Source organism: Enterobacter cloacae complex sp. SHL012 (assembly GCF_049237505.1).
GTDB classification, from domain to species: Bacteria; Pseudomonadota; Gammaproteobacteria; order Enterobacterales; family Enterobacteriaceae; genus Enterobacter; species Enterobacter kobei.
Genome location: NZ_JBMKIZ010000010.1, coordinates 1 through 57,671, shown reverse-complemented (window position 1 = coordinate 57,671; position 57,671 = coordinate 1). Strand labels below are relative to the sequence as shown.

53 protein-coding genes and 1 tRNA gene (1 of these 54 running past the window's edge) are annotated in these 57,671 nt (G+C 55.7%); 37 read left to right on the top strand and 17 right to left on the bottom strand.

Annotated elements, in window-relative coordinates; genetic code table 11:
• A tRNA-Pro gene (locus ACOTY9_RS21130) sits at positions 1-67 on the top strand; it begins 10 nt to the left of the window's first position.
• A 506-nt stretch (positions 68-573) separates the two neighbouring features.
• Here ACOTY9_RS21130 and ACOTY9_RS21125 read toward each other — a convergent pair.
• From ACOTY9_RS21125 to hemC, 5 genes are all read right to left on the bottom strand, one after another.
• Positions 574-1,785, bottom strand: coding sequence for a hypothetical protein (locus tag ACOTY9_RS21125; RefSeq protein WP_023331577.1), 1,212 nt, complete (start codon positions 1,783-1,785; stop codon positions 574-576).
• Positions 1,786-1,954: 169 nt separating this feature from the next.
• Positions 1,955-3,154: a protoheme IX biogenesis protein HemY gene (gene hemY, locus ACOTY9_RS21120; RefSeq protein ID WP_014885656.1), complete on the bottom strand. Its 1,200-nt coding sequence runs from the start codon at positions 3,152-3,154 to the stop codon at positions 1,955-1,957.
• 2 nt (positions 3,155-3,156) lie between these two features.
• The gene (hemX, locus tag ACOTY9_RS21115) at positions 3,157-4,353 is read right to left on the bottom strand and encodes a uroporphyrinogen-III C-methyltransferase (protein ID WP_348566099.1); all 1,197 of its coding nucleotides are present in this window, start codon (positions 4,351-4,353) and stop codon (positions 3,157-3,159) included.
• A 20-nt stretch (positions 4,354-4,373) separates the two neighbouring features.
• Positions 4,374-5,114: a uroporphyrinogen-III synthase gene (hemD, locus tag ACOTY9_RS21110; RefSeq protein ID WP_014885654.1), complete on the bottom strand. Its 741-nt coding sequence runs from the start codon at positions 5,112-5,114 to the stop codon at positions 4,374-4,376.
• Positions 5,111-6,052 carry a hydroxymethylbilane synthase gene (gene hemC, locus ACOTY9_RS21105; protein WP_032629599.1) on the bottom strand — a complete coding sequence of 314 codons (942 nt, stop codon included), beginning with the start codon at positions 6,050-6,052 and terminating at the stop codon, positions 5,111-5,113. Before hemC ends, hemD begins: the two co-directional genes overlap by 4 nt.
• Positions 6,053-6,402: 350 nt before the next feature.
• On the opposite strand from hemC, the gene cyaA reads away from it, so the two are divergent.
• On the top strand, positions 6,403-8,946 hold the full coding sequence (cyaA, locus tag ACOTY9_RS21100; RefSeq protein ID WP_023331572.1) for a class I adenylate cyclase: 2,544 nt from the start codon (positions 6,403-6,405) through the stop codon (positions 8,944-8,946).
• A gap of 91 nt (positions 8,947-9,037) precedes the next feature.
• Here the strand turns inward: cyaA and cyaY are convergent, their stop codons facing one another.
• Positions 9,038-9,358, bottom strand: coding sequence for an iron donor protein CyaY (gene cyaY, locus ACOTY9_RS21095; protein WP_348566100.1), 321 nt, complete (start codon positions 9,356-9,358; stop codon positions 9,038-9,040).
• 135 nt (positions 9,359-9,493) lie between these two features.
• Between cyaY and lptM the strand changes: the two genes are divergently transcribed.
• The 8 genes from lptM (at position 9,494) to corA (ending at position 16,453) form a co-directional block, all read left to right on the top strand.
• Positions 9,494-9,697, top strand: a complete 204-nt coding sequence (gene lptM, locus ACOTY9_RS21090; protein WP_014885650.1) for an LPS translocon maturation chaperone LptM — start codon at positions 9,494-9,496, stop codon at positions 9,695-9,697.
• Positions 9,698-9,732: 35 nt separating this feature from the next.
• Positions 9,733-10,557 (top strand): diaminopimelate epimerase, encoded by an 825-nt coding sequence (gene dapF / locus ACOTY9_RS21085; RefSeq protein ID WP_014885649.1) that lies wholly within the window; start codon positions 9,733-9,735, stop codon positions 10,555-10,557.
• Positions 10,554-11,261, top strand: coding sequence for a DUF484 domain-containing protein (locus ACOTY9_RS21080; RefSeq protein ID WP_023331571.1), 708 nt, complete (start codon positions 10,554-10,556; stop codon positions 11,259-11,261). Before dapF ends, ACOTY9_RS21080 begins: the two co-directional genes overlap by 4 nt.
• On the top strand, positions 11,258-12,160 hold the full coding sequence (xerC, locus tag ACOTY9_RS21075) for a tyrosine recombinase XerC (protein ID WP_014885647.1): 903 nt from the start codon (positions 11,258-11,260) through the stop codon (positions 12,158-12,160). The genes ACOTY9_RS21080 and xerC overlap by 4 nt, the downstream gene beginning before the upstream one ends.
• Positions 12,160-12,876, top strand: a complete 717-nt coding sequence (yigB, locus tag ACOTY9_RS21070) for a 5-amino-6-(5-phospho-D-ribitylamino)uracil phosphatase YigB (protein ID WP_023331570.1) — start codon at positions 12,160-12,162, stop codon at positions 12,874-12,876. Before xerC ends, yigB begins: the two co-directional genes overlap by 1 nt.
• Before the next feature lie 107 nt (positions 12,877-12,983).
• Positions 12,984-15,146, top strand: coding sequence for a DNA helicase II (uvrD, locus tag ACOTY9_RS21065; protein WP_014885645.1), 2,163 nt, complete (start codon positions 12,984-12,986; stop codon positions 15,144-15,146).
• A gap of 149 nt (positions 15,147-15,295) precedes the next feature.
• Positions 15,296-15,352: a YsgD/CorL family protein gene (gene ysgD / locus ACOTY9_RS21060; RefSeq protein ID WP_212743980.1), complete on the top strand. Its 57-nt coding sequence runs from the start codon at positions 15,296-15,298 to the stop codon at positions 15,350-15,352.
• 150 nt (positions 15,353-15,502) lie between these two features.
• On the top strand, positions 15,503-16,453 hold the full coding sequence (corA, locus tag ACOTY9_RS21055; RefSeq protein ID WP_008501540.1) for a magnesium/cobalt transporter CorA: 951 nt from the start codon (positions 15,503-15,505) through the stop codon (positions 16,451-16,453).
• A gap of 84 nt (positions 16,454-16,537) precedes the next feature.
• Here the strand turns inward: corA and rarD are convergent, their stop codons facing one another.
• Together rarD and yigI are read right to left on the bottom strand one after the other, a co-directional pair.
• Positions 16,538-17,434: an EamA family transporter RarD gene (gene rarD / locus ACOTY9_RS21050; RefSeq protein ID WP_014885644.1), complete on the bottom strand. Its 897-nt coding sequence runs from the start codon at positions 17,432-17,434 to the stop codon at positions 16,538-16,540.
• A 51-nt stretch (positions 17,435-17,485) separates the two neighbouring features.
• Positions 17,486-17,953: an acyl-CoA thioesterase YigI gene (yigI, locus tag ACOTY9_RS21045; protein ID WP_333110149.1), complete on the bottom strand. Its 468-nt coding sequence runs from the start codon at positions 17,951-17,953 to the stop codon at positions 17,486-17,488.
• A 160-nt stretch (positions 17,954-18,113) separates the two neighbouring features.
• Between yigI and pldA the strand changes: the two genes are divergently transcribed.
• From pldA to rhtC, 3 genes are all read left to right on the top strand, one after another.
• Positions 18,114-18,983: a phospholipase A gene (gene pldA / locus ACOTY9_RS21040; protein WP_014885642.1), complete on the top strand. Its 870-nt coding sequence runs from the start codon at positions 18,114-18,116 to the stop codon at positions 18,981-18,983.
• Positions 18,984-19,073: 90 nt separating this feature from the next.
• Positions 19,074-20,903, top strand: coding sequence for an ATP-dependent DNA helicase RecQ (gene recQ / locus ACOTY9_RS21035; RefSeq protein ID WP_014885641.1), 1,830 nt, complete (start codon positions 19,074-19,076; stop codon positions 20,901-20,903).
• A gap of 61 nt (positions 20,904-20,964) precedes the next feature.
• Complete coding sequence (rhtC, locus tag ACOTY9_RS21030; RefSeq protein WP_014885640.1) at positions 20,965-21,585, top strand: threonine export protein RhtC; 621 nt, start codon at positions 20,965-20,967, stop codon at positions 21,583-21,585.
• Here rhtC and rhtB read toward each other — a convergent pair.
• Positions 21,582-22,202, bottom strand: a complete 621-nt coding sequence (gene rhtB, locus ACOTY9_RS21025) for a homoserine/homoserine lactone efflux protein (RefSeq protein ID WP_014885639.1) — start codon at positions 22,200-22,202, stop codon at positions 21,582-21,584. The genes rhtC and rhtB overlap by 4 nt on opposite strands.
• 111 nt (positions 22,203-22,313) lie before the next feature.
• Between rhtB and pldB the strand changes: the two genes are divergently transcribed.
• The 3 genes from pldB to ACOTY9_RS21010 all read left to right on the top strand — a co-directional run bounded on the left by pldB (position 22,314) and on the right by ACOTY9_RS21010 (position 25,120).
• Positions 22,314-23,306 (top strand): lysophospholipase L2, encoded by a 993-nt coding sequence (gene pldB / locus ACOTY9_RS21020; RefSeq protein WP_032664919.1) that lies wholly within the window; start codon positions 22,314-22,316, stop codon positions 23,304-23,306.
• A 31-nt stretch (positions 23,307-23,337) separates the two neighbouring features.
• A complete protein-coding gene (gene yigL, locus ACOTY9_RS21015; RefSeq protein ID WP_023331564.1) occupies positions 23,338-24,138 on the top strand; it encodes a sugar/pyridoxal phosphate phosphatase YigL in 801 nt (266 codons plus the stop codon).
• A gap of 82 nt (positions 24,139-24,220) precedes the next feature.
• Positions 24,221-25,120 carry a carboxylate/amino acid/amine transporter gene (locus ACOTY9_RS21010; RefSeq protein WP_014885636.1) on the top strand — a complete coding sequence of 300 codons (900 nt, stop codon included), beginning with the start codon at positions 24,221-24,223 and terminating at the stop codon, positions 25,118-25,120.
• Here the strand turns inward: ACOTY9_RS21010 and metR are convergent.
• Entirely contained in the window at positions 25,008-25,961 is a 954-nt protein-coding gene (metR, locus tag ACOTY9_RS21005; protein ID WP_023331563.1) for an HTH-type transcriptional regulator MetR, read from the bottom strand. The two genes, ACOTY9_RS21010 and metR, sit on opposite strands and share 113 nt — an antisense overlap.
• Before the next feature lie 115 nt (positions 25,962-26,076).
• Here metR and metE point away from each other — a divergent pair, with 115 nt between their 5' ends.
• Positions 26,077-28,338 carry a 5-methyltetrahydropteroyltriglutamate--homocysteine S-methyltransferase gene (metE, locus tag ACOTY9_RS21000; RefSeq protein WP_348566101.1) on the top strand — a complete coding sequence of 754 codons (2,262 nt, stop codon included), beginning with the start codon at positions 26,077-26,079 and terminating at the stop codon, positions 28,336-28,338.
• Positions 28,339-28,370: 32 nt separating this feature from the next.
• Here metE and ACOTY9_RS20995 read toward each other — a convergent pair whose 3' ends face one another.
• Genes ACOTY9_RS20995 through ACOTY9_RS20985 form a run of 3 tightly spaced genes read right to left on the bottom strand, consistent with a single transcriptional unit; the run spans position 28,371 to position 31,908 of the window.
• On the bottom strand, positions 28,371-29,453 hold the full coding sequence (locus ACOTY9_RS20995; RefSeq protein ID WP_348566102.1) for a sn-glycerol-3-phosphate ABC transporter ATP-binding protein UgpC: 1,083 nt from the start codon (positions 29,451-29,453) through the stop codon (positions 28,371-28,373).
• Positions 29,450-30,838 carry a phosphomannomutase CpsG gene (locus ACOTY9_RS20990; RefSeq protein WP_282376789.1) on the bottom strand — a complete coding sequence of 463 codons (1,389 nt, stop codon included), beginning with the start codon at positions 30,836-30,838 and terminating at the stop codon, positions 29,450-29,452. The genes ACOTY9_RS20995 and ACOTY9_RS20990 overlap by 4 nt, the downstream gene beginning before the upstream one ends.
• A gap of 29 nt (positions 30,839-30,867) precedes the next feature.
• A complete protein-coding gene (locus ACOTY9_RS20985; RefSeq protein WP_348566103.1) occupies positions 30,868-31,908 on the bottom strand; it encodes a LacI family DNA-binding transcriptional regulator in 1,041 nt (346 codons plus the stop codon).
• A gap of 186 nt (positions 31,909-32,094) precedes the next feature.
• Between ACOTY9_RS20985 and ACOTY9_RS20980 the strand changes: the two genes are divergently transcribed.
• The 5 genes from ACOTY9_RS20980 to ACOTY9_RS20960 are packed head-to-tail and all read left to right on the top strand — an operon-like array spanning position 32,095 to position 37,723.
• A complete protein-coding gene (locus ACOTY9_RS20980) occupies positions 32,095-33,384 on the top strand; it encodes an ABC transporter substrate-binding protein (protein ID WP_023331558.1) in 1,290 nt (429 codons plus the stop codon).
• Positions 33,385-33,392: 8 nt separating this feature from the next.
• Entirely contained in the window at positions 33,393-34,259 is an 867-nt protein-coding gene (locus tag ACOTY9_RS20975; protein WP_080463683.1) for a carbohydrate ABC transporter permease, read from the top strand.
• A complete protein-coding gene (locus ACOTY9_RS20970) occupies positions 34,260-35,087 on the top strand; it encodes a carbohydrate ABC transporter permease (protein ID WP_014885628.1) in 828 nt (275 codons plus the stop codon).
• A gap of 10 nt (positions 35,088-35,097) precedes the next feature.
• Entirely contained in the window at positions 35,098-36,681 is a 1,584-nt protein-coding gene (locus ACOTY9_RS20965; RefSeq protein ID WP_348566104.1) for an alpha-amylase family glycosyl hydrolase, read from the top strand.
• Positions 36,665-37,723, top strand: a complete 1,059-nt coding sequence (locus tag ACOTY9_RS20960; RefSeq protein ID WP_348566105.1) for a glycoside hydrolase family 130 protein — start codon at positions 36,665-36,667, stop codon at positions 37,721-37,723. The genes ACOTY9_RS20965 and ACOTY9_RS20960 overlap by 17 nt, the downstream gene beginning before the upstream one ends.
• Positions 37,724-37,764: 41 nt before the next feature.
• On the opposite strand, the gene ACOTY9_RS20955 is transcribed toward ACOTY9_RS20960, so the two are convergent.
• Complete coding sequence (locus tag ACOTY9_RS20955; protein ID WP_014885625.1) at positions 37,765-38,568, bottom strand: dienelactone hydrolase family protein; 804 nt, start codon at positions 38,566-38,568, stop codon at positions 37,765-37,767.
• Between the two features lie 255 nt (positions 38,569-38,823).
• On the opposite strand from ACOTY9_RS20955, the gene udp reads away from it, so the two are divergent.
• The 9 genes from udp to tatD all read left to right on the top strand — a co-directional run bounded on the left by udp (position 38,824) and on the right by tatD (position 46,734).
• Positions 38,824-39,585: a uridine phosphorylase gene (udp, locus tag ACOTY9_RS20950; protein ID WP_003860792.1), complete on the top strand. Its 762-nt coding sequence runs from the start codon at positions 38,824-38,826 to the stop codon at positions 39,583-39,585.
• A 139-nt stretch (positions 39,586-39,724) separates the two neighbouring features.
• Positions 39,725-41,182 carry a DNA recombination protein RmuC gene (rmuC, locus tag ACOTY9_RS20945; RefSeq protein WP_014885624.1) on the top strand — a complete coding sequence of 486 codons (1,458 nt, stop codon included), beginning with the start codon at positions 39,725-39,727 and terminating at the stop codon, positions 41,180-41,182.
• A gap of 66 nt (positions 41,183-41,248) precedes the next feature.
• Positions 41,249-42,004: a bifunctional demethylmenaquinone methyltransferase/2-methoxy-6-polyprenyl-1,4-benzoquinol methylase UbiE gene (ubiE, locus tag ACOTY9_RS20940; RefSeq protein ID WP_014885623.1), complete on the top strand. Its 756-nt coding sequence runs from the start codon at positions 41,249-41,251 to the stop codon at positions 42,002-42,004.
• Between the two features lie 13 nt (positions 42,005-42,017).
• A complete protein-coding gene (gene ubiJ, locus ACOTY9_RS20935; RefSeq protein WP_014885622.1) occupies positions 42,018-42,623 on the top strand; it encodes a ubiquinone biosynthesis protein UbiJ in 606 nt (201 codons plus the stop codon).
• The gene (ubiB, locus tag ACOTY9_RS20930; protein WP_014885621.1) at positions 42,620-44,260 is read left to right on the top strand and encodes a ubiquinone biosynthesis regulatory protein kinase UbiB; all 1,641 of its coding nucleotides are present in this window, start codon (positions 42,620-42,622) and stop codon (positions 44,258-44,260) included. Before ubiJ ends, ubiB begins: the two co-directional genes overlap by 4 nt.
• A 76-nt stretch (positions 44,261-44,336) precedes the next feature.
• Positions 44,337-44,591: a Sec-independent protein translocase subunit TatA gene (gene tatA, locus ACOTY9_RS20925; protein ID WP_014885620.1), complete on the top strand. Its 255-nt coding sequence runs from the start codon at positions 44,337-44,339 to the stop codon at positions 44,589-44,591.
• A gap of 3 nt (positions 44,592-44,594) precedes the next feature.
• The gene (gene tatB / locus ACOTY9_RS20920; protein WP_023331551.1) at positions 44,595-45,137 is read left to right on the top strand and encodes a Sec-independent protein translocase protein TatB; all 543 of its coding nucleotides are present in this window, start codon (positions 44,595-44,597) and stop codon (positions 45,135-45,137) included.
• A 2-nt stretch (positions 45,138-45,139) separates the two neighbouring features.
• Positions 45,140-45,910 (top strand): Sec-independent protein translocase subunit TatC, encoded by a 771-nt coding sequence (tatC, locus tag ACOTY9_RS20915; RefSeq protein ID WP_023331550.1) that lies wholly within the window; start codon positions 45,140-45,142, stop codon positions 45,908-45,910.
• A 41-nt stretch (positions 45,911-45,951) separates the two neighbouring features.
• On the top strand, positions 45,952-46,734 hold the full coding sequence (gene tatD / locus ACOTY9_RS20910) for a 3'-5' ssDNA/RNA exonuclease TatD (RefSeq protein WP_032635121.1): 783 nt from the start codon (positions 45,952-45,954) through the stop codon (positions 46,732-46,734).
• On the opposite strand, the gene rfaH is transcribed toward tatD, so the two are convergent.
• On the bottom strand, positions 46,731-47,222 hold the full coding sequence (rfaH, locus tag ACOTY9_RS20905) for a transcription/translation regulatory transformer protein RfaH (protein ID WP_014885616.1): 492 nt from the start codon (positions 47,220-47,222) through the stop codon (positions 46,731-46,733). The two genes, tatD and rfaH, sit on opposite strands and share 4 nt — an antisense overlap.
• Before the next feature lie 170 nt (positions 47,223-47,392).
• On the opposite strand from rfaH, the gene ubiD reads away from it, so the two are divergent.
• A complete protein-coding gene (gene ubiD, locus ACOTY9_RS20900) occupies positions 47,393-48,898 on the top strand; it encodes a 4-hydroxy-3-polyprenylbenzoate decarboxylase (RefSeq protein ID WP_023331547.1) in 1,506 nt (501 codons plus the stop codon).
• Between the two features lie 30 nt (positions 48,899-48,928).
• Complete coding sequence (gene fre / locus ACOTY9_RS20895; protein ID WP_014885614.1) at positions 48,929-49,630, top strand: NAD(P)H-flavin reductase; 702 nt, start codon at positions 48,929-48,931, stop codon at positions 49,628-49,630.
• Between the two features lie 182 nt (positions 49,631-49,812).
• On the opposite strand, the gene fadA is transcribed toward fre, so the two are convergent.
• The gene (gene fadA, locus ACOTY9_RS20890) at positions 49,813-50,976 is read right to left on the bottom strand and encodes an acetyl-CoA C-acyltransferase FadA (protein WP_008501515.1); all 1,164 of its coding nucleotides are present in this window, start codon (positions 50,974-50,976) and stop codon (positions 49,813-49,815) included.
• Between the two features lie 9 nt (positions 50,977-50,985).
• Complete coding sequence (fadB, locus tag ACOTY9_RS20885; RefSeq protein ID WP_348566106.1) at positions 50,986-53,175, bottom strand: fatty acid oxidation complex subunit alpha FadB; 2,190 nt, start codon at positions 53,173-53,175, stop codon at positions 50,986-50,988.
• Positions 53,176-53,365: 190 nt separating this feature from the next.
• Here fadB and pepQ point away from each other — a divergent pair, with 190 nt between their 5' ends.
• The 4 genes from pepQ to hemG are packed head-to-tail and all read left to right on the top strand — an operon-like array spanning position 53,366 to position 57,360.
• A complete protein-coding gene (gene pepQ / locus ACOTY9_RS20880; protein WP_014885612.1) occupies positions 53,366-54,697 on the top strand; it encodes a Xaa-Pro dipeptidase in 1,332 nt (443 codons plus the stop codon).
• Positions 54,697-55,311, top strand: a complete 615-nt coding sequence (locus ACOTY9_RS20875) for an IMPACT family protein (protein WP_014885611.1) — start codon at positions 54,697-54,699, stop codon at positions 55,309-55,311. The genes pepQ and ACOTY9_RS20875 overlap by 1 nt, the downstream gene beginning before the upstream one ends.
• Positions 55,312-55,352: 41 nt before the next feature.
• Positions 55,353-56,804 (top strand): Trk system potassium transporter TrkH, encoded by a 1,452-nt coding sequence (trkH, locus tag ACOTY9_RS20870; protein ID WP_013099227.1) that lies wholly within the window; start codon positions 55,353-55,355, stop codon positions 56,802-56,804.
• 10 nt (positions 56,805-56,814) lie between these two features.
• Entirely contained in the window at positions 56,815-57,360 is a 546-nt protein-coding gene (hemG, locus tag ACOTY9_RS20865) for a menaquinone-dependent protoporphyrinogen IX dehydrogenase (RefSeq protein ID WP_014885610.1), read from the top strand.
• The last annotated feature ends 311 nt before the right edge of the window (positions 57,361-57,671 follow it).

The window sequence follows — 57,671 nt, the reverse complement described above, 5'->3', positions numbered from 1 at the left end:
CGCAGCTTGGTAGCGCAACTGGTTTGGGACCAGTGGGTCGGAGGTTCGAATCCTCTCTCGCCGACCAATTTTGAACCCCGCTTCGGCGGGGTTTTTTGTTTTCTGTGATGTTTCTTTCCTGTAGTGATTCCCCGACAGCGCCCTTTTTCAGTGTCGCGATTCAGCGACATGTAATCCGTTGAAAGTATTAGAAATATTTATTTAGGGGCTTTACTGTCTCTTTCTGACGACATATTTCTGCATTTAGCGATACGTTATGAAGCTTCAGACAGTGCTTAACAGCATAATTTCCTTTTATCTTAAAATGTTGCGTCATGTAAACGTTTTGCGTGTAACTCTGGCACGTTACGTGCAATAATATACGTGTAGATGCTCATTCCATCTCTTATGTTCGCCTTAGTGCCTCATAAACTCAGGAATGACGCAGAGCCATTTACGGTGCTTATCGTCCACTGACAGATGTCGCTTCGGCCTCATCAGACACCATGGACATAACGTTGAGTGAAGCACCAAATATGTTGTCTTACAGACCTGTTTTAACGCCTGCTTTTATAGCAGGCGTTTTTTTATGCCTTATTCCTGATAAAAGCGCATGATGAGAGCAACTATCAGCAGAGCCGCTGACGAAACCATATATAGCGCCTGTACTGAGCCAACCCCGGAAGCCACCACAGCTGCAATGCCAGTGAAAAGTGAGGCGCTGAGCGTTTGCCAGCGCCAGGCTTTACCGCTGGCAACAGCGATTTGCCTGGCCTGAAAATGGCTGAGCATGCCAAACGTACCCGCTGCAAAAAGCACGTTTGAGGCCAGATGTGCGACAAAGATCATCCCAGGCGCATAACCTGCCCAGTTGGCCATAAACGGCAGCATTCCATAAGCGGCCAGAAAGATGCCAAGGCAAAGTAATAATCGCGGCGTACGAGCCGCAAAACGCGCCAGACTGTCTCTTTTAAGCAGCAAAGGGCCGCAAAGCTGCCCCATGCTCCTCGCAAAAAGCAGGGGCAGAGCAAGGCCAGCCGCATCCTGAGGGCGTAGCTGCTGGGCCAGTGCCGGAAGAAGTGCCATAGCGGGTGACCCGACAGCGGCCAGCGCAGGCAAAATGAGCAAGCTGCGTTTCTGCCGAACGGTCAATGTCTGCCAGCGCAATTTCGTAGAAACCCCCTTTTCTTCAGGGGCGGCGTGTGGAGCTGGTGAAAACAGGCGTTCCGCCAGCCATAACATGACCAGCGACCCGAGGAAACTGATGGCATCAATGGTCAGCAAGGCGAGCACGGGCATCTTCTGAAAAAGCACCACGCCCAGCCCGGTACCTAATAGCACCTGAGACGCAAAAATAACATTTTCCAGACAGGTGGCGGCAGGCAGTTCCGTTTCGCTGAGGCCGCGCTTGAAGAGCAACGTCAGGGCGGGCCAGCTCATCCCGCTGAGTAGCGCTTCGGTGGATTGCACGGCGAGTAACGCGACAACGCTATGATAACCCACGCCAAGCAGGGGAAAGAGCAGGGCAAGTAAGCCGAGTCCTTCGGTCAATATCAGCAGGGATATCGGAGAATAGCGCGAGCATAGCCTTTCACCGAGCATGCTGCCGAAAAACCCTGGTACCGTGGCGAAAAGAAAGGCGAGGGTAAGCAGGGCTGGCGGGGCTGACCACGCTAACAGCAGCCCGAAGACTACAACCTGGGTTAACCCATTTCCCAGTGAAGAGAAGATAAAAGCACAGGCAAGCAGGCGCAGCCAGCGATGGCAGCGCAGCGCTACAATAAGCGCATACAAAAGCGAGTTCATGACGATTTCCTTTCAGAAACGATTTAGTCCACGCGCAATTCGCGCATGTGCGAAAAAAAGTTAATGAAAAGGCATCGTTACATTGGCGGGTTCGTTTGTGGCTTGAGGTGTAAAGAATGTAGCAGGAGAAAAGCGATAAAAAAAGGAGGCCGTCTGGCCTCCCTGTTAATTACTGCTGCGTGCCGTTGTTCTGCAACGTTAACAGCAACCCATCTCGCCGCATGGCAGCAGCCTCTTCTGGCTTATGCTGTTTGTCGAGCGTATCGGCAAGCCACGCGTAGTCATAGGCGTCCGGACGCTGTTTCAGTGCCGCACGGAAGGCGAGGCTCGCCTCCTGCCATTCGCCGTGCTTCATCAGTGACTGGCCCAGCGTGCTCCACAGCAGCGGGCGGTCGCCGACGGTTTTGATCTGCTGACGCAGCACTTTCTCGACTTGCTCTGGGTTATTGGTTTTCAGGCGCGGGATCACCATGACCAGACGATCGTCGTACTGGCGCTTGAGACCGTCGAGGAGGATCTCCTGGGCGGTGTCATGATCGTCACATTCAATAAGATGTTCCGCCATCGCCACCTGCAGAGGAACCTGCTGACGCGTTTTCCGGCTCTGATTTTTCCACCAGGTCTTCAGGCCGTCGCTACCCAGGTCGGCGCGTGCCTGATCCATCAGGCCAATCCATGCCAGACGCTGAAGCTCGTCACGATGCTCGTCATCACCCACTTCGGCCTTCGCCATTGACGGAATGATGTCCAGCAGCGAGCCCCACGCACCGGTACGAATATAAGCCTGTTCGGCAAGACGCAGGACTTCAGGATGGCGGGGAGCTATTTCCAGCAGGCGGTCAATGCCATGGCGCGCCGCATGGTTCTCATTGCGTGCCAGCTGCAGACGAACGCGGGTGATCTCCACCGGAATCGGGTCACCGGAAGCCAGTTCTGACGCACGTTCCAGATGCTGATTCGCACGGGCTTCATCACCGCGCTGCTGCGCTGCTTCGGCAGCCAGAAGATAGTTCACCACCGGCTGTTCTGCATGGTCGGCATTTTTCGACATCAGCTTTTCAACCTGCTGATAATCGCCTTCGGCGAGCTTAAGCAGCGCCTGCTCGGTTTGCTTACGCGCACGACGACGCTTGCGGCCAACGAACCAGCCGCGCGTATGCGCGCCGGTACGAAAAATACGGCGCAGGATCCATTCGACTGCCAGCAGTACTACGACGCCGAGGATCAGAATAATCACCAGACCCGTTACGCTGGTTTCGATGTTGTAATTATCGGTCTGGATCAGAACGTATCCCTGATGACCGGCAAGCATCGGTCCCAGGACGATCCCGGCGATCAACAAGATGAAGAGTAAGAGAACTTTTAGCATCATTACTCTCCTTGTGGCGCGCTGTCAGGCGCTGGCGCTGGCGCTGGTGCCGCTCCGCCTGTTTGCTCTGCCGGAACGCCCGGCTGTGCCAGCAGGTTACGCACGCGCGTCTGCATCAGTTTCTCCAGTATCGGCTGGCTGGCCAGCTTATCCGGTACGTTCATCGTGATGTTCTGCTGGCTCAGCTTGTCGATGTCTTCGAGGAAAGCGGTGGTCGTCGCGTCATCGGTATTGTAATACGCACGCACCCACGTCGAGACGTTATCCAGCGCCTGTTTGTAGGTCTCTTCCTGATGACGCGGCACAGCCTGAGCCGCCACCAGCAGGCGGGAACGGATGTTTTCGCGCAGATAGATATCCTGATTCGGCGCTAACAGCGGTACAGCGGTTTCATCGCGGCGACGGATGGTGATAAAGCTGTCCATAAAGTTCTGCCAGCTTTTCTGCAGGTTAATGCGCCATTCGCTCAGAGAGCTGGAAAGCTCGGTACCGTCGGAATCCATGGGGGAGTCGTCGTCGTTGTTATCCGCCAGCTGCAGGTTATCAATCTGATTCGAAAGCTGGTTCACCTTGAGGATAATGCCGTCGTAATCCACCTGCGAAACGGCGGAAAGACTCGCGATATCTTCGGTGATCGCGCGACGTGCGGTAATGAGGCTGGGATCGTTCATGTCTGCCAGGCTTGCATCGGCGCTTTTCAGCAGTGCGGCGGCGGTGGTAACGTCCTGGTCGCTCCAGAGCTTACGCCCGGCGAGTTTTACGAGGAAATCGGCCTGAGAGAGCAGCCAGGTTTTGGCATCGGTACCGGAAATCGTGGCGACTTTCTGCTGTACTTCGTCCAGTTGTTTGGTCAGCTCTTGCTGTTTGTTGTTTGCCTCGGCCAGCGCGGCAGCCTGCTGCTTAATCACCGCTTCCAGCTCGGTTTTCTGCGTTTCCTGCGCTTTTTGCAGGGAGGTAAGCTGATTGACCAGCGTATCGCTGGTGGCCGTCTGGTTAGCGCCCTGTTGCTTCACAAGGCCGTACAGGCCAACACCTGCCGCCAGTGCAATGGCGATGGCAATTGCGCTCAGCGCGAGGCTGGTTTTGTTGCTGCCGTTTTTCTTCTCAGCGGTTTTCTCAGTCGTCTCTGGCTGTGGCGTGGTGTCCACAGTCTCCCTGGTCTCTTCAACCACGGCGGAGGATTTTTCGTGTTCCGTCATTATGGCTTCCCATTTGAGAGTTATTGTAATGCGCGCAGCAGCGCATCGTTGTCGGCGTTATCAGCGATCCGAATATCCTGCCAGCCCAGTTCCCGGGCGAGGTTCGCCAGACGCTCACTGACGACCAGAAGCCGACAGCGGAGTAACCAGTTTTCGCGATACCAATGCGGTATCAGCGACCAAAGCTGTTGTAACATTTCACCGCTGGTGACCACCAGCGTATTAATGCCGCGCGCGTGCCAGCGCATCGCTTCTTCCGCGCCATCGTAGTGCTTTGCGCAACGCTGATAGCACTCAACGAACGTCACGTCGGCACCCCGTTCACGCAGCGTTTCGCCCAGCAGCTCGCGGCCACCATTGCCGCGCAAAATGAGGGCGCGCTTTCCGGCAATAGTTTGTAATTCAGGTAATTGTAGCAAGACTTCGCTAATTTCCCGATCTAACGGGTAGCGAACATCAGCGCCGCTTACGGTATGCAGCGCCAGCGCCGTTGAGCGACCAATGGCGAAATAGCGTGGGGCAGTTGTCCAGGACAGACTTTGCTGTTGCAGCTGGGCGTTGGCGAATTCCACGGCATGTTGCGACAACGCAAACAGAAGATCGCCTTCCTGCAGGGTATTTATCCGATCGGCGAGCGCAGAGAGCTCGCGACCGGGGGAGAATTCAATCAGCGGAAAACTCCAGGCCACCTGCCCCAGTGTGCGCAGACGGCTCACTAACTGCTCTCCTGCGGGAGAAGGGCGGGTGACAAGAATACTCATGCAGGGGGTTCTCCGTTATAGACCTCAGCCAGGATTTCACGCGCGCCGTTATTCAGCAGCTCTTCCGCCAGCGACACGCCAAGCTGTTCGGCATCTTGCGGATTGCCACGACGTTCGCCGCGTACCATCTGTGAACCGTCCGGGGCACCCACCAGCGCGCGCAGCCAGAGTTTCCCTTCGGTTAATTCAGCATAGCTGCCAATCGGCACCTGGCATCCGCCTTCGAGGCGGGTATTCATCGCCCGCTCGGCTTTTACGCGGATAGCGGTCTCGTCATGGTTCAGCGGCGCGAGCAGTTCGCGGGTACGCACATCGTCCAGACGGCACTCAATGCCGACGGCACCCTGGCCCACGGCCGGCAGCGACAGTTCTGGTGGTAGCGCCACGCGAATGCGTTCCTCCAGCCCCAGACGCTTCAGTCCAGCGACGGCAAGAATAATGGCATCGTATTCACCGTTATCCAGTTTGCCCAGGCGTGTGCCGACGTTGCCGCGCAGCGAGCGGATGATCAGGTCAGGGCGACGCTCCGCCAGCTGACACTGACGGCGTAAACTGGAGGTGCCAACTACGCTACCTTCGGGCAACGCATCAAGCGAGTCATAGCGGTTAGAGACAAACGCATCACGCGGATCTTCGCGCTCGCAGATGGTCACCAGCCCCAGCCCTTCCGGGAACTCGACGGGCACATCTTTCATGGAGTGCACGGCGATATCGGCGCGGTTCTCAAGCAATGCCAGTTCCAGTTCTTTGACAAACAGGCCCTTGCCGCCCACCTTCGCCAGTGGCGTATCCAGGATCACGTCACCGCGCGTGACCATCGGCACCAGCTCGACGCGCAATCCATTGTGGCAGGCTTCAAGGCGCTGCTTAACATAATGTGCCTGCCAGAGCGCGAGAGGGCTTTGGCGTGTGGCAATTCTCAAAACATTGTCTAACATGCTTGTTACCGTCATTATCAATCGCTAACCATCCTAACATTGTTGACTCTGGGATGGCAGTTTTACGGTTGATGAAGCGCGAGAGGGACACGGTGGCGTATTCGCCAGCCATAGCCGTATTCAGGAATTTACACGTACAGAACGGTGCTACACTTGTATGTAGCGCATCTTTCTTTACGGTCAACCGGCAAGGTGTTAAATTGATCACGTTTTAGACCATTTTTTCGTCGGTACCACCATAATGATAAGGGCGAAAAAAGGGTAACGGTTATCTTTTTGAAATACTGCGGGCTCGCGGTTATTCGTGTTTTGAATGGCTTACGACACCCGGAAACATCAGGCGATACGTCTTGTACCTCTATATTGAGACTCTGAAACAGAGACTGGATGCCATAAATCAATTGCGCGTGGATCGCGCGCTTGCTGCCATGGGCCCTGCTTTCCAGCAGGTATACAGTCTGCTGCCGACATTATTGCACTATCACCATCCGCTGATGCCTGGGTACCTTGACGGTAACGTTCCCAGAGGCATATGTCTTTTCACGCCTGATGAAACCCAACAGCATTATCTGAACGAGCTGGAACTCTACCGCGGCATGCCGCCGCAGGAATCACCGACAGGTGAATTGCCGATTACCGGCGTTTACACGATGGGGAGTACCTCATCGGTAGGGCAAAGCTGTTCTTCAGACCTGGATATCTGGGTCTGCCATCAATCCTGGCTCGATAACGAAGAGCGGCAGCTGCTGCAGCGTAAATGCAGCCTGCTGGAGAGCTGGGCCGCGTCGCTTGGCGTGGAAGTGAGCTTCTTCCTGATTGATGAAAACCGTTTCCGCCATAACGAAAGCGGCAGTCTGGGTGGTGAAGACTGCGGCTCGACTCAGCACATCTTATTGCTGGATGAATTTTATCGTACTGCTGTGCGTCTGGCCGGGAAGCGTATTCTGTGGAATATGGTGCCGTGCGATGAAGAAGAGAATTATGACGACTACGTCATGTCGCTTTATTCGCAGGGCGTTCTGACGCCAAACGAGTGGCTGGATCTGGGCGGCCTTAGCTCCCTGTCCGCAGAAGAGTACTTTGGCGCTAGCCTCTGGCAGCTCTATAAGAGCATTGATTCACCGTACAAAGCGGTGTTGAAAACGCTGTTGCTTGAAGCCTACTCCTGGGAATACCCCACGCCGCGTCTGCTGGCGAAAGATATTAAGCAGCGCCTGCACGATGGTGAGATTGTCTCCTACGGGCTTGATGCCTACTGCATGATGCTGGAACGCGTTACCGAATACCTGAAAGCCATTGATGACTCGACGCGTCTTGACCTGGTGCGTCGATGTTTTTATCTCAAAGTTTGCGAAAAACTGAGCCGCGAGCGCGCCTGTGTGGGCTGGCGTCGTGAAGTGGTCAGCCAGTTAGTGAAAGAGTGGGGGTGGGACGAAGCGCGTCTGTCCATGCTCGACAACCGCGCTAACTGGAAAATCGATCAGGTGCGTGAAGCGCATAACGAACTGCTCGATGCGATGATGCAAAGCTACCGTAACCTGATCCGCTTTGCGCGCCGCAACAACCTTAGCGTCTCCGCCAGCCCGCAGGACATTGGCGTACTGACCCGTAAGCTCTATGCCGCGTTTGAAGCGCTGCCGGGCAAAGTCACCCTGGTGAACCCGCAGATTTCGCCTGACCTGTCAGAACCGAACCTGACCTTTATCTATGTACCGCCGGGCCGCGCAAACCGCACCGGGTGGTATCTGTACAACCGTGCGCCTAGCATGGACTCGATCGTCAGCCATCAGCCGTTGGAATATAACCGCTACCTGAACAAACTGGTGGCCTGGGCGTGGTTTAACGGTCTGCTGACTTCACGCACCCGCCTGTTTATTAAGGGCAACGAGGTCGTCGATTTAGCCAAGCTGCAGGAGATGGTGGCGGATGTTTCGCACCACTTCCCACTGCGTCTGCCTGCGCCAACGCCGAAAGCGCTCTACAGCCCCTGTGAAATTCGCCATCTGGCGATTATCGTCAACCTGGAATACGACCCGACGGCAGCTTTCCGTAATCAGGTAGTCCATTTTGACTTCCGCAAACTGGACGTCTTCAGCTTTGGCGAACAGCAAAACTGTCTGGTGGGCAGCGTGGATCTGCTGTACCGCAACTCGTGGAATGAAGTGCGTACTCTGCATTTCAACGGCGAGCAGGCGATGATCGAAGCGCTGAAAACTATTCTGGGCAAAATGCACCAGGACGCCGCGCCGCCGGACAGCGTCGAAGTGTTCTGCTACAGCCAGCACCTGCGCGGTTTGATTCGTACCCGCGTGCAGCAGCTGGTCTCCGAGTGCATCGAGCTGCGTCTCTCCAGTACCCGTCAGGAAACCGGGCGCTTTAAAGCGCTGCGCGTCTCCGGCCAGACCTGGGGGCTGTTCTTCGAACGTCTGAATGTATCGGTACAGAAGCTGGAAAACGCCATTGAGTTTTACGGGGCGATTTCACATAACAAGCTGCATGGACTGTCGGTCCAGGTGGAAACCAACCACGTCAAACTGCCACAGGTGGTGGACGGCTTTGCGAGTGAAGGGATTATTCAGTTCTTCTTCGAAGAGTCGGGCGACGATGCCGGGTTTAACATTTACATTCTGGATGAGACCAACCGCGCCGAGGTGTATCACCATTGTGAAGGTAGCAAAGAGGAGCTGGTGCGCGACGTCAGCCGTTTCTACTCTTCTTCACATGACCGCTTCACCTATGGCTCCAGCTTTATCAACTTCAACCTGCCGCAGTTCTATCAGATTGTGAACGTTGATGGGCGAGCGCAGGTGATCCCGTTCCGTACGCAGGCAATTACCCCTGCGGTGCCAGCAAACCAGGATACCGCACCGCTGTTGCAGCAGTATTTCTCCTGATTTCGTGAGCCCGGTGGCGGCTAAGCCTTACCGGGCCTACAACAGCCCGAAACCGTAGGCCGGGTAAGCGCAGCGCCACCCGGCAACAAAACTACCTGAAACTGACGGTCTCACCCGCCTGCGCCGACGCTGCCTGCTCCAGCAAATCCCAGAACGTTTCGCCGCTGCGGTCGCAAACCCATTTCCCGTCTTTCAGATCGAAATGATATCCGCCCTGTTTTGCGGCCAGCCAGACCTGGTGAAGCGGTTCCTGGCGGTTAATAATAATTTTGCTGCCGTTTTCGAAGCTCAGGGTCAGAATGCCGCCGTTGATTTCACAATCGATATCGCTGTCGCCGTCCCAGTCGTCGAGACGTTCTTCGATGGTCATCCACAGGGTGTCTGCAAGGCGATGGAATTCACTGTCGTTCATGGTTTTGTTCCTGTTTTTCGTGATGCCGGCAGTATAACGCTAAATAATTCCCGTTGCAGGAAAGCGGCAAACTCTTGCTTTTGTGTCTTCTCCTGCGATGATAGAAACAGATTTGAACTTACGGGCAACTTTATAATGAAAAACGCTTTCCGAACGCTTGCCGTTCTCATCACCCTGTTTAGCCTGACGGGCTGCGGACTGAAGGGACCACTCTACTTCCCACCTGCGGATAAAACCGCGCCGCCGCCGACGAAACCCGTCCAAAGTGGCATTGAGTCTACCACGCCAAATACTAACGATCGTGGCGACAACGGTGGCCCGACTCAGGTTAATCTCTGACGACAACGTTCTGTACCCGCGCAATGGAGCAAATGATGCAGTTCTCTAAAATGCATGGCCTTGGCAACGATTTTATGGTCGTCGACGCGGTAACGCAGAATGTGTTTTTCTCCCCGGAACTGATCCGTCGCCTGGCGGATCGGCATCTGGGCGTGGGGTTTGATCAACTGCTGGTGGTTGAGCCGCCATACGATCCCGACCTCGATTTCCACTACCGTATTTTTAACGCGGACGGCAGCGAGGTTAACCAGTGTGGCAACGGTGCGCGCTGTTTTGCCCGCTTTGTCCGCCTGAAAGGGCTGACCAACAAGCGCGATATTCGCGTCAGTACGGCCAACGGCCGCATGGTGCTCAGCGTCACCGATGACGAACTGGTGCGCGTGAACATGGGCGAGCCTAACTTCGAACCCTCTGCCGTGCCGTTTCGCGCAAATAAAGCGGAAAAGACCTATATTATGCGTGCGGCCGAGCAGACAGTATTGTGCGGCGTCGTCTCGATGGGTAATCCGCACTGCGTGATTCAGGTAGATGATGTGGAAACCGCCGCGGTTGAAACGCTCGGTCCGGTGCTGGAAGGCCACGAGCGTTTTCCGGAGCGGGCGAACATCGGTTTCATGCAGGTGGTGAAACGTGAGCACATCCGCCTGCGGGTTTACGAGCGCGGCGCGGGCGAAACCCAGGCCTGCGGTAGCGGTGCGTGTGCGGCCGTGGCGGTCGGCATCTCACAGGGACTACTCGCCGAAGAGGTTCGCGTCGAATTACCGGGCGGTCGGCTTGATATCGCCTGGAAAGGACCGGGTCATCCACTGTATATGACTGGCCCGGCGGCACATGTCTATGACGGGTTTATCCATCTATGAAACAACCAGGGGAAGAACTGCAGGAAACAGTGACGGAACTGGACGACAGAGCTGTTGTGGATTATCTGCTGCGCAATCCTGAGTTTTTTATTCGCAATGCACGCGTCGTCGAAGAGATGCGCGTGCCGCATCCGGTTCGCGGGACCGTGTCGCTGGTCGAATGGCACATGGCGCGCTCGCGCAACCACATCAATCAGCTTGAAGAGAACATGACGCTGCTGATGGAACAGGCCAGTACCAACGAAAGCCTGTTCTATCGTTTGCTGCATTTGCAGGCGCGTCTGGCCTCGGCGCACAGCCTTGATGAGTTCCTTAGCCGCTTCCACCGCTGGGCGCGTGAGCTTGGGCTGGCGGGTGCAACGATTCGTCTTTTCCCTGACCGCTGGCGCATTGGCGCACCGTCCGGGTTTACCCATCTGGCGCTCAGTCGTCAGGCGTTTGAACCGCTGCGCATTCAGCGTCTGGGCCATGCGCATCACTATCTGGGGCCGCTGAACGGGCCTGAACTGCTGGTGGTATTACCGGAAGCGAAGGCGATTGGCTCGGTGGCGATGTCGCTGATGGGACGCGATGGCGATCTGGGCGTCATGTTATTTACCAGCCGCGACGCGCACCACTACGAGCAAGGCCAGGCCACGCACCTGCTGCAGGAGATCGCCCTGATGCTGCCCGAACTGCTGGAGCGCTGGATTGAACGCGTATGACGGACGGACCGCTTTCCACTGACGTCGCGCGCTTTCTGCGCTATCTGGGGGTGGAACGTCAGCTCAGCCCCATTACGCTGCTTAACTACCAGCGTCAGCTTGATGCCATCATGCAGATTGCCGACGAGATCGGCCTGAAAAGCTGGCAACAATGTGACGCTGCCACGGTACGCGGGTTCGTTGTGCGTAGCCGTAAAAAAAACCTCAGCCCGGCGAGCCTGGCCCTCAGGCTCTCCGCGCTACGCAGTTTCTTTGACTGGCTGGTCAGCCAGGGCGGCATAAAAGCCAACCCGGCAAAAGGGATCGCCACGCCGAAAGCCCCGCGCCATCTGCCGAAAAATATCGACGTCGACGACGTAAACCGTCTGCTGGATATCGATCTGAACGATCCGTTGGCGGTGCGTGACCGCGCGATGCTGGAGGTGATGTACGGTGCAGGCCTGCGTCTGTCTGAACTGGTGAACCTCGATTTAAAACACCTCGACTTGGACACCGGTGAAGTGTGGGTAATGGGCAAGGGCAGCAAAGAGCGCCGCCTGCCCATTGGCCGCAATGCCGTCGCCTGGATTGAGCACTGGCTTGACCTGCGCGGGCTGTTTGGCGCGGAAGAAGATGCGCTGTTCCTGTCGAAACTCGGCAAGCGAATCTCGGCGCGTAACGTACAGAAGCGATTTGCGGAGTGGGGTATTAAGCAGGGGCTGAACAGTCATGTTCACCCGCATAAGCTGCGACACTCCTTTGCGACACACATGCTTGAGTCGAGCGGCGATCTGCGCGGCGTGCAGGAACTCCTCGGCCATGCGAATCTGTCGACCACTCAAATCTACACCCACTTAGACTTCCAACACCTTGCCTCGGTGTATGACGCGGCGCATCCACGCGCCAAACGGGGGAAATAATGCGTTTTTACCGCCCACTCGGCCAGATCTCAGCCCTGACGTTTGACCTTGATGACACCCTTTATGACAACCGCGAGGTGATTCTGCGTACCGAGCAGGAATCGCTGGCGTTTGTACAGAATTACCATCCGGCGCTGAAAGCGATGCAGAACAAGGACTTCCAGACGCTGCGTCAGTCCCTGCGGGAGACCGAGCCGGACATTTACCATGACGTGACCGAATGGCGTCGCCGCGCGGTGGAGCAGGCGATGCTCAACGCGGGTCTGAGCGTGCAGGACGCGGCCATCGGTGCTGAGGCAGCGATGGAAAACTTTGCCAAATGGCGCAGCCGTATCGACGTGCCGCAGGAGACCCACGACACGCTGGCGAAGCTCGCCGAAAAGTGGCCGCTGGTGGCCATCACAAACGGCAATGCGCAGCCGGAGCTGTTTGGTCTCGATCATTACTTTGAGTTTGTGCTGCGCGCGGGCCCGCATGGGCGCGCCAAGCCGTTCAGCGATATGTACCATCTGGCGGCGGAAAAACTGACTCTGCCGCTGGGTAACATTCTGCATGTGGGTGATGACCTCACCACCGACGTGGCTGGCGCTATCCGCTGCGGCATGCAGGCCTGCTGGATCAAGCCAGAGAACGCCGACCTGATGACCACGCTGGATAGCCGTCTTCTGCCGCACGTGGAAATTTCACGGTTGGCATCCCTCACGACGCTGATATAATCACCAGTAATATTGTATAAATTACCAGGGTTTTGCAGTTGTAGGCCCGGTAAGCGAAGCGCCACCGGGCGTTTTGCTCTGTTCCTGAATACTATGTGACGGTGCCAATGGACGTTTCTTACCTGCTCGACAGCCTTAATGACAAACAGCGTGAAGCCGTAGCGGCCTCGCGCACCAACATGCTGGTGCTGGCTGGGGCGGGCAGTGGTAAGACGCGCGTGCTGGTTCACCGTATCGCGTGGCTGCAGAGCGTGGAAAACTGCTCGCCGTACTCAATCATGGCCGTCACGTTTACCAATAAGGCGGCGGCGGAGATGCGCCACCGTATCGCCCAGTTAATGGGTACCAGCCAGGGCGGCATGTGGGTCGGCACCTTCCACGGCCTGGCGCACCGCCTGCTGCGCGCGCACCATATGGACGCCAACCTGCCGCAGGATTTTCAGATCCTCGACAGCGAAGACCAGCTCCGTCTGCTGAAGCGTCTGATCAAGGCGATGAACCTTGACGAGAAACAGTGGCCGCCGCGTCAGGCGATGTGGTACATCAACGGTCAGAAAGATGAAGGGTTGCGGCCGCACCATATTCAGAGCTTCGGCAACCCGGTGGAGCAGACCTGGCAAAACGTCTACAAAGCCTACCAGGAAGCTTGTGATCGCGCCGGTCTGGTGGATTTCGCCGAGCTGCTGCTGCGCGCCCACGAACTGTGGCTCAACAAACCACATATCCTTCAGCACTACCGTGAACGCTTTACCAATATCCTGGTGGACGAATTCCAGGATACCAACAACATCCAGTACGCATGGATCCGCCTGCTGGCGGGCGACACCGGCAAGGTGATGATCGTGGGGGATGATGACCAGTCGATCTACGGCTGGCGCGGGGCGCAGGTGGAAAACATCCAGCGCTTCCTCAATGACTTCCCCGGCGCACAAACCATCCGTCTGGAGCAGAACTATCGCTCCACCAGCAACATTCTGAGCGCAGCCAACGCCCTGATTGAAAACAACAACGGGCGTCTGGGTAAAAAGCTGTGGACCGACGGCGTCGACGGCGAGCCGATTTCAATTTACTGCGCCTTCAACGAGCTCGACGAAGCCCGCTTCGTGGTGAACCGTATTAAAACCTGGCAGGATAACGGCGGCGCGTTAGAGCAGTGCGCCATTCTCTACCGCAGTAACGCCCAGTCACGCGTGCTGGAAGAGGCGCTGCTGCAGGTAGGTATGCCGTACCGCATTTATGGCGGTATGCGCTTCTTCGAACGTCAGGAAATCAAAGATGCGCTCTCGTATCTGCGTCTGATTGCGAACCGTAATGATGACGCGGCGTTTGAGCGCGTGGTCAACACCCCAACCCGTGGCATTGGCGACCGCACGCTGGACGTGGTGCGTCAGGCCTCGCGCGACCGCCAGCTGACGCTGTGGCAGGCGTGCCGCGAGCTGCTGCAGGAGAAAGCCCTTGCCGGTCGTGCGGCCAGCGCATTGCAGCGCTTCCTTGAGCTAATTGACGCTCTGGCGCAGGAAACCGCCGATATGCCGCTGCACGTGCAGACTGACCGGGTGATCAAAGACTCCGGCCTGCGCACCATGTACGAGCAGGAAAAAGGCGAGAAGGGTCAGACCCGTATTGAGAACTTAGAGGAACTGGTCACGGCAACGCGCCAGTTCAGCTACAACGAAGAAGACGAAGACCTGATGCCGCTGCAGGCGTTCCTTTCCCACGCCGCGCTGGAGGCGGGTGAAGGGCAGGCGGACACCTGGCAGGATGCGGTGCAACTGATGACCCTGCACTCCGCCAAAGGTCTGGAGTTCCCGCAGGTCTTTATCGTCGGGATGGAAGAGGGGATGTTCCCGAGCCAGATGTCGCTCGATGAAGGCGGACGGCTGGAAGAGGAGCGTCGACTGGCCTATGTGGGCGTGACGCGCGCGATGCAAAAGCTGACGCTAACCTATGCGGAAACCCGCCGCCTGTACGGGAAAGAGGTCTACCACCGTCCGTCTCGCTTTATTGGCGAACTGCCGGAGGAGTGCGTGGAGGAAGTGCGCCTGCGTGCCAGCATCAGCCGCCCTGTCAGCCATCCGCGTATGGGGTCACCGATCTCTGAAACGGACACCGGCTACAAGCTGGGTCAGCGCGTGCGCCATTCGAAGTTTGGCGAAGGCACCATTGTAAATCTGGAAGGCAGCGGCGAGCACAGCCGCCTGCAGGTGGCGTTCCAGGGGCAGGGGATCAAATGGCTGGTGGCCGCTTACGCTAAGCTGGAAACAGTGTAACATTCAGAAAAATATCATTATTTTGTAATAATCTGCTAGCCTTATACGTTGAAGGTCAATTAATGCCCTTCAGCGTTCCGTTGCGTGTTGACGCCACAGTTATAGCTGGCGTAACATGCGCGCACGATTACGCTAAGAGGACATTCGCCTTGGACACACCCAGTAGATACTGGCTCAATTCCCTGTCATCCAGGAACAACTCCTAAGGCTATCTCCCCTTGCTGATGGCCTTAGTGGTTGTCAGCGACTGCATTATTCCCGTCGCGCTGAGTCAGGCTGTTTAATGGTCTGAAACCCAATTTGTTTCTGTGTGCCCACCGAACTGTCCGATATTTTTTGCATTGGGAGTCCCGGTCATGTTGAGCGCATTTCAACTCGAAAATAACCGACTGACTCGGCTTGAAGCCGAAGAGTCACAGCCCCTCATTGATGCCGTATGGGTGGATCTGGTCGAGCCGGACGACGATGAGCGCCTTCGCGTACAATCTGAGCTGGGGCAAAGCCTGGCAACCCGTCCTGAACTGGAAGACATCGAAGCTTCTGCGCGTTTTTTTGAAGATGAAGACGGCCTGCACATTCACTCCTTCTTCTTCTTTGAAGATGCGGAAGACCATGCGGGCAACTCCACCGTGGCCTTTACCATTCGCGACGGTCGCCTGTTTACCCTGCGCGAGCGTGAACTGCCCGCGTTTCGTCTCTACCGCATGCGCGCCCGCAGCCAGGCAATGGTGGACGGCAACGCTTACGAACTGCTGCTCGACCTGTTTGAGACCAAAATCGAACAGCTGGCGGATGAGATTGAAAACATCTACAGCGATCTGGAAAAGCTGAGCCGCGTGATCATGGAAGGCCATCAGGGCGATGAATACGACGAAGCGCTCTCCACGCTGGCCGAGCTGGAAGATATCGGCTGGAAGGTGCGTTTGTGTCTGATGGATACCCAGCGCGCGCTGAACTTCCTCGTGCGCAAGGCGCGTCTGCCGGGTGGTCAGCTGGAGCAGGCACGTGAGATCCTGCGCGATATCGAATCCCTGCTGCCGCACAACGAATCCCTGTTCCAGAAGGTGAACTTCCTGATGCAGGCGGCGATGGGCTTTATTAACATCGAGCAGAACCGCATCATCAAGATCTTTTCGGTGGTATCCGTGGTGTTCCTGCCGCCGACGCTGGTGGCCTCCAGCTATGGGATGAACTTCGAGTTTATGCCGGAGCTGAAGTGGAGCTTTGGTTACCCGGGGGCGATTATCTTTATGATCCTCGCCGGGCTGGCGCCGTATCTGTACTTTAAGCGTCGTAACTGGCTTTGAGTATCCGCCCGGTGGCGCTACGCTTACCGGGCCTACAGAACGTGTAGGCCGGATAAGGCGCAGCCGCCATCCGGCAAAAAGGCACTACAGCCCTTTGCGCACTCTGCGCTGGGTGTAAATCGCATCGGCGACAAAAATCGCCAGCGCTACCCAGATAAAGGCGAACGTCACCATCTTATCTGCGCCCGGCACTTCGCCGTAAAACACCACCGCCAGCAGAAACATCAGCGTCGGGCCGATGTACTGGAAGAAGCCCAGCGTGGAGAGACGCAGACGCGTTGCCGCACCGGTGAAGCACAGCAGAGGAATAGTGGTCACCACGCCTGCCGCCATCAGCATCAGATTCAGCGACCACGGGTTGCTGCCCATATGACTGGTGGCGCTGTCGGCGATACCGAAGAGGTAGATCGCCGCCACCGGCAGCAGCCACAGGGTTTCAAACAGCATCCCCGTTTGGGCTTCCACCGCAATCTTCTTACGTACCAGACCGTAGAACGCAAAGCTGAACGCCAGGCCGAGGGCAATAATCGGCAGCGAGCCGAACGTCCAGAGCTGTACCAGCACGCCGCAGAAGGCCAGAAACACCGCCAGCCACTGCATACGGCGGAAACGTTCGCCGAGGAAAAGCATCCCCAGTACGATGTTTACCAGCGGGTTAATAAAGTAGCCAAGACTGGCTTCGAGCATGTGGTGGTTATTCACCGCCCAGATAAACAGCAGCCAGTTTCCGCCAATGAGCACCGCCGAGAGTGCCAGCAGGAAAACTTTCTTAGGCGTTTTGAGCAGCGTCTTGACGCCGGACCACTGACGGCTGAGGCTCATTAGCGCGATCATAAAGAAAAAGGACCAGATGACGCGGTGAGTGAGGATCTCGTCGGCCGGTACATAAGCGATAAATTTGAAGTACGCCGGTGCAATACCCCAAATAAAATAAGCGGCAAGGGCGAGTAAAACGCCCTGCCGCGTCTGTTTAGCATCCATCAGGAAAATCCGTTACAAAAAAGTGAATTAATTTTACCCGATTTTGCCGCTTCAACCCACCATATAAGTGGCGGTTGCGCTGGCGATATAAACCTGTTCTTCGTTGTGTAATTCTACGCGCGCCACCGCAACTTTATTCCCCGCACGCAGCAGGCTGCTGGAGCAGGTAAAGCGATTGCCGCGTCCGGGGCGAAGATAATCGACGCGTAAATCAATGGTGCCCATGCGTGCCAGACGCTGGCGGAGTTCGTCTTCATTGATGGTGGCATGACGCGTCAGCGTACTGCCCACGCAGACCAGACCAGCCGCCACGTCCAGCGCGGAAGCAATCACCCCGCCGTGCAAAATACTTTGCGCCCAGTTGCCCACCATCATCGGCTGGTTGTTGAAGCTCAACTGGGCAAACTCTTTCTCGTAACGTTCCAGCTCCAGACCCAGCGCACGGTTAAATGGCATATGGTAAACAAAAATCTCGCCCACGAGCTTTAACACTTCTTCAGAGGTAAGCATGGCTGACATGAGGCATCACATCCCTATTGTTAATGAAATGTTGATTTTATGCCTCAACAATACGGATTTCCACTTTCAGAAACGAGGAGGCGGAAGTTGGCGCAGAAGTCTGTAGAATGCCCGGATAAAATTATTCATTACACGTCACTATTTCAGGAGAACACCACCGATGCGGACGTATCTGGGTTGGTTACTGGCGGCGGTTGCGCTGCCCCTCACAGCATATGCGCAGGAAGCGACAGTTAAAGAAGTGCACGATGCGCCATCCGTACACGGTAGCATCATTGCTAACATGCTTCAGGAGCATGACAATCCGTTCACGCTTTACCCGTATGACACCAACTACGTGATTTACACCCAGACCAGCGATCTGAACAAAGAAGCGATAAGCTCCTATAACTGGTCTGATAATGCGCGTAAAGATGAGGTGAAGTTCCAGTTGAGCCTCGCCTTCCCGTTCTGGCGCGGTATTCTGGGGCCGAACTCGGTACTCGGTGCCTCTTACACGCAGAAATCCTGGTGGCAGCTTTCCAACAGCGGCGAATCTTCGCCGTTCCGTGAAACCAACTATGAGCCGCAGCTGTTCCTTGGCTTTGCAACGGATTATGAATTTGCCGGATGGACGTTGCGTGACGTCGAAGTCGGCTTTAATCACGATTCTAACGGCCGTTCCGACCCCACGTCTCGTAGCTGGAACCGTGCCTATACGCGCCTGATGGCGCAGAACGGCAACTGGATGGTGGAAGTGAAGCCGTGGTATGTGGTGGGGAGCACCGACGATAACCCGGATATCACCAAATATATGGGTTACTACCAGCTCAAGGTCGGCTACCAGTTAGGCGATGCCGTGCTGAGCGCGAAAGGCCAGTACAACTGGAATACCGGCTACGGTGGTGCGGAAGTGGGCCTGAGCTACCCGGTAACGAAGCATGTGCGCCTCTATACGCAGGTGTACAGCGGTTACGGCGAGTCGCTGATCGACTATAACTTCAACCAGACCCGCGTGGGTGTGGGCGTAATGCTGAACGATATTCTCTAAGCTGCTCGAATGTTTTTGCGTTAAACGTTGAAGTTTCTCTCTCAGGCGCTGAAAATAGCGCCTGTTTCATTTCTGGCATATGGGGTTAACGTGGCGCAGGCGGAAGTATTGAATCAGGAGTCGCTGGCTAAACAGGTTTTGCATGAAACCTTTGGCTACCAGCAGTTCCGCCCTGGTCAGGAAACCATCATTGAAACCGTGCTGGAAGGCCGTGATTGTCTGGTCGTTATGCCGACCGGCGGCGGGAAATCACTCTGTTATCAGGTGCCCGCGCTGGTGCTTAACGGCCTGACGGTCGTGGTATCGCCCCTTATTTCTCTGATGAAAGACCAGGTTGATCAACTGCTCGCCAACGGCGTGGCGGCGGCCTGTCTTAATTCCACGCAAACCCGGGAGCAGCAGCAAGAGGTGATGGCCGGGTGTCGCACCGGGCAGGTTCGTCTGCTGTATATCGCACCGGAACGCCTGATGCTGGATAACTTCCTCGACCATCTCGCACACTGGAACCCGGTTCTGCTGGCGGTGGATGAAGCGCACTGTATCTCGCAGTGGGGGCACGATTTCCGCCCGGAATATGCCGCCCTCGGCCAGCTCCGTCAGCGCTTCCCGGAACTGCCGTTTATGGCGCTTACCGCCACGGCAGATGATACGACGCGTCTGGATATCGTTCGCCTGCTGGGGCTGAATGATCCCTATATTCAGGTCAGCAGCTTTGACCGCCCTAACATCCGCTACATGCTGATGGAAAAATTCAAGCCGCTGGATCAGCTCCTGCGCTATGTCCAGGAACAGCGCGGCAAGTCGGGCATTATCTACTGCAACAGTCGGGCGAAGGTGGAAGACACCGCCGCGCGTCTGCAAAACCGTGGCTTTAGCGCCGCAGCGTATCATGCCGGGCTGGAGAACCACATCCGTGCGGATGTGCAGGAGAAATTCCAGCGTGACGACCTGCAGATTGTGGTCGCGACGGTGGCGTTCGGAATGGGGATTAACAAGCCCAACGTGCGTTTTGTGGTGCATTTCGATATCCCGCGTAATATCGAATCCTACTATCAGGAAACCGGCCGCGCCGGGCGTGATGGTCTGCCTGCGGAAGCGATGCTGTTTTACGATCCAGCCGATATGGCGTGGCTGCGCCGCTGTCTGGAAGAGAAACCGCAGGGACAGCTGCAGGATATCGAACGCCATAAGCTCAACGCGATGGGGGCGTTTGCCGAAGCGCAAACCTGCCGCCGTCTGGTGCTGCTCAACTATTTTGGTGAAGGGCGACAGGAGCCGTGCGGCAACTGCGATATCTGCCTGGATCCGCCGAAGCAGTACGATGGCCTGATGGACGCGCGTAAGGCGCTTTCGACCATTTACCGTGTGAATCAACGCTTCGGGATGGGTTACGTGGTGGAAGTGTTGCGCGGCGCCAATAACCAGCGTATCCGCGACATGGGCCACGACAAACTGCCGGTCTACGGGATCGGTAAAGATCAGAGCCACGAGCACTGGGTTAGCATTATTCGTCAGCTGATTCACCTCGGATTTGCCACGCAGAACATCGCTCAGCACTCGGCGCTACAGCTGACCGAAGCCGCGCGTCCGGTGTTGCGCGGTGACGTTGAACTGAAGCTCGCCGTACCGCGCGTGGTCGCCCTCAAACCACGCGTGATGCAGAAATCCTACGGCGGTAACTATGACCGCAAGCTGTTTGCCAAACTGCGTAAGCTGCGTAAAGCCATTGCTGATGAAGAGAACATCCCCCCTTACGTGGTGTTCAACGACGCGACGCTGATTGAGATGGCGGAACAGATGCCGCTCAGCGCCAGCGAAATGCTCAGCGTTAACGGCGTCGGCACGCGCAAGCTGGAGCGCTTCGGTAAAGAGTTTATGGCGCTTATCCGTTCTCACGTTGACGGAGATGATGAGGAGTAGTCAGCCGGCCAAAAAAGTGCCAGTATGATGACTCACTGAATTATTTCCCTGCGAGCCAATTATGTTAATGCTATTTCTCACCGTGGCGTTAGTGCACATCGTTGCGCTGATGAGCCCGGGCCCTGACTTTTTCTTCGTATCGCAAACAGCAGTCAGTCGTTCCCGTAAAGAGGCGATGATGGGCGTGCTCGGTATTACCATGGGCGTCATGGTCTGGGCGGCCGTTGCGCTGCTCGGTCTGAACCTGATCCTGGCGAAGATGGCCTGGCTGCATAACATCATTATGGTTGGCGGTGGCCTATACCTGTGCTGGATGGGCTACCAGATGCTGCGCGGGGCGCTGAAAAAAGAAGAGAAAAAAACGCAAGAGCCTAAGGTGGAGCTGGCAACGGGTGGTCGGAGCTTTGTAAAAGGGCTGCTGACCAACCTGGCGAATCCGAAAGCGATTATCTATTTCGGCTCGGTGTTCTCGCTGTTTGTGGGCGACAGCGTTGGCGCGGGCGCACGTTGGGGCATTTTCCTGCTTATCGTCGTGGAGACCTTCGCGTGGTTCACTATCGTGGCAAGCCTGTTTGCCTTACCGGCGATGCGCCGTGGCTACCAGCGTATCGCGAAGTGGATCGATGGCTTCGCCGGCGCGCTGTTCGCCGGCTTCGGCATTCATCTCATCATTTCTCGCTAAGCATGACGCGCTGACGCAAGCAGCGCGCCAACCAGCATAAACAGCGAGCCAAACACTTTGTTCAGGGCCTTCATCTGCTTAGGCCCTTTTATCCATCCGGCAATCCGCTGTGCCAGCGTCGCGTAACCAATCATCACGATAATATCGACAATAATTGTGGTCGCACCCAGCACCACGTACTGCATCACCTGAGGCTGGTGCGGCACGATAAACTGTGGGAACAGCGCGGCGAGGAACACAATGCTTTTCGGGTTGGTCAGGTTGACGAATACTGCCCGCTTAAACAGATGACCACGGTTTTGCGTCTGCGCGAGCGTATTCAGGTTAATGGCGCCAGCCGCGCGCCACTGCTGAATACCCAGCCAGATAAGATATGCCGCACCGGCCCATTTCAGCACTTCAAACGCCAGCACCGAGCGGGAGAATAGCGTTCCCAGCCCAATCCCGACCAGGACGATGTGAATGCCCAGCCCGGTTTGCAAACCGGCAATCGACGCCGCCGCCCCGCGATAGCCGTGGTTGATGGAGGTAGTCATGGTGTTAATCGCACCCGAACCCGGTGAAAGGCTCAGGATGATGGATGTCAGCAGGTAGGCGAACCACCACTCGAAGGTCATTTGAAACTCCCGAATCGTCTGTTTTTATGCCACAATACGCTATTGATGAGTCATTTTGTGACCGGTTACGAAAAAAAACGATATTCCCTGGATTACGTGAGTGGAAACCCAATGTTTCAGCAGAAAAAGGACTGGGAAACACGAGAAAACGCATTTGCTGCTTTCTCTATGGGGCCGCTGACCGATTTCTGGCGGCAGCGTGAGGAAGATGAGTTTACGGGCGTCGGGGGCATCCCGGTACGCTTCGTTCGTTTCCGTGATGAGAAAAATGACCGGGTAATCGTGGTTTGCCCGGGGCGCATTGAAAGCTACGTTAAATACGCCGAACTGGCCTACGATCTGGTCCATATGGGGTTCGATGTGCTCATCATCGACCACCGTGGACAGGGGCTGTCCGGACGCATGCTACAGGACACGCACCGTGGACATGTCGATCGCTTCAGCGATTACGTCGACGATTTTGCCGCGTTCTGGCAGCAGGAAGTGCAGCCCGGCCCCTGGCGTAAGCGCTATATCCTTGCGCACTCCATGGGTGGCGCTATTTCGACGCTGTTTTTGCAGCGGTATCAACACCAGTGTGATGCCATTGCGCTAACCGCGCCGATGTACGGTATCGTCATACGTTTCCCCGACTGGATGGTGCGTCATCTTCTCGACTGGGCTGAGGGCCATCAGCGCATTCGTGAAGGCTATGCCATCGGGACCGGACGCTGGCGTGCGCTGCCGTTCGCCATCAACGTCTTAACCCACAGTCGGCAGCGTTATCGCCGCAACCTGCGCTTTTATGCCGATGAACCGCGCTTACGCGTCGGTGGCCCGACCTGGCACTGGGTGCGGGAGGGGATTCTGGCCGGTGAACAGGTGCTGGCGGGGGTAGGCGAGGATGACACGCCAACACTCCTGATTCAGGCTGAAGAAGAGCGTGTGGTCGATAACCGCATGCATGACCGTTATTGTGAATTGCGCGCCGCCGCCGGTCACCCTTGTGAAGGGGGAAAACCGCTGGTCATCAACGGCGCTTACCATGAGATCCTTTTCGAAAAGGACGCTATGCGCTCAGTCGCGCTCAACGCCATTGTTGAATTTTTCAACAGGCATAACTGATTATTGTTTTCCACCAGAGGTTGAAATCCCTATGTACCAGGTTGTTGCATCTGATTTAGATGGCACGCTGCTTTCCCCTGACCACACCCTGTCGCCTTACGCGAAAGAGACCTTAAAGCTTCTGACTGCCCGTGGCGTGAACTTTGTGTTTGCCACCGGCCGCCACCACGTAGACGTGGGGCAGATCCGCGATAATCTTGAGATCAAATCGTACATGATCACCTCCAACGGTGCGCGCGTGCATGATACTGACGGTAACCTGATCTTTACCCATAACCTGGATCGCGATATTGCCGCCGATCTCTTCGGCGTGGTGCATAACAACCCGGCTATCATCACCAACGTGTACCGCAACGACGACTGGTTCATGAACCGCCACCGCCCGGATGAAATGCGTTTCTTCAAGGAAGCGGTATTTAACTACTCCCTGTACGAGCCGGGCCTTCTTGAGCCGGAAGGTATCAGTAAGGTGTTCTTCACCTGCGATAGCCATGAAGAACTGCTCCCACTGGAACAGGCGATCAACGCCCGCTGGGGCGATCGCGTCAACGTGAGCTTCTCAACCCTGACCTGTCTGGAAGTGATGGCGGGGGGCGTCTCCAAAGGTCACGCGCTGGAAGCGGTCGCGAAACGTCTGGGTTTCGCGCTGAAAGACTGCATCGCTTTTGGTGACGGCATGAACGACGCTGAAATGCTCTCCATGGCAGGCAAGGGCTGCATCATGCAGAACGCGCATCAGCGTCTGAAAGATCTGCACCCGGAACTGGAAGTGATTGGTTCCAACGCTGACAACGCGGTACCGAAATACCTGCGCAAGCTGTTCCTTGAATAATCTTCATTTGGTTGTTTGTTGACCAGATGTCAACTGAAGAGTCCGCTACAATGCCTGTCCTTCTTTCTGAGAGACAAGCATTGTGGCGCTACTCATTATCACCACTATCCTGTGGGCCTTCTCCTTTAGCCTGATTGGCGAGTACCTTGCCGGTTCGGTCGACAGCTACTTCTCGGTGCTGATGCGCGTGGGGCTGGCGGCGCTGGTATTCCTGCCGTTTCTGCGCACGCGTGGTCAATCCCTGAAAACAATTGTGCTGTACATGCTGGTGGGCGCGATGCAGTTGGGCATCATGTATCTGTTCAGCTTCCGGGCTTACGTCTATTTGTCCGTCTCTGAATTCCTGCTCTTTACCGTGTTGACGCCGCTCTATATTACGTTGATTTACGACCTGCTCAGCAGGCGTCGTCTGCGCTGGGGATACCTGCTAAGCGCGGCGCTGGCGGTGATTGGCGCGGCAATTATTCGCTATGACAAAGTCAGCGATCACTTCTGGACCGGGTTGATGTTCGTCCAGCTCGCCAACATCAGTTTCGCCATCGGCATGGTGGGCTACAAACGCCTGATGGAAACCCGCCCGATGCCTCAGCACAATGCATTTGCGTGGTTCTATATGGGCGCGGCGATTGTCGCGGTATCGGCGTGGTTTCTGCTCGGTAACCCGCAAAAGCTGCCGACCACGTCGGTGCAGTGGGGCGTTCTGGTCTGGCTGGGCGTGGTGGCGTCAGGGCTGGGTTACTTCATGTGGAACTACGGCGCGACGCAGGTCGACGCCGGAACGCTCGGGATCATGAACAACGTGCACGTCCCGGCGGGGCTGCTGGTCAACCTCGCCATCTGGCAGCAGCAACCGCACTGGCCGAGTTTCCTTATTGGGGGAGCGGTGATCCTGGCTTCACTGTGGGTCCATCGCCGCTGGGTCGCTCCGCGCTCCGCACAAACGGAAGATGGTCGCACGCGTGGTTCCGCGCTGAGCGAATAAACGCTTCTGTCACCGGCTGACGCTGCTCGCCATCGCGCACGGCAGCGTACAGACGGCTCCACAGTCCTTCACCCAGGGTTTTGGTCACCACCAGGCCCTGGCGTTCAAAACTCTCCACCACCCAGTGCGGCAGCGCCGCGATGCCCATATTGGCGGCAACCATCTGAATCAACAGCAGGGTGTTATCCACGCTTTTCAGCTGCGGGCTAATGCCTGCCGGCTGCAGGAAATGACGCCAGATATCCAGGCGACTGCGCTGAACCGGATAAATCAGCAGCGTTTCTGTTGCCAGGTCTTCCGGCGTGATGCGCGTTTTAGCCGCCAGCGGATGATCCGGTGCCAGCACCAGGCGCACTTCAAAATCAAACATCGGCGAATAGTGCAGGCCGCTGCGCGGCAGAATGTCGGAGGTCATCACCAGATCCAACTCACCCTGCTGCAGCGAGGGTTGCGGGTCGAACGTCACACCGGATTTAAAATCCATCTCCACCTGCGGCCACTTCTGGCGGAAGTTCTCAAGCGCAGGGGTCAGCCATTGAATACAGCTGTGGCACTCAATGGCGATGCGCAGTTTTGTCTGCTGCGGCTCGTTACAGGACTGTAGCGCGCTGGCGATCTGCGGCAGGACCTGATTCGCCAGTTGAAGAAGAATTTCACCCTGCGGCGTAAAGCGCAGAGGTTGGCTCTTACGCACAAAAAGACGAAATCCGAGGCGTTGTTCCAGATCGCTGAACTGGTGAGAAAGGGCAGACTGGGTCTGGTGCAGCGTGGCCGCAGCCGCCGCGAGCGATCCGCAGTTCCGCAACGCTTGCAGCGTTTTCAGGTGTTTTATCTCGATCATGAAAGTCCTTCACTTCGCCATGAACATTTTGCGCTTGAGGAATATACAGTACCTGCCAATTATAGATGTGTAAACATCTGGACGTCTAAATAGCGAAATTCACAAGGGGCATAACATGACAATCCGCAATCACACTCTCGGTTTCCCTCGCGTTGGCCTGCGTCGCGAGCTGAAAAAAGCGCAAGAAAGCTACTGGGCGGGTAACGCTACCCGTGAAGAACTACTGACCGTGGGGCGCGAGCTGCGCGCCCGTCACTGGGATCAGCAAAAGCAGGCGGGCATTGACCTGCTGCCGGTGGGCGATTTCGCCTGGTACGACCATGTTCTGACGACCAGCCTGCTACTGGGCAACGTGCCGGCTCGTCATCAGAACAAAGATGGATCGGTAGATATCGATACCCTGTTCCGCATCGGCCGTGGTCGTGCGCCAACGGGTGAACCCGCGGCAGCGGCGGAAATGACCAAGTGGTTTAACACCAACTATCACTATATGGTGCCGGAGTTCGTAAAAGGTCAGCAGTTCAAACTGACCTGGACACAGCTTCTGGACGAAGTCGACGAAGCGCTGGCGCTGGGCCACCAGGTAAAACCGGTGCTGCTCGGACCGGTAACCTACCTGTGGCTGGGCAAAGTCAAAGGCGAGCTGTTTGACCGCCTCAGCCTGCTGAAGGACATTCTGCCCGTCTACAAACAGGTACTGATTGAGCTGGGTAAACGCGGCATTCAGTGGGTGCAAATCGACGAACCTGCTTTGGTGCTTGAGCTGCCCCAGGTTTGGCTCGATGCCTTCAAACCGGCGTATGACGCGCTTAACGGGCAGGTGAAGCTGTTGCTGACCACCTATTTCGAGGGCGTGACGCCTAACCTGAGCACGATTGCTGCGCTGCCGGTTCAGGGCCTGCATGTTGACCTGGTTCACGGCAAAGATGACGTGAAGGAACTGCACAAACGTCTGCCCGCAGACTGGCTGCTCTCAGCGGGGCTGGTAAACGGTCGTAACGTCTGGCGTGCCGAACTCACCGAAAAGTATGCTCAAATTAAAGACATTGTCGGTAAACGTGAGCTGTGGGTGGCCTCATCATGTTCACTGCTGCACAGCCCGATCGATCTGAGCGTGGAGACCCGTCTTGACCCGGAAGTGAAAAGCTGGTTTGCCTTCGCCCTGCAAAAATGTGAAGAACTGGCGCTGCTGCGCGACGCGCTGAACAGCGGTGACACGGCGGCGATTACCGAATGGAGCGCCCCGATTCAGGCGCGCCGTCATTCGGCACGCGTGCATAATCCGGCAGTGGAAAAACGTCTGGCGGCCATCACCGCTCAGGACAGCCAGCGCCAGAGTCCGTATGAAGTCCGTGCCGAAGCCCAGCGCGCCCGCTTCAACCTGCCCGCATGGCCAACCACGACGATCGGTTCATTCCCACAAACGACCGAGATCCGCGGCCTGCGTCTCGACTTCAAAAAGGGCAATCTGGATGCGAATCACTACCGTACCGGCATTGCTGAGCACATCAGGCAGGCGATCATCGAGCAGGAGCGTTTAGGTCTGGACGTGCTGGTGCACGGTGAAGCCGAGCGTAACGACATGGTGGAATACTTCGGTGAACACCTGGACGGCTTCGTGTTTACCCAGAATGGCTGGGTGCAGAGCTACGGTTCCCGCTGCGTGAAGCCACCGGTGGTGATCGGTGACGTCAGCCGCCCGGAAGCGATTACGGTGGCGTGGGCGAAGTATGCTCAGTCTCTGACCGACAAGCCGGTAAAAGGCATGCTGACCGGGCCGGTGACCATTCTGTGCTGGTCGTTCCCGCGTGAAGACGTGACCCGTGAAACCATTGCGAAGCAAATCGCGCTGGCGCTGCGTGATGAGGTGGCGGATCTGGAAGCCGCTGGCATTGGCATTATCCAGATTGACGAACCGGCGTTACGAGAAGGTTTGCCGCTGCGCCGCAGCGACTGGGATGAGTATCTGAAGTGGGGCGTGGAAGCCTTCCGCATCAATGCGTCGGTGGCGAAGAACGACACGCAGATCCACACTCATATGTGTTACTGCGAATTTAACGACATTATGGATTCCATTGCCGCGCTGGATGCCGACGTGATCACCATCGAGACCTCGCGTTCAGATATGGAGCTGCTCGAGTCGTTTGAAGAGTTCGACTATCCAAACGAAATCGGACCGGGGGTGTACGACATTCACTCCCCGAACGTGCCGAGCGTGGAGTGGATTGAAGCCCTGCTGAAAAAAGCCGCTCAGCGTATTCCGGCAGAGCGCCTGTGGGTGAACCCGGACTGCGGCCTGAAAACCCGCGGCTGGCCGGAAACCCGCGCAGCGCTCGCCAACATGGTGAAGGCAGCGCAGAATTTGCGTCAGGGGTAAGTCTGCGCATTTCCCGCCGCCTGATACTCTACTCAGGCGGCATTTTCCGTCATTGCAATCCGCTTGCCTGCCGCGTCAAAGAGATGCAGATGAGCCTCCTGCACGGTCAGCGTGATACGTTGCTGCGCAGGCAGACTCAGTTGCTGGAAGGATTTCAGGCACACGGCATGCCCTGCCACGTCCAGCCACACCAGGGTTGAATCTCCCTGCAGTTCGCATAACCGCGTTTTCCCGCTCAGGCTAAAATCCCCCGGCTGCTGATAACCCAGGTGTTCAGGACGGATCGCGACAAATACCGATTCCCCCTCCTGAATGTCTGCGGGCTGACGCGAAAGCGGGAAGACGGTATCAGGGTCGATATGCAATGCCCCCTGCTGCCAGACGGCGGGTAACATATTGATTTTTGGCGTACCGATGAATTCGGCCACGAAGCGGTTCGCCGGGGTGTTGTACAGTTCAAGCGGCGTACCCGTTTGCTCAATATTGCCTTTACACATCACCACGATACGGTCGGCCAGCGTCATCGCCTCGACCTGATCGTGCGTGACGTAAATCATGGTGTTTTTCAGGGTATTATGGAGTTGCTGGATCTCCTGGCGCATTTCAACCCGCAGAGCGGCGTCAAGGTTGGAAAGGGGTTCGTCAAACAGGAACAGCGCGGGCTGCTGGACAATAGAACGACCTATCGCCACGCGCTGGCGCTGGCCGCCGGAGAGGTGTTGCGGAAGCCTGTCGAGCAGCTCGTCCAGCCTGAGCATGTTGGCGGCATGGGTGATGCGCTGCGCAATGTCGGCCTCCGGGGTGCGGATATTGCGTAAGCCAAAGGCGAGGTTCTCCCGTACGGTCATATGCGGATAAAGTGCATAGGACTGGAAAACCATCGACAAGCTCCGCTTGCCCGCCGCCAGGTGGGTGACATCCTCATTGCCCATCATCAGCATGCCACTGTCTGGCGCCTCTAATCCCGCGATTATGCGCAGCAGCGTCGATTTCCCGCACCCGGAGGGGCCCACAAGAACGATAAATTCTCCTGATGCTATCTCCAGTGACAGATCCGCCACGATGACGTTTTTATCGTACTTTTTATGAATATGTCGTAATGAAAGGGCGGTCATAATGTCTCCTGAGCCCCTTGCAGGGCAGAAATCAGCATCAGCACTTCATGAGTTTTATGGACAAGCAGAGCGGTATCTCCCCGCGCTTCAACATTAAGGCGAACCAGCGGCTCGGTGTTTGAGGCGCGGAGGTTAAAACGCCAGTCTGTGAAGGACAGGCTCAGGCCGTCGCAGTTGTCGCGTTCGCATGCGACCGGGGCATAGTGCGCGGCGACGTCATTGAGGAGTGCAGCGGGCTCGTTGACCGTCAGGTTGATTTCGCCAGACACCGGATAGCGGGCCTGTGCGTGACGCATAAGATGAGAGAGCGGCTGCGCGTCTGCACCCAGGATCTGGAGCATCAGGATCAGCGGGATCATGCCGCTATCGCAGTAACCAAAATCGCGAAAATAGTGATGGCCACTCATCTCGCCGCCGTAAATGGCATTTTCCCTTCGCATCCGGGCTTTCAGGAAGGCATGCCCGGTTTTACTCACGATTGCGCTACCGCCGCAACGGGCGACCGTGTCGAGCGTGTTCCAGATTAAGCGGGGATCAAGAATGATGCGGCTGCCGGGATAGCGTCGCAGAAAATGTTCGGCAAACAGCCCCACGAGATAATAGTTCTCAACGTAATCCCCGCGCTCGTCGAAGAAAAAGCAACGATCGAAATCGCCATCCCAGGCGATGCCAGCATCGGCGTGATGTTCGATGACGGCCAGTCGGGTGCTTTGCCGGTTTTCAGGCAGCATCGGGTTAGGTACGCCAGCGGGAAAGCGGCCATCTGGCTGGTGATGAATACGGATAAACTCGACCGGTACACCGGCACGCTTTAAGCCCTCATCAAGCGCATCTAGCGCCGGACCTGCGGTGCCGTGCCCGGCGTTGACCACCAGGCGTAACGTTCGCGTTGGGGACGTAGTGATAAATCGCAGCAGAGCGTTCACCCAGGCCGGGCGATTGTCGAAGGGAAAAATGCCCCCACGACGCACGCAGGGTGGAAAGCGGTTCTGTTCTGCCAGCGCTTTGATCTCCAGCAGACCGTTGTCATTACTGATCGGGCGCGCCTCAAGGCCAACCAGCTTAAAGCCGTTGTAATGGGCGGGATTGTGGCTCGCCGTCACCTGGATCCCTCCGTCTGCCCGCAATTCCCGGGTGGCGAAATAGACCTCTTCCGTACCGGTCATGCCCAGGTCGATAACATCGACGCCGCCTGCGGTAAGCCCGTCGATCAGGGCCGTTTTTAGCGCCTCCGAGCTGAGGCGGACATCAGCGCCTACTACCACGCGCCGGGGATGCAGCCAGACGGCGTACGCCCTTCCGATGCGACGCGCAATGTCAGGGGTGAGATTGACGTCAACTTCGCCACGAATGTCATAGGTTTTAAAGCACGTTAGTTCATCCATAGTTCACTCTTATCTTAAGCAGGGTAATCTTATGCCGTATCACGCTCGATAAGCCGGTGTTCCAGCGCAACGTGGGTGACGGGGCCATTGTTCAGAAGCAGATCAACCGCGATTTCACCTTTACGTTCGGCATCCTGCGCGATGGTGGTAAGTCCAGGCCCGTTATACTGCCGGGCGGTATTGTCGAATCCGGTAATGGCGACCCGGCCAGGTATAGCAAGACGCTGTCGCTGGCAATAATTCACCGCGCCGATGGCAAAACGATCGGATAAGCAGATCAGCGCCGTGATCTCAGAGTGTGCCGTCAGCAATGCTTCCGCTGCCCGTTCGCCGTGTGGCTCATCGTGATGGGTTTCACACAGCCAGCAGTCGCTGAGCGTAATACCGTGCTCTTGAAACGCGTCGCGGCAGGCATTCACGCGGGTCAGCATGAGTTGGTTATCCCCCGTCACGCGGTGCGTCAGAGGCCGCATCCCGCGCGCGTTCGGGTGAGACGGGAAGGCAATAATGCCGAAATGGCGATGACCCTTTTGTATCAGGTAGTGGGTGATATCACGCATGGCGCGTGTGTTATCCACCGACACGCTGCTGAACTGCGGAAGCTGAAAATCGAGCGTCACCACAGGCAGATTGCGGGCCAGGGTTTGTTGAATAATGGCGGCGCTGTTATGCGTGGCGTTGAGAATATACCCGTCCACCAGGGTAGTGAGCGATGAAGGCCCTTTTTGAAGCGGAATCAGCACCAGATTAATATTACGGTCTTCGCAGCGAGTCGCGACGCCGCGCATCAGGCTGACGTCATGCGGATCGATAAAAACATAGCTCATGGTATCGTTAAAAATGACGCCGATCGCCCCGGATTTTCCGGTGCGTAAAGCCCGGGCGAGTTTATCCGGCCCCTGAAATCCAACCTGACGGGCGTGCCCAAGTATCTTTTCACGTAATTCAGCAGACAGCTTTTCGGGATTATTCCACGCGTTAGATACCGTGGTATGTGAAATACCCATCTCCGCTGCCAGCGATTTAATCGTCACGTTTTTATTCTTTCTTTTGCTAAATGAATTAGGCATTTTATATTCACGTAAATTATTTATGAGGCGTAATTAAATAAATAATAGCGGCTGAGTTTATCGTTAAATATAAATAGTTTTGTGATTTGTTTAACGTTAAACATAAAAAAGGGGTGTTAGCTTACGCACCATTCACAGAGTGCAGCAGTGAGCGATTAACACTTATCGACATCAGGGAGATATAACGTGAGAGTTGCAGAAGCAGCAAAATTAATAGCATCGGTAATATTCCTCTTTTTTCTTACCGGTTGCGGGCCTGATGATAAAAAAGAGACACAATCCGGGGCGCGTGAAACAATCAAAATGTGGGTCACACCCACCGTCAATGAAGAAGCTTTCTGGAGTAAAATAGTGGCGGAATGGAATAAAGACCCTGCCCATATGCCCGTCGAATTTACCGCTATTCCTGCCGCAAACAGTTCAGAAGAAGCGATAATGAATGCGCTGGCATCAGGGACTGAACCGGATATTTCAACCAATATATTTATTGGTTTTGCCAGCCAGCTTGTTGATGTCGGGCAGATAGAAGATCTCTCCAGAATGCCGGGTTTTCAGGAAACGATTCAGAAACGGCAAATGGCTTCTCTGCTGTCAGCCTGGGAATTAAACGGCAAACAAACGGTACTGCCGGTATATATCAACCCGATTGTCTGGTGGTGGCGTGGTGATTTACTGAAGCAATACGGTTTTGATCGGGTACCGGTTAGCTACGATGAACTTTACGCGCTGGCGAAGCGTCGGGCGGCGGATAATCACGGCTATGTGATACAGCTTACGGCAGGTAAAAACTGGTGGGAACGCTGGTTCGACTTCATTCCGCTGTTCTACGCCCAGAGCCACGGCAAGCCGTATCTGGTCGACAAAAAACCTGCGCTGACCACGCCTGCTGGTGAGGCCGTGCTGACCTTCATGGGCAACGTTTTTAATAATAAGTGGAGCAGCTACGACTTCACCTCTGCCGAGGATCCGCTCGCAACGGGGCAGGTTATCGCCTCAGCGCGCGGACCGTGGGATTTAGCCCGCTATCGCAAGCAGTATCCGGACATATTAAAAACGATTCAGATCGGTCCGATGCTGACCGAGACGGGCATTGAACACCCCTATACGTTCGGCGACAGCAAAGGTCTGGTGATCTTCAGTTCCAGTAAGCGAAAGGCGCAGGCCTGGCAGTTTATGCAGTGGGTCTTCAGTAACCCTGAACATGACCGGCTGTGGCTTGAGTTGACAGGGATGCCGCCCGCCCGCGCGGATTTAATGAGTAATCCGATCTTTGTCAGTTACTTCAAACAAAATCCGCTAGAGAAACAGATCGCCTCGTGGGTGGACGTCGCGCTTCCTCCTGCGGCAACAAACCAGACGACAGAAATACAGCGCAGCATGACGCAGATGCTTGAGCGCGTGATATTCAAAACCAGTACGCCTGCCGACGCGCTGAAACAATCTCAGCAGGAAATCAGCGCCCTCGCGGGCCAGTAGGGGGCATGATGGCTGGATATGAATCCCGAACCGGAGGCCTGCTGGCCTCCACCTGGATTGGCTATTCGCTGCTATTCTGGTTCTACCCCCTTGCCTGGCTGGTGGTGCTAAGCGTGACCCGCTGGCAGTTTATCGGCGTGCCGCAATTTACCGGTTTGCAGAATATTATTGGCGTACTGCACGATGCATTATTCTGGACATCCATGTGGAACATTTGCCGCTTTTTAATGTGGTATGTCCCGATCGTGTTTATTACCGCGCTGCTTTTTGCTGCCGGATTACGCAGAATTAACTACGGCCGGGGGTTTATCGCCTTAAGCTTTTTACTGGCAAATATCTCGTCAGGGGTGGCGTACTCAATTGTCTTTTCCCGTCTTTTTAATGAGTATGGCCCGGTTAACCGCTTATTGTCTGCGTGGTTTGGGATTTCCGTGCCGTGGTTTACCAACCCTGACTGCGCCATGCTATCCATTGCGCTTATCGTGACCTGGAAATTTGTCGGTTATTACGGATTAATTCTCTATTCCGGCATGCAGGCTATTCCATCGGATATTTATAGTGCGGCTATTCTCGATAAAACCGGGCGTTTTCAGAAAGGTTGGGCAATAACGCTGCCGATGATGAATCCGCAAATTGTGATGGTGATGGTGCTGGCTATTACGGTGGCATTCAGTATTTTTACAGAGCCCTATTTAATTACCGGTGGTGGGCCACTAAACAGTACTACCAGTCCCATGGTGGTCATGTACGAAGCCGCGTTTCAAAATATGAAACCTACCTGGGCTGCTGCCATGTCGATTATCGTCGCTGCCTGCAGTTTCCTGATGATCTGGCTATTTCGTCGGTTATTCGAAAAACACATTGAGATTGTATGAATGAAAAAACTCACGCCCCTGAGCCTGCTAATTCATGCGCTGATGTTTATTCTGGCGTTAAGCTGGCTCTATCCGTTTGTCTGGATGGTCGTGTCATCCCTGAAGCCTACAGCACAGATTTATACCACGGATCTCTTTTCGGGCACGCTGACGCTCGAAAATTACACTTTCCTTTTCGATAACAGCAACCGGGCCGATAAGCCGTTTCTGCGCACGCTGTTTAACTCGCTTTTCGTCTCTGTCACCGTGACCGCGAGCGTGACCGTCACCTCCATGCTGGTGGGGTATGCGCTGGCAAAAACGGAATTCTGGGGCAAAAACGCTTTCCGTAATCTGTTGATTGTGCAGATGGTTTTCCCGGTTTTCATGTTCATCATTCCACAGTTTGTGCTGATGCGTGAGCTCGGGCTGATCAACCGTTACAGCGCCATGATCCTGCCTTATGCAATGAGCGCCTGGGGGATCTTTATGGTGTCTCAGAGCTTCAAGGGTACGCCCAACGATTACCTGTACGCCGCGCGTCTGGATCATGCCAGCCTGTGGGCCATTCTGCGGCACGTCATGATGCCGCTGAACAAGTCCATTCTGGCGATCGTGGCGCTATTTACCTTCTCAAGTTCGTGGGACAACTTCCTCTGGCCGCTGATTGTCATGCGCGATGCCGACAAAATGCCGTTTTCGGTGCTGCTGGCCACCTTCAGTAAATCCTACGGCGTTTATCTGGGGCCAGTGATGGCGGGAGCCGTGGTGCAAATGCTGCCGGTCATCGTGTTGTTTATCCTGTTCCGGAAATATTTCCTGCAGGGCATGTCGTTATCACTGAAATAAGGAATGTACGGTGAACAATCAACCCTGGTGGCAGGCCTGTACCTGTTACCAAATTTATCTGCCGTCGTTTTGCGATGGTAACGGTGACGGGCTGGGGGATTTCCCCGGCCTGCTCTCAAAAGTGGATTACCTGAGTGCGTTAGGCATCGGTGCCATCTGGATCACGCCGTTTTACCCCTCTCCTCTGGTGGATAACGGGTATGACATTAGTGATTACTGCGCCGTCGACCCACGATTCGGCACGCTGACCGATTTTCGCGACGTCGTTCATCGCTGCCATGAAAAGGGGATCCGGGTCATTATCGATCTGGTGCTTAATCATGTCTCTTCGCTGCATCCGTGGTTTCAGGATGCCTGGAATAATCCCGCGAGCCGCTATCGGGACTATTTTCTTTTCAGCGCGCACCCTAACAACTGGGAGTCATTTTTTTCCGGCAGCGCCTGGAGCCCGGAGCCGGACACCGGCGAGTTTTACTACCATAAATTCACGCCTGAGCAGGTCGATCTTAACTGGGCGAACCCCGCGGTAGAGCAGGAAATGCTTCAGGTCATTGATTTCTGGCAGGCACAGGGCGTGGATGGCTTCCGCTTCGACGTGATTAATTTCCTCAGCACGCGCGGCATCGGGCCTGACAATCCGGAGAAAGCGGGAGTACAGCAGCATGAGCATGACGTGAATCAGCCGGGGCTCATCGGCACGCTGCAGCGCGTATGCCAACATGCCAGGCAGCAAGGGGATGTTTTCCTGATCGGCGAAATCGGCAGCGAGGAGAGGGAGACCCTGGCCCGTTATCAGGCCCCGTCGCTGATGGACGTGGTCTTTAACTTCAATATTGGCAGCCAGAAAACCTTCGATGCGGCACGCCTGTGCGACGAGATTAACGCCACGCTGGCGCTGCAGTCTGGCCTGCCGACGCTATTCTTTTCCAGCCACGATATGCCGCGCATGATTAGCCGCTTTGGTGAAGGCCCGCATGACGCCGCCCGGGCGTTGGCCGTTCTGGCGCTACAGCTGACCGTGCGCGGCGTACCGTTTATTTTTCAGGGTGACGAGTTGGGGATGCCCGACTATGTGCCTCAGACGGTCGGGCAGATTTTTGATATTCAGGGAAAAACCTTCTACGACACGGCCATGCGGCAGGGTTGCAGTGCCGCCGACGCGCTGGCGCAGGCCATTGAACATTCACGGGATGGTTCCCGCGCCCCCTTCCTCTGGTGCGACGCCCCGTTTGCGGGCTTTTCCACCTCCACGCCGTGGATGCCCGTCAGCCAGGACTATCCCTTGCTCAATGCCGAACATCAGATATCGACGCCCGGTTCGTTGTGGCGTCAGTACCAGACCTTCATTGCGCTTCGGGCCGCCATCGGGGCGCTACAGCATGGGGAGTGTAGCCCGCTGAAACGCCATAAGGCGTGCGTCTGGTTTACCCGAACAACGACGCAGGAACAGGTCTGGGTGGCTGTGAATTTTGGCCAGCCGGTACAAAACCCATTGTGGGCCATTGAAGCGGATGTCCTGTACGGCCAAAACGCGCAGCAGCTGGACAAAAATCAAATTCTGATAAAAAGGAGTGTATATGAACAGACACGGTAAGAATCCGTTGATCACCCCCAGCGACGTGGTGCCTTCTCTGCCAGGACGGAAAGTGGAGTGCGTCTTTAACGCCGGGGTAACGGAGTATCATGGGGAGATTATCCTGCTGCTTCGGGTTGCCGAGAGCGTGATAAATGATGACCCACAGAAGATCGTCGTTCCGCTTCTGGTGCAGCAGTCCGGCGGCTGGCAGGCGGCAACAAAAACGTTCGACCGCAACGACCCGCGCTATGATTTTAGCGACCCGCGTACCATTGTGCTGAAAAGCGACCCGGCTCAGGTCTGGCTGACGTCAATGTCCCACCTGCGCCTGGCGCGAAGCCAGGACGGTGTAAATTTCACCATCGATCAACAGCCGTTTATTACCGCCGACAGCCGCTATGAGGAATTTGGCTGTGAAGATGCGCGTATCACCCTGATTGACGATGTCTGGTACATCAATTTCTCCGCCGTGTCATCGCTGGGTATCTCCACCGCGCTGGCGACCACCGTTGATTTTATCTCCGTCGACAAGAAAGGGCTGATTTTCTGCCCTGATAACCGCGACGTCTGTTTCTTCCCGGAGAAGGTTGGCGGATCCTTCCGGGCGCTTACCCGGCCCGCGCCCTGCCATTTCGGCCACCCGGAAATCTGGATCTGCGAATCGCCCGATATGCTGCACTGGGGAAACCACCGGCATCTGCTGGGACGCTCGGGAGACGAATGGGATGCGCTGAAGTCGGGTGGCGGCGCGCCGCTGATTAAGACCGCGCGCGGCTGGCTGGAGATTTATCACGGCGTTGACGCTAGCCAGCGTTATTGCCTGGGCGCTCTGCTTCTGGATCTTAATGATCCACTCACCCTCATCGCCAAATCTTCCGTACCGCTGCTGGAGCCGAGCGCGCCCTATGAGCGTGAAGGCTTTTTCGGTAACGTCGTCTTTACCTGCGGGGCGCTGGTGCGTAATGACACGTTGCATATCTGGTATGGTGCGGCGGATGAGCGTATCGCCCTGGCCACGCTGCCGATGGACGAGCTGTGGAAACATCTGGGCCTGGAGTAAGCCCTGACGCAGCCCCGGCGAAAGCCGGGGCTGCGAAGTGTTTATTTCTTCCCGCCGTACTGGCTAAACCACGCCAGCATTCTCTGCCAGCCATCTTTCGCCGATTCCGCGTGATAACTCGGACGGTAATCTGCGTTAAACGCATGTCCGGCATCCGGATACACCACAATCTCCGCATTGGCATTGGCTGCCCGTAGCGCATGGCGCATGGTTTCTACCGAATCAAGCGAAATACCGGTGTCCTGGCCGCCATACAGACCCAGCACCGGGGCATTGAGCTCAGTGGCGATGTCCACCGGATGTTTTGGCGAATTCAGCGTTTTCTCGCCCACCAGTTTGCCATACCAGGCGACAGCCGCTTTGAGCTGCGGATTGTGTGCGGCATACAGCCAGCTAATGCGTCCGCCCCAGCAGAAGCCGGTGACCATCAGACGGTGCGGGTCGCCGCCGTTACGCGCCGCCCAGCTGGCAACGTGGTCGAGATCGGCCAGCACCTGCGCGTCCGGGACTTTGCTGACCAGATTGCTGAACAGCGTTGGAATATCGCTATAGTCGTTCGGATCGCCCTGACGGAAGTAGAGTTCTGGCGCAACGGCCAGATATCCTTCAAGTGCCAGGCGACGGCAGAGGTCGCGAATATGTTCGTGAACCCCAAAAATCTCCTGAACCACAATCACGATGGGCAGCGGACCGTCTGCCGATTTTGGTCGTGCGTGCCAGGCAGGCATATTCTCCCCCTGAGAGGGAATGGAGGTCTCTCCCGCCGTAATGGCCTCTTCTGAGGTTGAAACGATGGTTGAAGCAAGCGGGGCTGCAGCAGGTGCAAAACCGGTTTTTTCAGTCATGGCATTCTCCGTACCAATGAGTTAGCGCAAAGGTAAATATAGACACCAGGTTAACAACTCACAGTGCCTTAAACGGTCTATCTTTTGTGCAGCACCTGACGATATAACTTGTTAATGTGATGTAAATCACTTTTTGATGGAAATTCACTGCAATCATTTTCATTCATGGTGAGATGCATCACGAAATTATGCTTACTGCTTCTGTAAAGTACCGTTTTACTTCTTCTGACTAACCGACCCACAGAGGAGTCACCTATGTCTAAGTCTGATGTTTTTCATCTCGGCCTCACTAAAAATGATTTACAAGGGGCTACGCTCGCTATCGTCCCTGGCGACCCTGAGCGTGTGGAAAAGATCGCCGCGCTGATGGATAAGCCGGTCAAACTGGCTGCCCATCGTGAATTCACCACCTGGCGTGCAGAGCTGGATGGCAAAGCGGTGATTGTGTGCTCCACCGGTATCGGCGGTCCGTCTACCTCTATTGCTGTTGAAGAGCTGGCGCAGCTGGGCATTCGTACTTTCCTGCGTATCGGCACGACCGGCGCGATTCAGCCGCACATCAACGTGGGCGACGTACTGGTGACGACGGCATCCGTTCGTCTGGACGGGGCAAGCCTGCACTTTGCGCCTATGGAATTCCCGGCAGTGGCTGACTTCGAATGCACCACGGCGCTGGTTGAAGCCGCGAAGTCCGTGGGCGCGACCACCCACGTTGGCGTAACCGCTTCTTCCGACACCTTCTACCCGGGCCAGGAGCGCTACGACACCTTCTCTGGCCGCGTTGTGAGCCGTTTCAAAGGCTCAATGGAAGAGTGGCAGTCCATGGGCGTAATGAACTACGAAATGGAATCCGCGACGCTGCTGACCATGTGTGCAAGCCAGGGTCTGCGTGCCGGTATGGTGGCGGGCGTTATCGTCAACCGTACTCAGCAGGAGATCCCGAACGCCGAAACCATGAAGCAGACCGAAAGTCATGCTGTGAAAATTGTGGTGGAAGCAGCTCGTCGCCTGATCTAGCCCTCTCTTCTCAAATCAAAGGCCGACGCGTTCGGCCTTTATTTTTTGCGTAGCGCCTCGCAGGAAAACCCTTTCAAACTGGACGTTTATACAGCACAATTCTATTTTGTGCGGGTAATACGTTGATGCAGGGGGCATTGTGGATATCTCAATCCTGATTTATGCGGTGATTGCGCTGGCGGGCGTTGCGATAGGCTGGCTGATTTCCAGCTACCAGCATGCGCAGCAGAAGGCCGATCAGCTGGCGGAGCGCGAAGAGATCGTCGCCGAGCTCAGCGCGGTAAAGCAACAGCTTGCGCTAAGTGACCACTGGCGCGACGAGTGCGAGCTGCTCAATAACGAACTGCGCAACCTGCGTGATATCAACACGTCGCTGGAGGCCGATCTCCGCGAAGTGACTACCCGCCTCGAATCCACGCAGCTGCATGCGGAAGACAAAATCCGTCAGATGATTAACAGCGAGCAGCGCCTCAGCGAGCAGTTTGAGAATCTCGCCAACCGCATTTTCGAACACAGCAACCGCCGCGTTGACGAACAGAATCGCCAGAGTCTGAACAGCCTGCTGACGCCGCTGCGTGAACAGCTGGACGGTTTTCGCCGTCAGGTGCAGGACAGCTTTGGACAGGAAGCCCGCGAGCGGCACACGCTGGCGCACGAGATTCGTAATCTTCAGCAGTTGAATGCGCAAATGGCGCAGGAGGCGGTCAACCTCACTCGGGCGCTGAAAGGGGATAACAAAACCCAGGGTAACTGGGGAGAAGTGGTGCTCACCCGCGTGCTGGAGGCCTCTGGCCTGCGCGAGGGGTATGAATACGAAACGCAGGTGAGTATCGAAAACGATGCCCGCTCGCGGATGCAGCCGGACGTCATTGTGCGTCTGCCGCAGGGTAAAGATGTGGTGATCGACGCCAAAATGACGCTGGTGGCGTATGAGCGTTACTTTAATGCGGAAGACGACTACACGCGCGAGTCGGCGCTGCAGGAGCATATTGCCTCCGTGCGTAACCATATCCGACTGCTGGGCAGAAAAGATTATCAGCAGCTTCCGGGGCTGCGCTCGCTGGACTATGTGCTGATGTTTATTCCGGTCGAACCGGCGTTCCTGCTGGCCCTCGACAGACAGCCCGAACTGATCACCGAAGCGCTCAAAAATAATATTATGCTGGTGAGCCCCACCACCCTGCTGGTGGCATTACGTACCATTGCTAACCTGTGGCGCTATGAGCACCAGAGCCGCAATGCACAGAAGATTGCCGAGCGTGCCAGCAAGCTGTACGACAAAATGCGCCTCTTCGTGGACGATATGTCCTCGGTCGGGCAAAGCCTGGACCGTGCGCAGGATAACTACCGTCAGGCGATGAAAAAACTCGCCTCCGGGCGGGGCAACCTGCTTGCTCAGGCTGAAGCATTCCGCGGCCTGGGGGTGGAGGTCAAACGCGAGATTAATCCGGAACTGGTGGAGCAGGCCACGGCGCAAGACGAAGAGTTCCGTCTGCGTGAAGGCGCAGATGAACAAAAGACACCCAGCGAAGACAACGAGTTAACGACGGATTTATCGTCTGACGAGCCGCCGACACGTTTCTATCACGGCGGTTGAATCGTAGGGCAAACGCGCCCAATCTGTTACACTTCACGAACATTTGACTGATTAGCAGGCTCTGAGATGGTTGACGATTCACAAGACACGACGCACTTTGGCTTTCAGACTGTCGCCAAAGCGCAGAAAGCTGACATGGTGGCCCACGTATTTCATTCCGTGGCGGCGAAGTACGATGTGATGAATGACTTGATGTCGTTCGGCATTCATCGCTTGTGGAAACGCTTCACCATTGACTGCAGCGGTGTGCGCCGTGGACAAACCGTGCTGGATTTAGCCGGTGGAACAGGCGATCTGACGGCGAAGTTTTCCCGTCTGGTGGGTGAAACTGGCCGCGTTGTTCTGGCCGATATCAATGACTCCATGCTGAAAATGGGACGCGAAAAGTTGCGTAACATCGGTGTGGTGGGCAATGTGGAATACGTGCAGGCAAACGCCGAAGCGCTGCCATTCCCGGATAATACCTTTGACTGCATCACGATCTCCTTCGGCCTGCGTAACGTCACCGACAAAGAAAAAGCGCTGCGCTCCATGTACCGTGTACTGAAGCCGGGTGGACGTCTGCTGGTGCTCGAGTTCTCTAAACCGATCATTGAGCCGCTGAGCAAAGCCTACGACGCCTATTCCTTCCACGTGCTGCCGCGTATCGGTGAACTGGTGGCAAACGACGCGGAGAGCTACCGCTATCTGGCGGAGTCCATTCGCATGCACCCGGATCAGGACACCCTAAAAGCCATGATGCAGGATGCGGAATTTGAGAACGTTGAATACTTCAACATGACGGCGGGTGTCGTTGCGCTGCATCGCGGTTACAAATTCTGAGTGGAGGTGTCCCGTGCCCTTTAAACCCTTAGTCACCGCAGGCATCGAGAATGTGCTCAATGCCTTCCTGTATCGCGCGCCGGCGCTAAAAGCTGCACGTCAGCGACTTAACGGGAAGGTCCTGCGCATTGTATTAAAAGAGTTCTCAACGCCGCTCGTGCTGGTCTTCAGCGAACGCCAGCTCGATGTTCTGGGTGAGTGGGAAGGCGAGGCGGATTGCTCGGTCATTACCCATATGAGCGTGCTGCCAAAACTGCGCGATCGCCAGCAATTGACGGCGCTTATCCGCAGCGGTGAGCTGGAAGTGGAGGGCGACATCCAGGTCGTACAAAACTTCGTTGCGCTCAGCGATCTGGCGGAGTTTGACCCGGCAGAACTGCTCGCGCCTTTTATTGGTGACATCGCCGCTGAAGGGATCGGGAAAGCTATTCATGGCGGCACGGCGTTCTTGCGCAAAAATCTGCAACGGCAGCAGCGCTATGCCGCAGAAGTCCTGACTGAAGAGTGGCGCATGGCCCCCGGTCCGCTGGAAGTGGCATGGTTTGCGGAAGAAACCGCTGCTGTTGAACGTGCGGTTGATGCATTAACCAAACGGCTGGAAAAACTGGAGGGCAAATGACGCCTGGTGAAATTCGGCGCCTCTATTTTATCGTCCACACCTTTTTGAGTTACGGGCTCGATGAGCTTATCCCCAAAATGCGTATCACGCTGCCGCTTAGAATCTGGCGGCGGATGTTGTTCTGGATGCCTAATCGTCATAAAGGTCAGCCGCTGGGTGAACGTCTGCGTCTGGCGCTGCAGGAGCTTGGCCCGGTATGGATTAAGTTCGGACAGATGCTCTCAACCCGCCGCGATCTCTTCCCGCCTCATATTGCCGATGAACTGGCAATGCTGCAGGACCGTGTTGCCCCGTTTGACGGAGTGAGGGCGAAGAAACAGATCGAAGAGGCAATGGGTAATCTTCCCGTTGAAACCTGGTTTGACGATTTCGAAATAGCCCCGCTGGCGTCGGCGTCTATTGCTCAGGTGCATACCGCGCGTCTGAAAGAGAACGGCAAAGAGGTGGTGATCAAGGTGATCCGCCCGGATATCCTGCCGGTCATTAAAGCTGACATGAAGCTGATTTATCGTCTGGCGCGCTGGGTACCACGTTTGTTACCTGATGGCCGTCGTCTGCGCCCGATGGAAGTGGTGCGGGAATACGAAAAAACGCTGATTGATGAGCTTAACCTGCTGCGCGAGTCGGCAAACGCCATTCAGCTGCGTCGTAATTTTGAAAACAGCCCGATGCTTTATGTGCCTGAGGTCTATTCAGACTACTGCAGTCAGAACATGATGGTCATGGAGCGCATCTACGGTATTCCGGTTTCGGATGTGGCGGCGCTGGAGAAGCAGGGAACGAACATGAAGCTGCTGGCCGAACGTGGCGTTCAGGTCTTCTTTACTCAGGTGTTCCGCGACAGCTTTTTCCATGCGGATATGCACCCGGGCAATATTTTTGTGAGCTACGAGCATCCTGAGGATCCGAAGTATATCGGTATCGACTGCGGGATTGTGGGGTCGCTGAATAAAGAAGATAAGCGTTATCTGGCCGAGAACTTTATCGCGTTCTTCAACCGTGACTACCGTAAGGTGGCTGAGCTGCACGTTGACTCCGGCTGGGTTCCGCCGGACACCAACGTCGAAGAGTTTGAGTTTGCTATTCGTACCGTCTGCGAGCCGATTTTTGAAAAGCCGCTGGCAGAAATCTCCTTCGGGCACGTGCTGTTAAACCTGTTTAATACGGCTCGCCGCTTTAATATGGAAGTTCAGCCGCAATTAGTTTTACTTCAGAAAACATTACTTTACGTTGAGGGTGTAGGTCGCCAACTCTATCCTCAGTTAGACTTGTGGAAGACGGCTAAACCGTTCCTGGAATCCTGGATTAAGGATCAGGTAGGTTTTCCAGCGCTGGTGCGCTCATTGAAAGAGAAAGGCCCGTTCTGGATTGAAAAAATGCCCGAAATTCCTGAACTGGTTTACGACAGTTTGCGTCAGAGCAAGAACCTTCAGCACAGCATGGATAAAATCGCCCGCGAGCTTCAGTCCAGTCGCGTGCGCCAGGGACAATCACGCTATCTCTTTGGGATTGGCGCAACGCTGCTGTTGAGCGGTACGTTGCTGCTAATCAATCGTCCGGACTGGCAGATGATGCCCGCCTGGCTGATGGCTGGCGGGGTTGTTGTCTGGCTAGCCGGATGGAGAAAAACGCGCTGAGTTTGCGTCGCCATCGACGGGTCGCATACGTATAATGCGACTTGACCAATTAATCATCTATTCCTGAGGAATTTGTATGGGTGGTATCAGTATCTGGCAATTAGTCATTATTGCCGTCATCGTCGTGCTGCTGTTTGGCACTAAAAAGCTCGGTTCTATCGGTTCCGATCTGGGCGCGTCTATCAAAGGCTTCAAGAAAGCAATGAGCGATGATGAGAACAAGCAGGATAAAGCCAGCCAGGATGCTGATTTTACTGCAAAATCCATCTCCGATAAGCAAGAAGAAGCCAAAAAAGAAGACGCCAAAAGCCACGATAAAGAGCAGGTGTAAGTCGTGTTCGACATTGGTTTTAGTGAGCTGCTGCTAGTCTTTGTGATTGGCCTGATCGTGCTGGGTCCGCAGCGTCTGCCCGTGGCGGTGAAAACCGTTGTGGGCTGGGTGCGTGCGCTGAGATCGCTGGCATCGACCGTTCAGAATGAACTGGCACAGGAACTTAAGCTCCAGGAGTTTCAGGAAAGCCTGAAAAAGGTCGAGAAGGCGAGCATGGATAACCTGACGCCGGAACTGAAAGCCTCAATGGATGAACTGCGCGAAGCGGCGGAATCCATGAAGCGCTCTTACAGCGTTAACGATCCTGAAAAAGCGAGCGATGAAGCGAACACCATTCATAACCCGGTGGTGAAGGACAGCGAAGCGCAACGTGAGGGCGTGACGCCAGCGAGTGCTGAGCACCAGGCCGCCGCGCCAGAACAGACGCCGCAGGAAACCGAAGTGAAAAAACAGGCGCAGCCGGAAGACCCCACGATAAAAGTGGCGGAAGCGAAACCCGTCGCGCCTGTTTCCGAATCATCCCCCTCGTCGAGTGATAAAGCGTAACCATGGCAGTAGATGATACTCAACCGCTTATTACGCACCTTATTGAGCTGCGTAAGCGCCTGTTAAACTGCATTATTGCGGTTCTGGTGATATTCCTGTGCCTGGTCTATTTCGCCAACGATATCTATCAGGTGGTCTCTGCACCGCTGATTAAGCAGATGCCGCTGGGGGCAACGATGATTGCAACAGATGTTGCCTCACCGTTCTTTACCCCTATTAAGCTCACCTTTTGGGTGTCGTTGATTGCGTCTGCACCCGTCATCCTTTATCAGGTATGGGCGTTTGTGGCACCAGCGCTGTATAAACATGAACGTAAACTGGTGATCCCGCTGCTGGTCTCCAGCTCGTTGCTGTTCTATATCGGTATGGCGTTTGCCTACTTCGTTGTCTTCCCGCTGGCCTTTGGCTTCCTGACGCACACCGCGCCGGAAGGGGTGCAGGTGTCGACAGATATCGCCAGCTATCTCAGCTTCGTCATGGCGCTGTTTATGGCGTTTGGCGTGGCATTTGAAGTGCCGGTCGCCATTGTGCTGCTTTGCTGGGTTGGGGTAACGACCCCTGAAGACCTGCGTAAAAAGCGTCCGTATATCCTGGTAGGTGCATTTGTGGTCGGCATGCTGCTCACGCCGCCGGATGTTTTCTCGCAGACGTTACTGGCCATACCGATGTATTGCCTCTTTGAGGTTGGCGTATTCTTCTCGCGTTTCTACGTGGGTAAAGGACGCCGATCGGACGATGTAGACGATGCGTCTGAAAAGACCACTGAAGAGTAAAACCAGCCGCCCGTCAGGGCGGTTGTTATATGGGGATTCGCATGTTTGATATCGGACTCAACCTGACCAGCTCGCAGTTTGCAAAAGATCGCGATGACGTTGTTGCGCGTGCTTTTGACGCCGGCGTTAAAGGACTCCTGCTGACCGGAACTAACCTTCATGAGAGCGAGCAGGCGCAGCTTCTGGCGCAACGTTATGAACACTGCTGGTCAACCGCAGGCATCCACCCTCATGACAGTAGCCAGTGGACCGAGGAGAGCGCACAAATCCTTTACAGGCTGGCGAAAACCGCTGAGGTGGTGGCCATTGGCGAGTGTGGGCTCGATTTTAACCGCAACTTCTCCACGCCTGACGAACAGGAAAAGGCATTCACTGCCCAGCTTGCTCTGGCGGCAGAGCTTGAAATGCCCGTCTTTATGCATTGCCGCGACGCGCACGAACGTTTTCTCGCGCTTCTGGATCCCTGGCTGGATAAACTCCCCGGCGCGGTGCTGCACTGCTTCACCGGTTCAAGGCAGGAGGCGCAGGAGTGCCTGGCGCGCGGGCTGTTTCTCGGCATTACCGGCTGGGTTTGTGATGAGCGCCGCGGGCTTGAGCTACGCGAGCTGTTACCGTTGATTCCGGCCGACCGTTTGCTTATTGAGACCGATGCGCCTTATCTGCTGCCGAGAGATATGACGCCCAAACCGTCATCGCGGCGAAATGAGCCTGCATACCTGGGGCACATTGTTGAGCGCGTGGCGCGATGGCGTGGAGACGATCCGCACTGGCTTTCTGCGCAGACGGATGACAACGTGCGCCATCTCTTCAGGATCAGTTTTTAAACTTTACGGAAGTCGGTATTTTTGACGCTCTGCAACACCTGCTTGTTCAGCAGGTTGAGCAACAACATGGAGCGTGCTTCACCGTCCGGCTCGGCGAAAATCGCCTGCAGGCCTTCGAATGCACCTTCCGTAATGACGACGTTATCACCCGCGTAAGGGGTTTCCGGGTCGGTGATCCCTTCGGGCTGTTGATACACCGAAAGCTGATGAATGACCGTCGACGGAACGGTGGCCGGGTGGGCGCCAAAACGAACGAAGTGGCTGACGCCGCGCGTTGCGCTGATGGTGGTGGTGTGGATCACCTCAGGGTCGAACTCCACGAACAGGTAGTTCGGGAATAACGGCTCACTGACGGTTGTGCGCTTCCCGCGCTGCATTTTTTCAAGCGTGATCACGGGTGTCAGACAATTTACAGACTGACGTTCAAGATGTTCCTGCGCGCGCTGAAGTTGCCCGCGTTTGCAATACAGTAAATACCAGGCCTGCATAATCACTCTTTCCCTTAGTTCGGGGCGCAAGCATATCAAAACCCTGGAGGGATCGCTAAGTTGATTATAATGGGTGAACCTGGAACAGAACGCATAAGTTCACGCTAATTTAACAAAATTACAGCATCAAGCAGGCTTACGCCGTATAATGAAGCGCTTACAGAGAGGCCATGACTAACTGCATGAAATACCACGATCTCCGCGACTTCCTGACGCTGCTGGAAAAGCAGGGCGAACTCAAACGCATTACACTTCCTGTTGATCCTTATCTGGAAATGACAGAAATTGCTGACCGCACCCTGCGTGCCGGTGGCCCCGCGTTACTCTTTGAAAATCCGAAAGGTTACTCCATGCCGGTGCTGTGCAACCTGTTTGGTACACCGCGTCGTGTCGCATTGGGGATGGGGCAGGAAGACGTTACCGCGTTGCGTGAAGTGGGTAAGCTGCTGGCATTTCTGAAAGAGCCAGAGCCACCGAAAGGCTTCCGCGATCTGTTCGACAAGCTGCCGCAGTTTAAGCAGGTGCTGAACATGCCAACCAAACGCCTGCGCGGTGCGCCGTGCCAGCAAAAAGTGCTGGAAGGCGATGCGGTTGATTTGACCAAAATTCCCATTATGCAGTGCTGGCCTGAAGATGCTGCGCCGCTGATCACCTGGGGTTTGACCGTCACGCGCGGTCCGCATAAAGAACGGCAAAATCTGGGTATTTACCGCCAGCAGTTGATTGGTAAGAATAAGCTCATCATGCGCTGGCTGTCGCATCGCGGCGGCGCGCTGGATTTCCAGGAGTGGTGCGCTGCGCATCCGGGTGAACGTTTCCCGGTCTCTGTCGCCTTAGGCGCTGACCCGGCCACTATTCTGGGAGCCGTTACACCCGTGCCGGATACGCTCTCTGAATATGCGTTTGCCGGCCTGCTGCGCGGGACAAAAACCGAAGTCGTGAAGTGTATTTCGAACGATCTCGAAGTTCCGGCCAGTGCGGAAATTGTGCTGGAAGGTTACCTTGAGCAGGGCGAACTGGCACCGGAAGGCCCTTACGGCGACCACACCGGTTATTACAACGAAGTGGATAACTTCCCGGTGTTTACCGTTACGCACATTACGCAGCGTGAAGATGCGATTTATCACTCTACCTACACCGGGCGTCCACCGGATGAACCCGCAGTACTGGGGGTGGCGCTGAATGAAGTGTTTGTGCCGATCCTGCAAAAGCAGTTCCCGGAAATCGTTGATTTTTACCTGCCCCCTGAAGGGTGCTCGTATCGCCTGGCGGTAGTGACGATGAAGAAGCAGTATCCCGGTCATGCGAAACGCGTGATGATGGGCGTCTGGTCTTTCCTGCGCCAGTTTATGTATACCAAATTTGTTATTGTCTGCGATGATGACGTTAACGCTCGCGACTGGAATGACGTCATTTGGGCGATTACCACGCGAATGGACCCGGCGCGCGATACGGTGTTAGTCGAGAACACGCCGATAGATTACCTGGACTTTGCCTCGCCGGTTTCCGGTCTTGGCTCAAAAATGGGACTGGATGCCACAAATAAATGGCCTGGCGAAACCGACCGTGAATGGGGTCGCCCGATCAAAAAAGATCCTGCCGTGACCGCGCGTATTGACGCGATCTGGGATGAACTGGCCATAATGAATAACGGTAAACCTGAAACAGGCCGTTAAGCCCTATAGACTTCACGACAGAGAGAGCGAATGACAACCTTAAGCTGTAAAGTGACCTCGGTAGATGCCATCACCGACACCGTATATCGCGTCCGTTTAGTGCCAGAAGCGGCATTCTCTTTCCGCGCTGGTCAGTACTTAATGGTAGTGATGGATGAGCGTGATAAGCGTCCTTTCTCTATGGCCTCTACGCCAGCAGAGAAAGAATTTATTGAGCTGCATATTGGTGCGTCTGAGCTTAACCTGTACGCGATGGCCGTTATGGACCGCATCCTGAAAGAACGTGAGATTGTGGTCGACATCCCTCACGGCGAAGCGTGGCTGCGCGATGACGAAGATCGTCCGCTGATCCTCATCGCTGGCGGTACGGGATTCTCTTATGTGCGCTCTATTCTGTTGACCGCTCTGGCACGTAACCCGGACCGTGACATCACCATTTACTGGGGTGGCCGCGAAGAGAAGCATCTGTATGACCTGTCTGAGCTGGAAGCGCTGAGCGTAACCCATCCTAACCTGCGCATTGAGCCGGTGGTTGAGCAGCCGGAAGAGGGCTGGCGTGGGCGTAGCGGTACCGTGCTGACGGCGGTATTGCAGGATCACGGCACGCTGGCAGGACACGATATCTATATCGCAGGTCGTTTCGAGATGGCGAAAATCGCCCGGGACCTGTTCTGTAACGAACGTGACGCGCGTGAAGATCGCCTGTTTGGCGATGCGTTTGCCTTCATTTAAATAAAAAACCCGCCCCTGACAGGCGGGAAGAACGGCAACTAAACTCTCTCTCTTCGCCAATGACGCCATAACTGCGTTGGCTGCGCTCGTTCACCCGAATCACTTACTTGAGTAAGCTCATCGGGATTCGCTCGCTTGCCGCCTTGTTCTGACGTCATTGGCTTTGAAATACTTTTCCTGATTTACACTCTCTCAAACACCGTCGCGATACCCTGACCCAACCCGATGCACATTGTTGCCAGTCCGAACTGGGCATCTTTGCGCTCCATCAGATTAATCAGCGTCGTGCTGATACGCGCCCCGGAGCAACCGAGTGGGTGGCCGAGGGCGATCGCGCCGCCGTTGAGGTTAATTTTCTCGTCGATCTGTTCCATCAGCCCCAGATCTTTAATGCACGGCAGGATCTGCGCGGCGAAGGCTTCGTTCATCTCGAACAGATCGATGTCGCTGGCGGTTAGTCCCGCTTTTTTCAGCGCCAGCTTCGAGGCCGGAACCGGGCCGTAACCCATGATTGAAGGATCGCAGCCCACGACAGCCATCGAACGTACCCGAGCGCGTGGGGTTAACCCCAGCTCACGGGCGCGGCTTTCGCTCATCACCAGCATCGCCGCTGCTCCGTCGGACAGCGCCGACGAGGTACCTGCCGTGACCGTACCGGTGACCGGATCAAATGCCGGACGCAACGTAGAAAGTGCTTCCACCGTTGTTTCCGGGCGGATCACTTCGTCGTAGCTGAACTGCTTCAGAACGCCGTCCGCATCGTGACCGCCGGTAGGGATGATCTCGTTTTTAAATGCGCCGGACTGCGTGGCAGCCCAGGCGCGGGCATGGGAACGTGCGGCAAACGCATCCTGCATTTCACGGCTGATGCCGTGCAGGCGGGAGAGCATCTCCGCGGTGAGACCCATCATTCCCGCAGCTTTTGCCACGTTACGGCTCATCCCCGGATGGAAATCGACGCCGTGGCTCATCGGGACGTGCCCCATATGCTCCACACCGCCCACCAGGCAGGCCTGAGCATCGCCGGTCATGATCATACGTGCCGCATCGTGCAGCGCCTGCATGGATGAACCGCACAGACGGTTAACAGTGACGGCCGGAACCGAATGCGGGATCTCCGCCAGCAGTGACGCATTACGCGCGATATTGAAGCCCTGCTCCAGAGTCTGCTGCACGCAGCCCCAGTAGATATCGTCGAGCGCGGCGGGGTCCAACGCCGGATTACGCGCCAGCAGGCTACGCATCAGGTGTGCGGAGAGGTCTTCCGCGCGCACGTTACGGAATGCGCCGCCTTTTGAACGGCCCATCGGGGTGCGAATCGCATCAACAATGACAACCTTTTCCATTGTGACTCCTTAAGCCGTTTTCAGCTCGCCAACCGGACGGGCTGGCTCAACTGCTGGGTAATAGGGTTCGTTATGGCGCGCTTTGTTGCGCAGCCCTTCAGGCACTTCATAGAGCGGGCCGAGGTGCTGATACTGCTGAGCCATATCGAGATAGCGGGCGCTGCCGATGGTGTCCAGCCAGCGGAACGCGCCGCCGTGGAACGGAGGGAAGCCCAGGCCGTATACCAGCGCCATATCCGCTTCGGCCGGGCTGGCGATAATGCCTTCTTCCAGACAACGCACCACTTCGTTGATCATCGGGATCATCATGCGGGCGAGGATCTCATCGTCGGTGAAGTCACGTTTTGACTGGCATACGTCGGCCAGCAGGCCGTCCACCGCCGCATCCTCTTCTTTCTTCGGTTTGCCTTTGCTGTCTTCTTTATAGCGCCAGAAGCCCAGGCCGTTTTTCTGACCGAAGCGGTTAGCGTCGAACAGGGCGTCAATCGCGTCGCGATAATCTTTCTGCATGCGCTGCGGGAAGCCTGCCGCCATCACCGCCTGGGCGTGATGGGCGGTATCAATACCGACCACGTCCAGCAGATACGCCGGGCCCATCGGCCAGCCGAACTGTTTTTCCATCACTTTGTCGATTTTGCGGAAGTCTGCCCCATCGCGCAGCAGCTGGCTGAAACCGGCGAAGTAAGGGAACAGGACGCGGTTGACGAAGAAGCCCGGGCAGTCGTTAACAACGATCGGCGTTTTGCCCATCTTGCTTGCCCACGCCACCACTTTGGCGATGGTTTCGTCAGAGGTTTTTTCCCCTCGGATCACTTCGACCAGCGGCATACGGTGTACCGGGTTGAAGAAGTGCATTCCGCAGAAGTTTTCCGGACGCTTCAGTACGCTCGCCAGTTCGCTAATCGGAATAGTCGAGGTATTAGAGGCCAGTACGGTATCCGGACGAACTTTGTCTTCCGTTTCCGCCAGCACCGCTTTTTTGACTTTCGGGTTCTCTACGACCGCCTCAACGACCACGTCCACACGATCAAAACCGCTGTATTCCAGCACAGGCTGAATGGTGGAGATCACGCCAGCGAGCTTCAGCCCGTCAATTTTGCCGCGCTCCAGCTGTTTATTCAGCAGCTTAGCCGCTTCGGTCATGCCCAGCGTCAGGGATTTCTCGTTAATGTCTTTCATCACTACCGGCACGCCTTTCCAGGCTGACTGGTAGGCGATGCCGCCACCCATAATGCCCGCCCCGAGTACCGCCGCGTGTTTTGGGGTCTCAACGTTTTTGGTCAGCTGTTTAGCTTTGCCTTTCACGAACTGATCGTTCAGGAAGATGCCAACCAGCGCGCGGGCTTCGTTGGTGTGCGCCAGCGGGACGAAGCTCTGATTTTCCAGTTTCAGGGCTTCGTCACGGCCCAGACGGGCGGCCGCTTCAATGGTTTTCACTGCCGTGATCGGCGCCGGGTAGTGTTTACCCGCCGTCTGCATAACCATGCCTTTGGCGATGGTGAAGCTCATGGTGGCTTCTATCTTGCTGAGTTTTAACGGCTCAAGCTTCGGCTGGCGTTTGGCTTTCCAGTCGAGATCGCCATTAATGGCCTGACGCAGAATAGCCAGAGCGCCTTCAACCAGTTTTTCTGGCTTAACCACGCCGTCCACCAGGCCGATTTTCTGCGCCTGTTCCGCGCCGACATCTTTACCGGCGGCGATGATCTCCAGCGCGCTGTCAGCACCCAGCATGCGCGGCATACGGACGGATCCGCCAAAGCCAGGCATGATCCCCAGTTTGGTTTCCGGCAGGCCGATACGCAGATCCGGCGTGGCCAGACGGTAGTCGGTCGCCAGCACGCACTCGCAGCCACCGCCTAATGCGTAACCATTAACGGCGGAAATAGTCGGAACAGGCAGGTCTTCCAGACGGTTAAAGACGCTGTTTGCAAAGTGCAGCCACTGGCTCAACTGTTCTTCAGGCACCTGGAACAGGGAAAGGAATTCGGTGATATCGGCACCGACAATAAAGGCTGCTTTGTTTGAGCGCAGCAGCAGCCCTTTTAATTCAGTTTGCTTTTCAAGTACTTCCAACGCCTGGCCAAGACTGGCCACGGTCGCGGTATCAAGCTTGTTCACTGAGCCGGGGGCATCGAACACCAGTTCGGCAATGCCATCTTCCAGCCAGTTGAGGTACAGGGTGTCGCCTTTGTAGAGCATGTCAGTCTCCTGAATCCAGCAATTGGATCTGGTCATACCAGATGAAACGGAGTGTGGGATTTATGTTAATAAAATGCAAATTACTCATTAAGAAATTGCTGCATTGATCACGGTCGGTGGAAATCACGCAGCCGGAGTGAGGTGTGCTAAGATGCGATGACTTGAGGTCAAAAAAACGAAAGGAAGAATGATGGACTCACTGGCTTCGCTTTATAAAAATCATATCGTTACCCTACAGGAACGTACCCGCGATGTACTGGCCCGCTTCAAACTGGATGCCCTGCTTATCCATTCCGGCGAGCTGATAAACACATTTCTTGATGACCATGCCTATCCGTTCAAGGTTAACCCACAGTTTAAAGCCTGGGTGCCTGTTACTCAGGTTCCTAACTGCTGGTTGCTGGTGGATGGCGTGAACAAGCCGAAACTGTGGTTCTACCTGCCGGTCGATTACTGGCACAACGTGGAACCGCTGCCGACCTCTTTCTGGACGGAAGAAATTGACGTGATTGCGCTGCCAAAAGCGGACGGCATTGGCAGCCAGCTACCTGCTGCACGCGGCAATATCGCCTATATTGGCCCGGTTCCGGAGCGTGCATTGGGTCTGGATATTCCCGCGGACAAACTCAACCCGAAAGGGGTGCTCGACTTCCTGCATTACTACCGCGCGTACAAAACCGATTACGAACTTTACTGCATGCGTGAAGCGCAAAAAACGGCGGTGAATGGCCATCGTGCCGCGCACGAGGCGTTCCAGTCCGGCATGAGCGAATTCGATATCAACCAGGCGTACCTGACCGCGACCGGCCACCGTGATACCGACGTGCCATACAGCAATATTGTCGCGCTGAATGAGCATGCTTCTGTTCTTCACTACACCAAACTGGACCATCAGGTTCCGTCGGAAATGCGCAGCTTCCTGCTTGATGCCGGCGCTGAGTACAACGGTTATGCGGCTGACCTGACCCGTACCTGGGCGGCTAATGCTGACACCGATTTCGCGCAGCTGATTAAAGACGTGAACGATGAGCAACTGGCGCTTATTGGTACCATGAAAGCCGGTACCAGCTACGTGGATTATCACGTTCAGTTCCATCAGCGCATCGCGAAGCTGCTGCGTAAGCATCAGATTGTGAAAGACATGAGCGAAGAGGCAATGGTCGAGAACGATCTCACCGGGCCATTCATGCCGCACGGTATTGGTCACCCGCTGGGCCTGCAGGTTCACGACGTCGCTGGCTTTATGCAGGATGATACCGGTACGCATCTTGCGGCACCGTCTAAATATCCTTACCTGCGCTGCACCCGTATTCTTGAGCCGCGTATGGTGTTGACGATTGAACCGGGGATCTACTTTATTGAATCCCTGCTGGCGCCATGGCGTGAAGGTCAGTTCAGCAAACACTTCAACTGGGAAAAAATTGACGCACTGAAACCGTTTGGCGGTATTCGTATCGAAGATAACGTGGTGATTCACGAGAACGGTATCGAGAATATGACGCGAGACCTGAAGCTGGCCTGATGGAAAGCTGGCTGATACCGGCTGAACCGGTCACCTTTGTTGAGGAAATCAAGAAAAGCCGCTTTATTACGCTGCTGGCACACACCGACGGCGTTGAAGCGGCAAAGGCATTTGTTGAGTCTGTCCGGGCTGAGCATCCTGACGCACGTCACCACTGTGTGGCGTGGGTGGCAGGGCCCCCGGACGATTCGCAACAGCTTGGCTTTTCCGATGACGGTGAACCCGCGGGAACCGCCGGTAAACCCATGCTCTCGCAGCTGATGGGCAGCGGCGTGGGTGAAATTACCGCCGTGGTGGTGCGTTACTACGGCGGCATCTTGTTAGGCACGGGCGGGCTGGTGAAAGCCTATGGCGGTGGCGTTCAGCAGGCACTGAATATATTGACGACCACCCGCAAAACGCCGCTCACCGAATATACTCTATTGTGCGATTACGCCCAATTATCCGGCATCGAAGCGTTGCTGAAACAGTTTAATGGCGTTATCGCGCACAGTGACTTTCAGGCGATGGTGCAATTACGCGTGGCGCTTCCTCAGGCGGAGCTGGCTGCTTTTTCAGCAAAACTGGCAGATTTTAGTCGCGGTTCGTTGCAATTACTGCCGATTGAAGAATAATCCCCACCTCACTTTTTTGAATACCAAAGGAAGCGGCAGAGATGCATTTTCGTGCCATAACCCGAATCGTTGGACTGCTGGTCATACTTTTTTCCGGGACGATGATTCTCCCAGGACTGGTGGCGCTTATCTACCGGGACGGCGCGGGGCGGGCATTTACCCAGACCTTTTTTGTCGCACTGGCGATTGGCTCGCTGCTGTGGTGGCCGAATCGTCGTCAGAAAGGTGAGCTGAAATCCCGCGAAGGCTTTCTGATCGTGGTGCTGTTCTGGACGGTGCTGGGGAGCGTGGGTTCGCTGCCCTTTATCTTCTCCGAGCAACCTAACCTGAGCATCACGGATGCCTTTTTTGAATCGTTCTCGGGGTTAACAACCACCGGGGCGACGACGCTGGTGGGTCTGGATTCATTACCCCACGCCATCCTCTTTTATCGCCAGATGCTGCAGTGGTTCGGCGGTATGGGGATCATCGTCCTGGCGGTAGCTATTCTGCCCATTCTGGGCGTCGGTGGGATGCAGTTGTACAGGGCTGAAATGCCCGGGCCGCTGAAAGATAACAAGATGCGCCCGCGTATTGCCGAGACGGCGAAAACCCTGTGGCTGATTTATGTCCTGCTGACGGTGGCCTGTGCGCTGGCGCTCTGGTTTGCCGGGATGCCTGCTTTTGATGCCATCGGACACAGCTTTGCGACAATCGCTATCGGCGGGTTCTCCACCCACGATGCCAGCGTAGGCTACTTCGATAGCCCAACGATCAACACCATCATTGCGATTTTCCTGCTGATTTCTGGCTGTAACTATGGCCTGCACTTCTCTTTACTGAGCGGGCGAAGCCTGAAGGTGTACTGGCGCGACCCTGAGTTCCGCATGTTTATTGGTGTCCAGCTTACGCTGGTCGTCATCTGTACCCTGGTGCTGTGGTTCCATGATGTTTACAACTCCGCGCTGACAACCCTAAACCAGGCGTTCTTCCAGGTGGTATCAATGGCGACGACCGCCGGATTTACCACGGACAGTATTGCGCGCTGGCCGCTGTTCCTGCCGGTACTCCTGCTGTGCTCTGCGTTTATTGGCGGCTGCGCCGGGTCGACGGGCGGTGGTCTGAAGGTGATTCGTATTCTGCTGCTGTTCAAGCAGGGCAACCGTGAGCTGAAACGACTGGTCCACCCGAACGCGGTTTACAGCATTAAACTGGGGAACCGCGCGCTGCCGGAACGTATTCTCGAAGCCGTATGGGGCTTTTTCTCGGCGTATGCGCTGGTCTTTATCGTCAGTATGCTGGCGATCATCGCGACGGGGGTGGATGATTTCTCCGCCTTTGCGTCCGTCGTCGCAACATTGAATAACCTCGGGCCAGGCCTGGGGGTCGTGGCGGATAACTTTGCCAGTATGAACCCGGTCGCGAAATGGATCCTCATTGCCAATATGCTGTTTGGTCGTCTTGAGGTCTTTACGCTGCTGGTGCTCTTCACCCCAACATTCTGGCGCGAATAAGGAGCCGTTGATGAAAACACTGATTCTTTTCTCTACGCGAGACGGACAAACACGTGAGATTGCCGCGTATCTGGCGTCGGAATTAAAAGAACTGGGTATTTACTCGGATGTGGTGAACCTGAATCGCGCGGAGCAGATCACATGGCAGGAGTACGATCGCGTGGTGATTGGCGCCTCTATTCGTTACGGGCATTTCCATCCAGCGCTGGATCGCTTTGTGAAAAAGCACACGGCGGTGCTCAACAAATTGCCCGGCGCGTTTTACTCGGTCAATCTGGTTGCGCGTAAAGCCGAGAAGCGTACGCCGCAGACCAACAGCTATACGCGCAAGTTTTTACTCAGCTCACCGTGGCAGCCAGACCTGTGCGCGGTTTTTGCTGGTGCGCTGCGTTACCCTCGATACCGTTGGTATGACCGTTTCATGATCCGCCTGATTATGAAAATGACCGGTGGTGAAACCGATACCCGCAAAGAAGTGGTTTATACCGACTGGTCGCAGGTGGCCAGTTTTGCGCGGGAAATCGCACATTTAACGGACGATTCGCGACTTAAATAAGCGTTAAGTTTGAAAAGTGAGCGAACGAAAAGTTTTTTGTATTTTGTGCTTGTCACTCCGAAATAACTCCCTATAATGCGCCTCCACTGACACGGAACAACGGCACACACGCCGCCGGGTCAGCAGAGAAAAGCAAAATAAACGCTTGACTCTGAAGCGGGAAAGCGTAATATGCACACCCCGCGCCGCAGCGAAAACGAAGCGGCACTGCTCTTTAACAATTTATCAGACAATCTGTGTGGGCACTCAAAGTGACATGGATTCTTAACGTCCTCGGACGAAAAATGAATACCAAGTCTCTGAGTGAACAT

Bases quoted from the DNA above. Each gene is read 5' to 3' on its own strand.
- ACOTY9_RS21125 (WP_023331577.1), bottom strand. From the start codon at position 1,785: ATGAACTCGCTTTTGTATGCGCTTATTGTAGCGCTGCGCTGCCATCGC.
- hemY (WP_014885656.1), bottom strand. From the start codon at position 3,154: ATGCTAAAAGTTCTCTTACTCTTCATCTTGTTGATCGCCGGGATCGTC.
- hemX (WP_348566099.1), bottom strand. From the start codon at position 4,353: ATGACGGAACACGAAAAATCCTCCGCCGTGGTTGAAGAGACCAGGGAG.
- hemD (WP_014885654.1), bottom strand. From the start codon at position 5,114: ATGAGTATTCTTGTCACCCGCCCTTCTCCCGCAGGAGAGCAGTTAGTG.
- hemC (WP_032629599.1), bottom strand. From the start codon at position 6,052: ATGTTAGACAATGTTTTGAGAATTGCCACACGCCAAAGCCCTCTCGCG.
- cyaY (WP_348566100.1), bottom strand. From the start codon at position 9,358: ATGAACGACAGTGAATTCCATCGCCTTGCAGACACCCTGTGGATGACC.
- lptM (WP_014885650.1), top strand. From the start codon at position 9,494: ATGAAAAACGCTTTCCGAACGCTTGCCGTTCTCATCACCCTGTTTAGC.
- dapF (WP_014885649.1), top strand. From the start codon at position 9,733: ATGCAGTTCTCTAAAATGCATGGCCTTGGCAACGATTTTATGGTCGTC.
- ACOTY9_RS21080 (WP_023331571.1), top strand. From the start codon at position 10,554: ATGAAACAACCAGGGGAAGAACTGCAGGAAACAGTGACGGAACTGGAC.
- xerC (WP_014885647.1), top strand. From the start codon at position 11,258: ATGACGGACGGACCGCTTTCCACTGACGTCGCGCGCTTTCTGCGCTAT.
- yigB (WP_023331570.1), top strand. From the start codon at position 12,160: ATGCGTTTTTACCGCCCACTCGGCCAGATCTCAGCCCTGACGTTTGAC.
- uvrD (WP_014885645.1), top strand. From the start codon at position 12,984: ATGGACGTTTCTTACCTGCTCGACAGCCTTAATGACAAACAGCGTGAA.
- corA (WP_008501540.1), top strand. From the start codon at position 15,503: ATGTTGAGCGCATTTCAACTCGAAAATAACCGACTGACTCGGCTTGAA.
- rarD (WP_014885644.1), bottom strand. From the start codon at position 17,434: ATGGATGCTAAACAGACGCGGCAGGGCGTTTTACTCGCCCTTGCCGCT.
- yigI (WP_333110149.1), bottom strand. From the start codon at position 17,953: ATGTCAGCCATGCTTACCTCTGAAGAAGTGTTAAAGCTCGTGGGCGAG.
- pldA (WP_014885642.1), top strand. From the start codon at position 18,114: ATGCGGACGTATCTGGGTTGGTTACTGGCGGCGGTTGCGCTGCCCCTC.
- rhtC (WP_014885640.1), top strand. From the start codon at position 20,965: ATGTTAATGCTATTTCTCACCGTGGCGTTAGTGCACATCGTTGCGCTG.
- rhtB (WP_014885639.1), bottom strand. From the start codon at position 22,202: ATGACCTTCGAGTGGTGGTTCGCCTACCTGCTGACATCCATCATCCTG.
- pldB (WP_032664919.1), top strand. From the start codon at position 22,314: ATGTTTCAGCAGAAAAAGGACTGGGAAACACGAGAAAACGCATTTGCT.
- yigL (WP_023331564.1), top strand. From the start codon at position 23,338: ATGTACCAGGTTGTTGCATCTGATTTAGATGGCACGCTGCTTTCCCCT.
- metR (WP_023331563.1), bottom strand. From the start codon at position 25,961: ATGATCGAGATAAAACACCTGAAAACGCTGCAAGCGTTGCGGAACTGC.
- metE (WP_348566101.1), top strand. From the start codon at position 26,077: ATGACAATCCGCAATCACACTCTCGGTTTCCCTCGCGTTGGCCTGCGT.
- ACOTY9_RS20995 (WP_348566102.1), bottom strand. From the start codon at position 29,453: ATGACCGCCCTTTCATTACGACATATTCATAAAAAGTACGATAAAAAC.
- ACOTY9_RS20990 (WP_282376789.1), bottom strand. From the start codon at position 30,838: ATGGATGAACTAACGTGCTTTAAAACCTATGACATTCGTGGCGAAGTT.
- ACOTY9_RS20985 (WP_348566103.1), bottom strand. From the start codon at position 31,908: ATGCCTAATTCATTTAGCAAAAGAAAGAATAAAAACGTGACGATTAAA.
- ACOTY9_RS20975 (WP_080463683.1), top strand. From the start codon at position 33,393: ATGGCTGGATATGAATCCCGAACCGGAGGCCTGCTGGCCTCCACCTGG.
- ACOTY9_RS20970 (WP_014885628.1), top strand. From the start codon at position 34,260: ATGAAAAAACTCACGCCCCTGAGCCTGCTAATTCATGCGCTGATGTTT.
- ACOTY9_RS20960 (WP_348566105.1), top strand. From the start codon at position 36,665: ATGAACAGACACGGTAAGAATCCGTTGATCACCCCCAGCGACGTGGTG.
- ACOTY9_RS20955 (WP_014885625.1), bottom strand. From the start codon at position 38,568: ATGACTGAAAAAACCGGTTTTGCACCTGCTGCAGCCCCGCTTGCTTCA.
- udp (WP_003860792.1), top strand. From the start codon at position 38,824: ATGTCTAAGTCTGATGTTTTTCATCTCGGCCTCACTAAAAATGATTTA.
- ubiE (WP_014885623.1), top strand. From the start codon at position 41,249: ATGGTTGACGATTCACAAGACACGACGCACTTTGGCTTTCAGACTGTC.
- ubiB (WP_014885621.1), top strand. From the start codon at position 42,620: ATGACGCCTGGTGAAATTCGGCGCCTCTATTTTATCGTCCACACCTTT.
- tatA (WP_014885620.1), top strand. From the start codon at position 44,337: ATGGGTGGTATCAGTATCTGGCAATTAGTCATTATTGCCGTCATCGTC.
- tatC (WP_023331550.1), top strand. From the start codon at position 45,140: ATGGCAGTAGATGATACTCAACCGCTTATTACGCACCTTATTGAGCTG.
- tatD (WP_032635121.1), top strand. From the start codon at position 45,952: ATGTTTGATATCGGACTCAACCTGACCAGCTCGCAGTTTGCAAAAGAT.
- rfaH (WP_014885616.1), bottom strand. From the start codon at position 47,222: ATGCAGGCCTGGTATTTACTGTATTGCAAACGCGGGCAACTTCAGCGC.
- ubiD (WP_023331547.1), top strand. From the start codon at position 47,393: ATGACTAACTGCATGAAATACCACGATCTCCGCGACTTCCTGACGCTG.
- fre (WP_014885614.1), top strand. From the start codon at position 48,929: ATGACAACCTTAAGCTGTAAAGTGACCTCGGTAGATGCCATCACCGAC.
- fadA (WP_008501515.1), bottom strand. From the start codon at position 50,976: ATGGAAAAGGTTGTCATTGTTGATGCGATTCGCACCCCGATGGGCCGT.
- fadB (WP_348566106.1), bottom strand. From the start codon at position 53,175: ATGCTCTACAAAGGCGACACCCTGTACCTCAACTGGCTGGAAGATGGC.
- pepQ (WP_014885612.1), top strand. From the start codon at position 53,366: ATGGACTCACTGGCTTCGCTTTATAAAAATCATATCGTTACCCTACAG.
- ACOTY9_RS20875 (WP_014885611.1), top strand. From the start codon at position 54,697: ATGGAAAGCTGGCTGATACCGGCTGAACCGGTCACCTTTGTTGAGGAA.
- trkH (WP_013099227.1), top strand. From the start codon at position 55,353: ATGCATTTTCGTGCCATAACCCGAATCGTTGGACTGCTGGTCATACTT.
- hemG (WP_014885610.1), top strand. From the start codon at position 56,815: ATGAAAACACTGATTCTTTTCTCTACGCGAGACGGACAAACACGTGAG.